The following is a 56,024-nucleotide window of genomic DNA, read 5'->3' as shown; positions in this document are numbered from 1 at the left end:
GCCGCGTCCTCGAGTCCCGCTGGCACCTGTTCGGGATCGGCGATGGCGTAACCGTCGTCGGTCATGCTGAACACCTCTGGGCACAGCGTCAGGCACATGCCGTGGCCGCGGCACCTGTCCTCGTCGACGGTGACCTTCATGGGGCAACTTCAACGAGGTCGAATTCGAGATGCAGTTCGGTGAGGCCACGCAGGATGTACGTCGGAATGTATTGGTAGCGACGGCTTCCGGCCGGACCGTGGTGCGCCTCGCTGATCCGGATGTCGGTCGTCCGATCCAGCAGCCGTTCCAATCCGACCCGGGTCTCCGCGCGGGCCAGCGGTGCGCCGGGGCAGCTGTGGATGCCACGCCCGAATGCCAGGTGCTGACGCGCGTTCTTGCGCTCGGGGTCGAAGGTGTCAGGATCGTCGAACCGGCGCGGGTCGCGGTTGGCCGCACCGTTGACCACCATCACCGTGCAGCCGGCACCGAGGGCTTCGTCGCCGATGCTGGTCGGCACCCGCGATAGCCGGAAGTCGCCCTTGACCGGGCTCTCGATGCGCAGGCACTCCTCGATGAAGTTCGGCAGCAGGCTGCGATCGTTTCGCAACCTCTGCTGGATCTCCGGTTGGTCGCCCATCACCTTCAACGCGGTGGACAGCAGCCGCACCGTGGTCTCCTGGCCGGCCGAGAAGACGTTGGTCGCGACCCGCACGACGTCGCCGACCTCTGGCATCGTGCCGTCCGGGAAGGACGCCGTCGCCAGCCCGGTCAGCACGTCGTCACGCGGGTCGAGGCGGCGATCTTCGACGTACGTCGCGAACACCTCGTAGAGGTACTCGAGCGGGGTCTTGGCCAGAGCCTTGTCGGCGTTGCCCAACCCACTCCCGTGCGTGCCGCGCGCCAGCCGCTCGAGAAGCTCGGGGCGGTCCTCCTCGGGCACACCAAGCAGGTCGGCGATGACGCGCAATGTGAAGGGGCCCGCGAAGCCCTTGATGAACTCGCCGTCACCCGGAGCGAGGAAGTTGTCGAGGATGTCGTCGGCGAGCTGCCACATTGCGTCCTCGTTTTCCTTGAGGCGCTTGGGCGTGATCAGCCGCATCAACAGTGCACGGTGATTGGTATGGGTCGGCGGGTCCAGCGTCGGCAGCTGGTCGCTGAACGGAATCTCGTCGCGGTGCTTCTCGATCAACTCCGTGACGTCTGAGCCCTCCAGGCCCTCCAGGGATACCGGGAAGCCGGGAAACGGGCCCGTCACCGAAACGCATGACGAGAACGTCTCCGCATCGTTGTAGACGTCGACGGCCTCTTGCCAGCCCGTCACCATGGTCACGCCGTAGTGGTCCTCGCGGCTGACCGGGCACTTGTTGCGAAGTGCCTCGTAGAACGTGTACGGATCGTCCGTCAGACGGCCGTCCCGGAAGAAGTCGACCGAGGTGAGGTCCTCCGACATTGCTACTCCATGATCTCAATTGAAGAGAACGTGATTCTCATCTGTGGGTATTAGATTTCCACAGTGGCTCGCCGCCGTCAACGAGGGGCCCGCTATCGAATCGGCTCGTCACCCAGCACGGTGGTGCGCAGCATCTCCCGCGGAGAGTCGGGGTCGTATGGCGCCGCGCGATGCAGGACGCCGCGGTTGTCCCAGATGACGGTGTCCCCGACCGACCACGTATGGCTGTAGACCCTGCCGGGCAGGGTGGCACGGTCGAGCAGTTCTGCGAGCAGTGCCGTGCCCTCCTCGCGATCCAAGCCGACGACGTAGTCGGCCGACGCGCCGAGCACAAGGGACTTGCGGCCGCTGCGGTGTGTCCACACCAGCGGATGGGTGTGGGTGCGTCTGGATCGCCACTTCGCCAGCACCTCCGGTGCGGGATCGGGCGTGACCCGGCGCTGGGATGCCTCAAGCGAGTGCACGACCCGCAACGACCCGTATCGCTTTTTCTCCGCGTCGCTCAACGCGTCGTAGGCCGCATACGAGTTCGCGAATTCGGTTTCTCCGCCGGACTGGGCGACGTGCTTCGCCGACAGCACGGTGGCCATCTGAGGGACGGTGTCCCCGACCGGCGTGCAGCCGTCGATGTGCCAATCGAAGGTGGCGCGCAGGTAGTCCGCCGAGGCGTTCTTCGACTTGTCCAGCGTGACCGGGTAGATGCCCGCGACCCGATGATGACCGTCGGAGGAGTGATCGATCTCGCCGAGCCGGCCGCAGAACGCCACCTGCGCTTCGGGATTCAGGCCGAGACCTGGAAACACCAGCACGCCGTTGTCCTCCAGCGCGTGAAGCACCGCTGCGCCAAGCGCATCGTCGCTCGCCAGCCGGTCGGAGTCGACGCCAAGAACTTCCGCGCCGACCGACTCGGTGAGCTTGTTGATCGTCAGCACACTCATGGCACCGGCTCTCCTATTCGGTCGATGACGGCGTCGGCGGAGTCGCTGGGCTTCTGCGTCCCGAAGACCTCGACGGCCATCGAAACCATGATCATCGAGTAGACGAGGTGCAACAGGTTCAGCGCGTCGTCGGGGACGTCGTCGAGGGGGAATTTGTCGCAGTAGTCGATGGCTTCCTCGAACCGCGGTGAGAACGCGTCGTAGAACGCGTGGATCTCCGGCATCGGCGTGTTCAGCCGGGCCTTCCACCTCTCCGGTTCTGTTGCCAGGCACCATTTCTCGGCGTACGGCTCGAACTCGACGAAGGCGCTGGGCAGTCGGGTGTCAGCCATGTTCACACCCCCACCGGGCGGCGTTGCGCCTTGTACTCCTCGACCCAGTCCACGGCCGTCTTGTGCAGATGCCGGACCAGGATCTCTTGGTCGCTGAGCGGGAAGTCGTCGACGACGTCGTACTCCAGCGCGGCTTGCGTGCCGCCGAGCATGCCCGCGTCCTGCAACGCGAATTCTTTGAGCACGACGGAGGCGACCTCGTGCTCGATACGTTCGCGGACGGTGCGGGCGGGGTGAAATGCGTTGTACGCCTCGAACTTGTGGGTGTTGTGCGACGTCGGCCAGTACCGGTAGAGCAGGTACCAGCCGTGGTAGATCAGGATCTCCAAGTTCGGGAAGATCTGGAAATTGGTGATGCCCCACGGCTCGATGCCGCCGGGGTTCAACCCCGCCGACTGGTGAGTCTCCGGTGTCCGCCACGGACCCACCAGGCCGCTGCGCGTCGCGCGTTCGACGGGGTACATGTACTCCGGATCGAGCAGCCATCTGCGGGTGCCTGCCGTCGAAACCAACCGATGCGGGCCGTCGATCTGAAAGTGCCCGCATTCGAAACTTGCGTTGGGCTGCCGAACAGCCGTCGGCACCTGTTGGGAGTGCAGCGACGGCACGTGGTAGTACTCCTGGAAGGCATCGGCGAAGATCTTCCAGTTACTGTTGTTGTGGGCGACGAAATCGTAACGCTCGGTCATCATTTCGAATGGATAGTCGTCAAGGGCGGTGATCATCGGCCCCAGGAAATCGCGCAGGCTCTGCCTTGGTTCGGGGTCGAGGTTGATGAAGATGAAGCCGTTCCAGATGTCGCAATGCACCGGGCTCAACCCGTACTGCTCGGCGTCGAGGTCGAAGAACTCGCCGGGCTGCTGGACGAAGGTGAGCGCGCCTTCGAGGTCGTACCGCCAGCCGTGATACTTACAGGTGAACTGGCGGCAGGCGCCCCTGACCTCGTCGTTGGGAAAGTCGTTCCACACCAACTTGTTTCCGCGGTGCCGGCAGACGTTGTAGAAGGCTCGGATCTTTTGGTCGCGGCCCTTCACGACAATCACCGACGTCTTGGCGGCGTCGATTTCCTTGGTGAGATAGCTGCCGACGCGTGGCAACTCCTCGACGCGACCGACGTTCAGCCAGGCGCGCTTGAAGACGGCTTCGCGTTCGAGTTCGTAGAACTCCGGCGAGGTCGAGTCCCGAAACGAGATCGGCCCCGTGCCCAGTTCCGGGTAGTGCTCGGTCCAGCTGCCTTCCGCCGGTTTAGGCCACTTCGGCATCCGCCCCTCCTTGTCGTGTCACAGCACCTGCCCGCCGTTGACGCCGAGCACCTGCCCGGTGATGAAGCCCGCCTGCTCGGAGCACAGGAACCCGACGGCCGCGGCGATGTCGTCGCCGGTGCCGAGGTGGCCGACCGGAATGCTCGCCGCCATCTGCTCATTCGACGGCAGGTGGCCGGCCGCCTGCCCCTTGTGTTGCATCGGCGTCTCGATCCCCGATGGTGGAACGTTGTTGACCGTGATGCCAAGCGGACCGTATTCGCGGGCAAGCGATTTGGTCAGCGACAGCAGCGCGCCCTTGCTGGCCGCGTAGTGGGCCATCTTCGGCGAACCCCGTTGGGCGCTGGACGACGAAATCATCACGATGCGGCCCCAGCCCGCGTCGAGCATGTCGGGCACGGCGACCTGACAGCAATGGAACGTTCCGGTCAGGTTCACCGCGATCAGGCGGTCCCACGCCTCGATGGTGATCTCGGTGAACGGCGCGAAGTCCACCGCACCGGCGCTGGTGACGAGGATGGTCACCGGACCGAGCTCGGTGCGCACCTTGGCGAACGCCTCCTCGACGGCCCCGCGGTCGCTGACGTCGACGGCGACGGCCAGCGCAGTCACCCCGTCGGCGCGCAGGTCGTCGGTAACCCGTTGGGCGGCTTGGGCGTCGATGTCGAGCACCGCGACCAGCTGCCCCCGTCGACCGAGTTCGTGACAGATCGCTTCACCCATGCCGGACGCACCGCCGGTCACCACCGCCACCCTGGTCACGTCGTCAGTAGTCATAGGTCAGCTTCACCGTCTTGCTCGTCGGTAGGGCCTGGCAGGTGAGCACGTATCCCTCGTCCACCTCGTCATCCTCGAGTGCGTCGTTATTGACCATCCGAGCGCTGCCCTCGGTGATACGAGCCATACACGTTCCGCAGGACCCTGTTTCGCACGAATACGGCGCCTGCAGTCCGGCCGAGCGCGCGGTCTGTAGAAGCGTGTCACCCGTGCGGTAGCACGCGGTCGTGGTCCGGCTGTCCAGTTCGATGACGATCTCGTCGGTGACGGCGACGCCGGTTCCGCTGTCCTTGCTCATTGCGGTCAACATTATCAAGTACTTGTCATTAGGATCAACTACTTGCTACTCGGGGCCGATGTGATCGGTGTGCAGCTTGTGGCCCGTGCCCTGCTCGATCACGCGTCCTAGCAGCTCACGCAGCGTTTCCTGCTCGTCACTGCTGAGCACCCCGAACACCTTCGCGTGCGCCGCGATCGCGTCGCTGACGACGGCCTCAGCCACCTTGCGACCCTGATCGGTCAGAAAGGCCTGCAGTATCCGGCCGTGCTGCGGATCCTGCTTGCGCTCCACCAGCCCGCGTCGCTCGAGTTCCTTGAGGGCCAGTTGCACGCCCTGCGGGCTGATCAGCAGCCGGCGCGCGAGATCGGCGCCGGACAGCCCGGGCTCGGTGGCGAGCTGGCGCAGCATGCCGATCTGCGCGGTGCTTACGCCGTGTTCACTCACCGCGTCGTTCACGGTCGTCAACGAGAAGTACCACGCCTGCTTCAGCAGCCAGAGAATGTTGTCGGTCTGTTCCATGATCGCTGCACTCCTCTCGGCCAGCCTGGACGTCACTGCTTGTAGACCACGCCGTTCTTCATCACGAACCGCACGTCCAGTGTGGTGGCGATGTCGCGCGACGGGTCCCCTGGGACGGCGATGATGTCGGCGAGGTATCCGGGCGCCAGCCGGCCGAGCTCGTCGTCGGCCTCGATCAGCTCCGCGCTGGTGATCGTCGCCGCCCGCAGCGCCTGCATGGGTGCCATACCCCTGTCAACAAGGGCGCAAAGCTCTTTCGCGTTCTGCCCGTGCGGAATTGCGGGTGCGTCGGTTCCGCATGCGATCCGGACACCTGCGGCGATCGCCTTCGGCAGCATCGCCTGCGCCCGCGGGAAGACCTCCTCGGCCTTCTTGCGAAGCTCCGGCGCGATCCGGTCGACGGCCATCGCCTCGGTGAGATAGGTGGTCGACACGAGGAACGTGTCGTGGTCCACCATCATCTGGATGGTCTCGTCGGTCGCGAGGAACCCGTGTTCGATGCAGTCGATGCCAGCCCGGATGCACGCCCGGATAGCGGTGTCCCCCACCGCATGCGCGGCGACCCGCACACCGGCCCTGTGCGCCTCGTCGGCGATCGCGGCGAACTCCTCGTCGGAGTACTGCTGCGCGCCGGGGGCGGTGCTGTGCGACATCACGCCACCCGATGCCGACACCTTGATCAGCTTGGCGCCGTGGCGAATCTGATACCGCACGCACGCACGCACCTCGTCGACACCGTTGGCGATGCCCTCGGCGACGGACAGCGGCATGATGCCAGGCGCGAGTCGCTGAAACACCGTCGGGTCGAGATGGCCGCCGTAGGGAGTGACGGCGTGCCCGGCCGGATAGATGCGAGGGCCGACGTGCCAACCCGCCTCGATTGCGCGCTGCAGCGCGACGTCGAGCAGATAGCCGCCCGTCTTCACCATCAGGCCGAGGTTGCGCACGGTGGTGAAGCCCGCCTCCAGCGTCGTCTTGGCGTTCACCGCGCCGCGCAGCGTTCGATAAGCCGGATCGTCCTGCACACCGTGCATGGGACTGGGCAGCCCGTCGGGCCCGCCGGGTCCGCCGATGAGCAGGTTGAGCTCCATGTCCATCAACCCAGGGACCAGGGTGACGTCGCCGAGATCGAGCTCGGTCGAATCGCTTGGCAGCTCGGGAGGATTCACCGCCTGGATTCGGTCGCCTTCGATGACGACCGACGCGGGCGAGCGCACCTCGCCTGCCTCGACGTCGGCCCAGCGCTCGGCACGCAAAACCGTCGATGTCATGGCACGGGTTCGGAAAGGCAATCCAGCGCTGCGGCACCGGAGTCGGGAACCCGCGGCTGCTTCCAGCACTCGACGGGGAACGACACCATGATCATCGAGTACAGCAGGTGCATCAGGTTGAGGACGTCCTCGGGCAGGTCGTCGAGCGGAAACTTGTCGCAGTAGGAGATCGCCTCCTCCGCGCGCGGGGTGATCGCGTCGTAAAAGGCCTGCATCTCCGACATCGGAGTGGCCAACCGCTTGGCGTACCGCTGCGCCTCCGATGGCAGACACCACTCGGAAAACGACTCCAGGTCGGCGAATTCAGCAGGCAGCATCGCGGTCATCGCGTCACACCCCCGCCGTCTTGTTCCGGTAGTCATCGACCCATGCCGCGGTCTCCTGGTGCAGGTGGCGGATGAGCACCTCCTGGTCGCACAGCAGAAACCGCTCCACGACTTGGGATTCCACCATCGTCTGGGTGGCCTCGAGGGTGTTGGCGTCCTGCAGGCCGTACTCCTTGAACGACACCGCGGCCAGTTCCTGGGCGATGCGCTCCCTCGGCGTGCGGGGCTGCGGGAAGTACAGCGTGCCTTCGAAGGTGTGCGTGTTGTACGAGGTCGGCCAGTAGTGGTAGGTCAGATACCAACCCTGGCCCCAGATCAAGATAACGAAGTTCGGGAACAGCTGGAACGAATCAAGGCCCCAGGGATCGCATTTCGCCGGATTGAGCCCTTCGGGCATCTCGCCCAGATCGGGACTGTCCCACGGTCCGAACAGCCCGCTCTGACAGATCTCCTCCATCGGCTTACGCATCTCGGAGTCCATCTCCCAGGCACGGATACCCGACGTGCTGACCAACCGGTGCGGGCCGTCGATGCGGTAGTGCGGCGCTTCGAAGCCGGCCTCCGCGGCGGCCTTCGAGTACTTCGCCGGCGACTGGTTCGCATGCAACACCGGTGCGTGATAGAACTCCTGGAACGCGTCCATGTAGAGCTTCCAGTTCGCCTTGACCTCAGATCGGTAGTGCCACCGCGAAGTCATCCGGCCGAACGGATAGCCCTCCAACCCGGTGACCATCGGGCCGAGGAAGGCACGAAGGCCCTGCTGCGGTTCGGGCGCGAAGTTGACGAAGATGAAGCCTTCCCACACGTCGCAGTGCACCGGCACCAGCCCGTAGCGGTTCTTGTCCAGGTCGAAGAACTCGCCCTCCTGCTGGACGAAGGTGAGGTTGCCGTCCAGGTCGTACCGCCAGGCGTGGTACTTGCAGGTGAACTGCTTGCAGAAGCCGCTGGTCTCCTCCAGCGGCATGTCGTTCCACACCAGCTTGTTGCCGCGGTGCCTGCAGATGTTGTGGAACGCCTTGACCTCGCCTGCGTTGTTGCGCACCACGATGATCGACGTGTTGGCGACCTTCAGTTCCTTGGTGAAGTAGCTGCCCTTACGCGGGAGTTGTTCGACCCGACCGACATTCAGCCATGCCCGTTTGAACACCGCCTTGCGCTCGGCGTCGTAGAACTCGGGGCTGATCGAGTCCTCATAGGACACCGGCTCGGTTCCCAGTTGCGGATAGTGCTCCGTCCAACTGCCTTCTGCCGGTTTCGGGAATCGCGCCATTGCCTACTCCTATCCACGCGGTCAGATCCAGGCGTACCGCACGCGGTTCGAGCCTGTCGCAATCAGCCACTCGTCATTGCCCTTTGACGCAATCCGCGGGGGCCTACCGTGCCGACGGTATCCGCTCTTGCCGACAATCGCAAGTAGTTGATACTGCCGCTTGCGGGAGATCTTCGGCCCGGTGACGCGCGGGGTCAGGGCATCTTGATCGCCGATATGTACATCTCGACGGTGGGCCGATAGAGATCCAGGTCGTCCAAGTGGCTGCCCAACTCGACGGCGTCGGTCGTCGCGATGATTATGTGGGCGAAGGTAATCGGAGGAATCAGCAGGGTCGCGCCTAGGCGATCGATACCCTCGACGATGAACTTCGCCAGCGCCTCGACAACCTCTGACCGCTTGGCCGCCACCCGTTCCCGCGCCTCCGGATTGCGGAGCAGATAGAGGCTGAATTCCAGTCCCAATGCCGCGTGCTCGGCGCCGCGATCACGACTCAGCTGGCGCCAACGGTCGCCGATCTCCTCGAGTTCACGCGCCCCGATATGGTCCGCCGACGACATCACCTCGGCGAAATTGTCGAAGTAGCGCCGCCAGTATCGGTCGCTCGCGGCCAGGAACAGATCTTCCTTGGTGGTGAAGTACTTGTAGATCGCGCCCTTGGAGTATCCAGCAGCCTTGGCGATATCGTCCAGAGTCGCTGGGATGAAACCTCTTTCGGCGAACACCTCCTCGGCGGCATCCAGGAGAAGCGAGCGGGTGCGCTCGAGGCGCCGCTCCCTGGTCCATGGCTCAACCATGCCGCCATATTGCCACAGATTCTTATCGGACTATTGGTCATCGAGATACTCACTGGTATGTTTTCGTCGCAGCGGCCACTTCAAGGGGAGTCATGACGGTCATGCGTTCGACTAGTGCAGAGGAGACGGGGTCGTGAGCGATCTGTCGCATAAGAAGACGCCCGCCCTCACAGAATCGCTGAGCGAGGCATCGCTTGGCACGCGGCCCCAGTCCAAGATCACCGCGGTGCGCATCTGGGCCGCGGTCGGCGCTGCGATTCTCGCCTTCCAGCTGTACGTCTGGATCCGCTGGATCACCGGGCCCAACTTCGAACGGGTTCCGCAGGGACCCACGGAACCACCGACCTTCATGAAGGCGATCCTGTTCACCTGGACAGCGGTGATCATCGTCGGCCTGCCAATTGCGATCTGGTGGTTCATCATTCGGCCGTGGCGTCGCGAGCGGCGAATAACCCTCGACGGCATGCTCCTGATCGCCTGCGGCCTGTTGTTCTTTCAAGACCCACTGCTGAACTACTTCAACACGTGGAGCACCTACAACACTTGGATGTGGAACCGGGGCTCGTGGGTCCAGGACATTCCGGGTTGGGTGTCGTTCGGGAAGCCGGGCGCCATGATGGCCGAACCGTTCCTGATGAACGCCCCCGGCTACTGCTTCGTCCTGCTGTGCACGATGCTGGGCTGCTGGGTCATGCGTAAAACCAAGCAGCGGTGGCCGAACATCAACACCATCGGCCTGATCGGCGTGGTCGTCGCGTGGACCTTCTTCTTCGATCTCGTCATCGAGGGCCTGTTCCTGATGCCGATGGGGCTGTTCACCTACCCCGGCGCCATTCAGGCCCTGTCGATCAATGCGGGCACCTACTACCAGTGGCCGCTCTACGAAGGACTCATGTGGGGCGGTGTACAGGCCGGCCTCTGCTGCATGCGCTACTTCACCGACGACCGTGGCCGGACCTTCGTCGAGCGCGGACTCGACCAGGTTCGAGGCGGTTTCGTCAAACAGCAGTCCACCCGATTCTTGGCGATCTTCGCCGCGTGCAGCGCCTTCTTCTTCGTGTTCTACAACATTCCGGCACAGTTCTTCGCCATGCACCAAGATCCTTGGCCCGAGGACGTCCTGAAGCGCTCGTACTTCCTGATGGGGATCTGCGGCGAAGACACCGATCGGCCGTGCCCCGACCCTGCGCTACCGATGCCCCTGACCAATTCCGGCTACATCAATCACGACGGCCAGCTTGTCCTCCCCGAGGGGGTAGAGCTTCCCAAAAACGTTCCGCTCGAGCGAGGCAAGTAAACCGTGAACAGTAATTCTGCGGTGGTCACCCCCGTTTCCGACGCACCCTTCTACCGTGCGGTCGGCGACGAGGTAGAGGTCTTTCACGCCGCAGCCCGCCGGGGTCTGCCGGTGCTGCTGAAAGGCCCTACCGGATGCGGGAAGACCCGGTTCGTGGAGGCCATGGCTCACCGGCTGGGCCGGGAGCTGATTACCGTTGCGGGACACGAGGATATGACTTCGGCGGATCTGGTCGGTCGTTTCCTGCTGAAGGGCGGTGAGACAGTCTGGGTGGACGGGCCCTTGACCCGGGCCGTCCGCGAGGGCGCCATCTTCTATCTGGACGAGATCGTTGAGGCACGCCAGGACACCACCGTGGTCATTCATCCGCTCGCCGATCACCGCCGTGAGCTGCCCGTCGACCGTCTCGGCACGACACTGCATGCGGCGCCTGGATTTCAGCTGGTGATCTCCTACAACCCCGGGTACCAGAGCGTATTGAAAAACCTCAAGGAGTCGACCCGTCAGCGCTTCATCGCCATCGAGCTCGGCTACCCGTCTCCCGAGGTCGAGACAGAGGTGGTGGCCTACGAAGCCGGGATCAACGCCGAGACCGCGCGTGCGTTGGTCAAGCTCGCGAACGCCATCCGAACCCTGGATGGCTCACCGTTGCGCGAAGTGTCCTCCACCCGGATGTTGATTCTTGCCGGCGGCCTCGCGGCTGAAGGGCTGAACCTGCGTAGCGCCGTCCACGCGGCCGTCGTCCAGGTGCTCTCCGACGACGCGGACGTGGTGCGCGCACTCGGTGAACTCGTGGACGCCGTCCTGCCCCGGACATGATCGACGGTTCCGATCCCAACAACCCGGACCGGTTCCGGTTCCTCGCCACCTACGTCGCGGGCAGATCCGTCGAAATCGCCGAGGCGTCCGCAGGCCAGCCTGCGCACACCGACGGCCACTTCATCTTCGTCTCGGCCGGTGGTTCGGCCGACGAGCAGCGCCGCGAGATGATGGTTCAGGCCGCTCTTCTCGGCGCCGGCAGCCTTGATCCGCGATTGACGAGGGGACTGCGGGCACGTCCGGTGTTGTCGCGCCGCTACCTGGCAATCGAGGGTCGGCGGGTTCTCGCCGAACTCGCCCGACAGATTCCGGTCGATGCCGCGCTCCTGAATGACCGACCACCCAGCACCGCCACCGCCGATGAATCCCTGCTGGTAGCCAAGAGCCGAGCAACGGTCGCCGACCCGCCGGACTGGTTCGGTGTCATCAAACCTGCCCGGTTGACGACGGCGCCCGCAGGACCGGGCGGGAAGGCCACCAACAAAGACCTCCAATTGCAGTTCGACCCCATCGACCTGCCCGAGTCGGAGGAAGACGACGCGGACGACGACGGCGGGAAGTCCAGGCAGAGCAAGATCCTCAAACTGTTTGAGAGTCCGCTGTTCAACAACCAGTCGATGTCGGATTACTTCCGCAAGATGTTCGGTGGTTCACGTTCCCCCGGAGAGGGCGCGGCGGGCTCCGAGATGACCGTTCGCTCCACCCGCCGGGTGCAAGAGAGCGGACCGAATGCCCGACCCCTGCCCACCCGGATTCATTTCACCGACGGCGGCAAGCCCGGTGCTGCGGTAGGCGTTGGCGGGACCCTCTTTCCGGAGTGGGACGTCTTCAACGACAGGTACAAGCGCGACTGGTGCCGGGTCATCGATTTTCCGCTGACCGTCGCAGCCGACGTCTCCGATGCCGGCGTCGCACATGACGACGTGCTGCGCCGCCGCCTCGCTCGCGTCGGCCTCGGTCCGAAGGTGTTGCGGGGTCGCGCCGACGGAGACGACCTCGACATCGAGGCGCTCATCGACCTGTTCGTCGATCTGCAATCTGGCTATTCCGCACCAGAACACGTCTACTTGGAACGCCGCAAACTTGCCCGCAATCTCGGCGTGCTCATTCTGATCGACGCCTCCGGGTCCGCCGTCGACGCCGATTCGGACGGCCTCATGGTGCACGACCACCAGCGCCGGGCGGCCGCCACCCTGGCCGTGACACTCGAAGAGCTTGGTGACCGCGTCGCCGTCTATGCATTCCGATCGCAGGGTCGACACGCTGTGCATCTGCCTGCCATCAAAACGTTCGACCAGAGTTTCGGCGCCGTCGGGCGAGCGCGGCTCAACCGGCTCGAACCGGCGAGCTATACCCGCCTCGGCGCCGGAATCCGTGGTGCCGGCGAAGTTCTCAAGAGGGAGGCCGGCACCCCGAACCGGCTGCTGCTCGTCCTTTCGGACGGATTTCCTTACGACGACGGATATGAAGGCAAGTATGCCGAGGCCGACGCTCGCAAGGCTTTGGAGGAGCTGCGCATGGAAGGCGTTGCCTGCCTCTGCCTTTCCATCGGCGCCGTGACACCGGCCGATTCCCTCGAACGCGTCTTCGGCGCCGCCAGCCATGCCAGCGCGGCGACCCTGGCGGAGTTGAGCCCGCGGATGGATGAGCTGTTCATGTCTTCTCTGCGGGAACTCGCCGCGCCGATACGACTGCGAGGATGAGCTGTGAAGGTGTTGTTGACAGGTGCGATGGGCAATATCGGCTTTTCCACGTTGACGGCGTTGCTCGCAGAAGGCCACGACGTCATCGCATTCGACCTCGAGTCTCGCAGGGCGCGCCGACTCGCATCCGGCTTCGACGGGCGTGTTCGGTTCGTGTGGGGCGACATAACGAGTCCGGAATCGCTGCGACACGCACTCGATGGCGTGCAAGCAGTGATCCATCTGGCGGCCATCATCCCCCCTTACTCGGAACGCGCGCCCGAGCTCGCTCGCAAGGTGAACCTCGACGCGACGCGCAGCTTGATCGAGCTGACTGAGGCCTCGCCCACGGCCAACCGGCTCGTCTTTGCGTCGTCTGTGGGCATTTTCGGCGACGTCCAGGATCGCGAGCCGCCGCTGCGTGTTGATACCCCCGTGTCTCCGGCCGACGAGTACGGGCGCCAAAAGGTGGCGTGCGAGCAAGCGATCCGGCAGTCACGGCTGCAATGGAGCATCCTGCGCCTTGCGGCTGTGACACCAATCCACTTGCAGGCGCAGGACCCCAGCATAATGTTCGAATTCAGTCCCGACGCACGGTTCGAGTTCCTCCATCCAGCCGACGCCGGAACGGCATTCGCTCGCGCTGTGGCCTGTGAGGGGTCGATCGGAAAGACGCTCTACGTCGCGGGCGGCACCAACTGCCGCATGACCTATTACGACTTCACGAACGCACTCATGACTGCGATCGGAATCGGCCCCATTTCAGTCGATGCCTTTCTGCGTACCTCGCCTGCCCGCTTCTTCGGTGACTGGGTCGACACCGACGAGAGCCAGCGCCTCCTTCAGTACCAGAAACGAGGACTGGACGAGCAATTGGAAGATATGAAGAAGGACTTTGGCATGCTCGTGCCACTCATCCGCCTCGCGCGCCCGCTGGCAACTTGGTTCGTGACCCGCAGTTCGGCTCATCTCAAAGAGAACCGGCGTACCGGCGTTGGCTGATTGACAAAACGCGCGAGATGCCACCGGCGACGCTCGATAATTGGATACATGTCGGTCGAGGCGGCGTGTTGGCAGGCTGTGGCCAGCATCCAACGGGCCAGGTCGCTGTTCGGCGCGGCTCCGCAATCGTCAATGGCCCCCGAAGCGGTCGGCCGGTGTGTTGCAGAACGCCGCACAAGACACCAGCGGCGCAGGCGTGCAGATGGGCGAGTCGTCGGGTCGGTTCGTCGACCAGTACCGCAATTTCGCCAACCGAAACGCTGCGGCCATCTCCGCCACCGGCCGAACCGACACCCTGTTGGGAACAACGCCTCAACCAGGCGGTCGCGACAGCTCGGACGGGCTCAAGCCATCTCGACGCGCTGGTCGCGCAGGCACAGGCGATCGCGCGCGTTGCCGCAGCTGCCAAGACGCCTGGCGAGGTGCGCAACCTGGGTCCGGTCGCGGCGACCAGGGACCTGAAGCCGACAGGCGGGTCGTGGATGGTCGAGGTCGGCAACCACGCCGAACTGGGCTGGGCGCCCATCGACGGAACGTACCGGGCGCCTCAGACGAGCATCCCGTCGCAGATCAGCGGGTATGAGGCCGCCGACGGCAACGTCTACATCGCCGCGGACTCCTTCGACCGCAGCCAGGGCGTCACGATGTATCGCGTGGACGCCGACAACGTCACCGATCGTTCGGCATGGCAACCCTGGACCGGAAACGACTGGGGCACACCGGGACAGGCACCGGTCGCCGTGTCAGACCCCGGCCAGACTTTCGGCGAGCTCAGCATGCGAGAGGTCGGCGGCCAGGCGGTGCTTTCGGGTTCAACGGCAGCAACGGGCCCGGCGCCGTCGAAGTTCGCGTCGCCGGCGACCCCAACTCTTCGGGACGACGCCGCCCGCGTTGCTGATGCAGCAGAGCGATCCGACCGCGCCGAACTTCGTGCCGCAGAACTACGGCGGATACATCCTTCCCGGATCGACGCTCGACAACCTCCGTGTCTTCGCCAGCCAGTGGAACACCACGACCAACGTTCCCTACAACACGCAGGAGATCATCGCCAACGTGACTCCGCAGGAGTAAAGCAACCAGCACAGCCAGCGACCTTCCCAACAGACGCGAACAAGGACAGGTGACCATGACACCACTGCACCGCACGACGATGGTGCTCGCGATGATGAGCGTGCTCGTCGCCGTCGGCTGCCGAGCAGAATCGCAGGCCGACACACCGACGTTCCCCGACGTGAGCGGATGGACCGCGGTCGACGTCAGGGACTACGAAGTCGACACCACCACGCCGGGCAGGCCGAGCACGGGAACGTACTTCATCACCCCCGACGGCATCATCTGCGGATTCGCCACCTTTCCGCCCGCCGTGGGGTGCGCGGCCGAGAACCTCCCTGGCGTACCGCCCCTGACGGACCCGAAGCCCGGCATCGTCCAGAGCATCGGCACCGACCGGCCGCCGAAAGCCACGAACGCGTCCATCGGCCAGGACGGCAAGGTGCACGGCAACCCGGTCAAGACACTTCCCCCCTTCCACACCATCACCGTGGACGGCATGACATGCGGAGTGGACGACGGAGGAACGACCGCCTGCAAGGATCAACAGGATCGCGGCTTTGTGCTGTCTCCCAGAGGATCCGGCTGGCTGCCGAAGGTCTGAGTCAGCGCGTCGGCAGCTTCAGCACGTGCTGGGCGATGATGTTGCGCTGGATCTCCGACGTACCGCCCGCGATGGTGCCCGCAAAGCTGCCGATGTAGCGCGTGAACCAATCCGCGGTGAACTGGCCGGGGCTGTACGGGTTGTACGGGGCGGTCATCGCGGGATCGGCCAGACCGTCGGCGCCCGTCGCCTCCAAGATATGTCGGTAGGCACTCTGCTCCGCTTCGGACCCGAACACCTTGAGCACCGAAAGCCCGGCGGCGTCGCCCTGCCCGCGGGCGGCTTTCGCCAACGCCGCAGATCCCAGCAGCCGCAGTGCCTGGTAGTCCATCGCGATGCTCGCGTACTCATCGCGCTGCAAAGCGCCGACGGGGCGATAGCTTTCCAACGTCTGCCCCAACCGGTTGGCGAACTGCAGCCACATCATCGTGCGTTCGTGGCCGAGCGACCCGTTGGCCACCCGCCAGCCGCCGCCGAGCGGGCCGACGAGATTCTCGGCGGGTACCACGACATCGGTCAGGAAGACCTCGTTGAAGTCGAGGTCATCGCGGTTGTACACGCAGGCGAACGGCCTACAGGTCACCCCAGCCGTTTCGGTGGGAATCAGCAATGCACTGATGCCCTTGTGCTTCGGCGCGTCGGGATCGGTGCGCACAAAAGCGAGCAGAACGTCGGCGTCGTGTGCGCCGGACGTCCACACCTTCTGGCCGTTGACGACGAAGTTTTCGCCGTCCAGCACCGCACGGGTGGTCAGGCCCGCAAGGTCGGAGCCCGCGCCGGGTTCACTCATGCCCAACGACGCCGTCATCTCCGCGCGCAGGATGGGCACCGCCCACCGCCGCTTCTGTTCATCGGTGCCGAACGACAGCAGCGACGCCGCGATGATGCCGACGCCCTGCGGATTGAACGCGTGGTAGATGCGTCGCCGGGACAGCTCCTCGCGGTGCACGAACTGCTCGAGGATGCTTGCGTTGCGGCCACCGAACTCCGGCGGGTTTCCCGGCAGCAGCCAGCCGCGATCGAACTGCAGCCGCTGCCATCGCCGCGACCACGCCGGCACATGCGACGTCGAGCGCGATCGCTCCGCCGCCGCCTCGGCTTCGGCGGGCAGATGCTCGTCCAGGAAGGCGACGAACTCCGCGCGAAAAGCCTCGACCTCGTCATCGAACCGCAGTTGCACAGGCCCCAACATATCAAGTACTTAACATTTAAGGGACGATGCGCTATGACTAGTGGGTGCTCGACGGCGAGAAGGTCCTGATCACCGGCGCGACCGGCAAGATCGCCTTTCCGATCGCCCGGGCACTCGCAGAACGCAACGAGGTATGGGGCGCCGCGCGCCTGAGAAACCCGACCGACAGGGACAAACTGGCGGCGGCCGGGGTCACGCCGCTCGTGCTGGACATGGCCGATCCGGACTTCGCCGATCTGCCCGACGATTTCGGCTACGTCTTCCATGCGGCCGTGGACGCGGGCACCGACGACTGGACGCGATGCGTTCAGACGAACGCGCACAATTCGGGTGCACTGCTTGCGCATTGCCGGACCGCAAAGGGCTTCGTCTTCTGCTCCACCGGATCGATCTACGGCTATCAGGGCCATCGCCCGTTGCGCGAAACCGATCCGCCCGGCGTGCCGCTTCGGCCCAACTACAGCTTCAGCAAGATCGCCGCGGAGTCGGTGTGCACGTGGGTCGCCGACCGCTTCGACATTCCGCTGACCATCATCCGGATCTGCTCCACCTACGGGCCAGAGGGCGGTGCACCGGCCGACCGCCTCGATGCGATGTTGGCGGGCAAGCCCATTCGGCTTCACCCCGACAAACCGAACAACTACAACCCGATCTACGAGGACGACTACGTCGATCTCGGTATCCGGGCGATGGAGGTCGCCGCCACTCCCCCGGTCGTCGTCAATTGGGCAGGCAGCGAGACCGTAAGCGTCGAGGAATACTGCGCGTTCATGGGCGAGCTCGTCGGCGTCGAGCCGGTTTTCGAGTACACCGCCGATGCACACACGCCGCTGTGGCCCGACGTGACCCACATGCACGAGGTGCTCGGTCGCACGAAAGTGCCGTGGCGCGAAGGCTTTCGGCGCATGATTGCGGCCCGTCACCCTGAAATCGAGCTGACGCGAGGACCGCAGTGACTCTTCCAGGAACCCCATCCGACGAAGTCGACGGTGTGCTCGTCGCCGGTCGCGGCGACATCGGCACGCTGTTCGTCTCCATGGCGCGGCGCCACCCGCAAGGCCGCGACGCCGAGTACCTGCGCTGGCACACCCTCGACCACCGGCCCGAGCAGCATCGACTGGCAGGCGTTCGCGCCTCCATGAGGTTGGTGTCGACGCCCGCCTGCCGGGCCGCAAGGGTGCACAGCGACGAGCATTTCGACGCGATCGACCACGTCATGTCGTATTTCTTCACCGACCAGAGCGGGCTGACGCCGTTCCTCGAGCTTTCGTCGGCGTTGGGTGGCGCCGGCCGGAAGCTGCCGCTGCTGCCGCCGGTGCAGCGCGGTGTGTACGCCGTGGCGCAGAAGGTGGCGGCGCCGAGGATCAAGATCGGCGCCGACGTGCTGCCGTGGTGGCCGGCCCACGGTGTGTACCTCCTGCTGGAAAACGGCACGACGTCGGCCGCTGATCTCGTCGACGTCGACGGGGTCGGCGGTGTCTGGTCGGTGGCCTCGCAGGACGTCGACGAGCGCCTCGCCAGTGCGCCCGCCGGTCAGCTGCTCACCTATTGTTTCCTCGACGACGACCCGGTTGCGACCGCCGAGAGGTTGCGGCCGGTACTCGCCGCCCGGTGGGAGCACACAGGCGTCGAGCCGCTTCTCGCCGCCCCATTCCACCCCGTCGTGCCTTATCAGTGGGATCGCTATGTGCCGTAGGAGTTTTCAATGCGCGTCGGACTGATGGTCGGCTCCGACAAGGAGCGCTCACGCGCGGACCGGCTCAGCGGTCTGCTGGCCGACGGGCACGCCGCCGAAGACGAAGGCTTCGCGTCGTTCTGGATCCCCCAGGTGCCCGGTTACCTCGACGCGATGACGGCTGTCGCGCTGCTCGGCCACGAGACCGATCGCATCGAGATCGGGACGGCCGTCGTCCCCCTTCAAACCCGCCACCCGCTGATCCTCGCGCAGCAGGCATTGACCACCCAGGTCGCGTGCGCGGGCCGGTTCGCCCTCGGCGTCGGGCCGTCGCACCACTGGATCATCTCCGATCAGCTCGGGCTGCCCTACGACAGACCGGCACGGCTGGTCCGCGACTACCTCGACGTGCTGGACGCGGCGTTCGCCGGCCCCGGCGCGGTGGCCGTGGACAACGACAGCTTTCGCGTGCGCAGCCCGGTGGATGTCACCGACGCGTTCGAGATGCCGGTGCTGATCGCGGCGCTCGGACCGACGATGCTGCGGATCGCAGGCGAGCGGACAGCGGGCACCATCCTGTGGATGGCCGACGAGCGGGCGATCGGCGACTACGTGGTCCCACGCATCACCGAAGCGGCCGAGTCCGCTGGGAGGTCCGGAATCCGCGTCGTCGCAGGCGTTCCCGTCGCACTGTGTGCGGAGGGCGAAGTCGACGAGGCCCGCGCGTACGCCAGCGAGGTGCTTGGGCACGCCGACTTCTCGCCGAACTACGTCCGGCTGCTCGAACACGGCGACGCCGAGGACGTCGGAGACACCATGGCCGTTGGCGATGAGCAGGCCGTGCTCGCGCGTCTGCGCCGCTATCGCGACGCCGGTGTCACCGATCTCGCCGTTCGAGTGGTTCCACTCGGCGACGATGCCGACAAACGGAGCGCGTCGCGTCGGCGCACTCAGTGCTTCGCTGCCTCGCTTGTCGCCGAATTCGCCTCGGGCGCGTAGCTTCCCATGAACTCGACGGGCACCCCTCCCTGTGTGCAGAAGAACAGGTCGACGCCCGGCGTGCCGGTGTCGAATACCGTCACGTCGCTCGCGAAGGCCTTCGCTGCGTCGCGTGTCCGGTCGAACTCGTCGGTCTGAAACGACAGCGCCGCCAACCCCTCCGGCACGATGTCGCGCAGGTGCTCCGGTACGTCGAGCACCTCGATGAGCCCCGCCTCGCCGGTACCGACCATCGTCACATCCGCGCCGTCGGACTGCGGCCATCCCAGCGTCGTCTCAAGGACTTCACCCGGCACCCTCAGTTGAAAAGCCACCTCCATCCCGACCACGTCGGTCAGGAACGCGACGAACGCCTTCGCTGAGTGGCTTCGCATGACGACGTGGTGCAGCTGCTTCGGCATCCCTACATAGTGGCCTCTCCTCTAAAAGTGTCCGATGGCGGTAGCCGAGGCGCTCCTACATGTACGGGCGGCCGATCCGGTCGACCAACACACGTAAGGAGCACACCATGACCACCAACTCCGACGCCAACACCCGCACCCGCACGATCTCGGCGCTTGCTGTCGGCGCGACCCTGTTGAGCTTGAGTGCACCGATTGTCCATGCCACGCCGGACAATGGCCCGGGCACCGAGCCATCGCCCCCGTACGGCTCCAGCGACAAGTACCCCTCGCTGACACCGCCGCCCCTTATGGCCTCACAGAACCCAGTGGTCTTCTATGGTTCCGAGACCGAGAAGGACATCGATCTGACGTGGACGCCTTACCCGTGGGGGCCAGTGCAATTTCGATATGAAGCGATCGGCGGTACGCAGTTGTCCGGCACCCACCCGCCGATCGAACCAAGTGTGACTGACCCTCACGCGCCTATGGAGGTCACCTACGGCAGGACCTACCACGTTTGGCTCAAGGTGCCGTGGCCCTCGAAGCTGGTCGGTCCGACGCTCACCATCACCACGGTGAAGATCGGACTCGCCCCGGCCGACCCGCAGCCGCCCCGCGTAGATTCCGCGCCGATCCCGGGTGACAATCGGCGCCCGGATCCGCCCGGCACCCGGCGGTTGGACCCTGGCGCCGCTGCGGGGAACACGGGGCACACATCGGAAAGCAGTCAAGGCGAGAACAGTGCGGAGCGGTGATTTGGCCCGAGCCCTTAGTTAGACAGACGTCAACTATTTGCAAGTGCCAATTCAGCTGCTAGAGTCCGGTTGTGCCGAAGAGCAACACCGTCGCCACCGCTGACGGTGGTCAGCGCCGGGCGTCGTTTCAGCGGGCGCGGTCAACCGAGACCAAGCGGTCGTTGGTACAGGCCGCGATGGCACTGTGGCGGACGAACGGCTATGCCAAGACGACGGTCGCCGACATCTGCCGGGCCGCGGGTGTCTCCCGCGCATTGTTCTACTTCTACTTCCCCGCCAAGGAGGACGTGCTCTTCGAGGTCGGCCTGTTGTCCACCCGCGCCGCCCAGAACACAGTGCACCAGAACCTCGCGGGTGACTACACCGTGAATGCCGTCATCGCCAAGGCGCTGCGCAGTCTCGAGCGCTCGATGGCCCGCAACCCGCGCGACCTGATCATCGAGACCATCCTGGAGGGCTACCGCCAGGAACAACGCATCCTCACCGGTGACCGCCCCGACGACGTCGATGCCGACATGTTCGGCGAGCTGTTCGCCAAGGCTCAGGTCGATGGCAAGCTCGCCAAGCACATCGATGTGCCCCACCTGTCGAGGCTGGCTCAGATGCATGTCAGCGAGGGCGTGCGGCACTGGGCGCTGGGCACTTTCGGCGAGCGGTCATTCACCGATGTGGTGGGCCGCGACATCGCCGCACTGATCACAGGATTCAACCAACAGCCCTGACCGAGGTGAAGGAGACACACAATGGCGTGGGATTTCGAAACCGACCCCGAATACCAGAAGGCGCTCGACTGGGCCGACGAATTCGTCCGCAGCGAGATCGAGCCGCTCGATCTCGCCTTTCCTCACCAGCAGTTCACACCGCTCGACGACAACCGTCGCAAGGTCATCGACCCGCTGAAGGAGGAGGTCAGGCGGCGGGGCTTGTGGGCCACTCACTTGGGGCCGGAGCTGGGCGGTCAAGGCCACGGACAGTTGAAGCTCGCCCTGCTCAACGAAGTGCTGGGCCGATCACAGTGGGCGCCAATCATATTCGGCTGTCAGGCACCCGACACCGGCAACGCCGAGATCCTCGCCCACTACGGTACCGACCAGCAGAAGCAACGCTACCTGCGGCCCCTGCTCGACGGCGAGCTCTTCTCCTGCTATTCGATGACCGAACCGCATGCGGGAGCCGACCCGACCCTGTTCACGACGCAGGCGGTCCGGGGCGGTGACGACTGGGTGATCAACGGCTGGAAGTTCTTCTCGTCCAATGCCAGAACCGCCTCGTTCCTGATCGTGATGGTGGTGACGAATCCCGAAGTCAGCGCCTACCAGGGCATGTCGATGTTCCTGGTGCCGACCGACACACCGGGTGTGAAGATCGTCCGCAATTTCGGCCTTCACGGCGAGCGCGAGGGCGAAGGCTCACACGCGCTGATCCACTACGACAACGTGCGCGTGCCGTCCGAGGCTCTGCTGGGCGGCGAAGGTCAGGCGTTCGTCATCGCCCAGACCCGTCTCGGTGGCGGGCGCATCCACCACGCCATGCGCACCATCGGGCTTTCGCGCACTGCGCTCGACATGATGTGCGAGCGAGCGCTGAGCCGAGAGACGCAGGGCGCCAAGCTGTCCGACAAGCAGTTCGTGCAGGGCTACATCGCCGATTCGTATGCCCAGTTGCTCCAGTTCCGGTTGATGGTGCTCTACACCGCGTGGGAGATCGACAAATACAACGACTACAAGAAGGTGCGTAAGGACATCGCCGCGGTGAAGGTGGTGATGCCGACAGTGCTGCACGACATCGCATGGCGGGCGATGCAGGTACACGGCGCTCTCGGTGTCACCGACGACGTGCCGTTCATGGGGATGGTGACGGGTGCCGCGGTGATGGGGCTTGCCGACGGTCCGACAGAAGTGCACAAGGCCACGGTGGCCAAGCAGGTACTGCGCGACTACCAGCCGAGCAACGACATCTGGCCGACGGAGTGGATACCGCGCAAACGTGAAGCGGCCCAGGAGAAATTCGCCGAATACCTGGAGCACGAAGTGGGCAACCTGTGACCGAGCCGACGATCGACACCGCGCGCCTCGCCGAGTGGATGGACGGTGCCGGCCTGCCCGGTAAGGGCGAGCCGCTGGAAGCCGACTTTCTTTCCGGCGGAACGCAGAACGTGATCTACCGCATCCGCCGCGGCGACGACGACTGCGTGCTTCGCATGCCTCCGCCGGATGCCCCGCCCGACCGCGACAAGGGCATCCTGCGAGAGTGGCGGATCATCGAGGCGCTGGATGGCACAGAAGTCCCGCACACCGCCGCGGTCGGCGTCTGCCCCGACGCCGCGGTCCTCGGCCGCCCTTTCTATCTGATGGGTTTCGTCGACGGCTGGTCGCCGATGGACCTCCACCAACGGAAGTGGCCTGCGCCGTTCGACACCGACCTCGACGCGCGTGCGGGTCTGGCATACCAACTCGCCGAAGGCATCGCCCTGCTGTCGAAGGTGGACTGGAAGGCCAAGGGCCTGCAGGATCTCGGCAGGCCGGACGGCTTCCACGAACGCCAGGTCGACCGGTGGACCGGCTTTTTCGAGCGGATCAAGGGCCGTGACATCGACGGCCTCGACGTCGCGACGCAGTGGCTGCGCACTCACAAGCCGATCGACTTCATCCCCGGCCTGATGCACGGCGACTACCAGTTCGCCAACGTGATGTACTGCGACGGCGCGCCAGCGCGGTTGGCGGCGATCGTCGACTGGGAGATGGGCACCGTAGGCGATCCGAAGCTCGACCTCGGGTGGATGGTGCAGAGCTGGCCGGAGAACACCGAAGCGCCGTCGGCGATGAGCTATGTCGACATGCGCGGAATGCCATCGCGCACCGACGTTGTCGACCACTACGCCAAGGTCTCCGGCAGGCAGGTCGACGACCTCGACTACTACCTGGTGCTGGCGAAGTGGAAGCTCGCGATCGTGCTCGAGCAGGGCTTCCAGCGCGCGGGCGACAACGAGAAGCTGCTTGCCTACGGACCCGTGATCGTCGACCTGATGCGGTCGGCCGCCGACCTCGCCGAATCCAGCGACTACAGGTGATCCGCGCCGCGGTGTGCCCGGAGTACGGGCCGCCCGAAGTCGTCCGGATCGAGGAGCAGGCGTCACCGCCGCTCGAGGACGGCCAGGTGAGGGTGCGGGTCAGCGCGGCCGCGGTCAACTATCCCGACGTCCTGCTGGTCGCAGGCCAGTACCAGATCAGCGTGCCGCCGCCGTTCGTGGTCGGCAGCGAGTTCGCAGGTGTCGTCGTCGAAGTCACAGGCGGGGCAGGCGATCTGGCTTCCGGTGACCGGGTGACCGGAACCCAGATGTTCGGCGCGTTCGCCGAGGAGATCGTGGTGGCGGCTCAGGCGGTGGCCCGGATTCCGGGAGGTGTCGACGCCCGTACCGCTGCGGCGTTCGGGGTGGCCCATCGGACGGCCTATCACGCGTTGCGGTCGGTCGCGCGGCTGCATGCGGGGGATTCCGTCATCGTGCTCGGCGCGGGTGGTGGCGTCGGCCTGGCCGCCGTGCAGCTGGGTACCGCGCTCGGCGCCGATGTCACCGCCGTCGCGTCGTCGGCCGAAAAGCTCGATGCGGCAGCATCATACGGCGCCAAGCAGCTGATCAATCACCGCTCGGGCGACCTGCGTTCTGCCCTGCGCGACGCCCTGCCCGACGGCGCGAACGCCGTCATCGACCCTGTCGGCGGCGAACTGTCTGAACCCGCGCTTCGGTCGCTGCGTCGCGGCGGCCGGTTCGTCACCATCGGCTATGCCTCGGGCGTCATCCCCCGCATCCCGCTCAACCTGGTTCTGGTCAAGGGCGTGCAGGTGCTGGGATTCCAGTTCCAGGACCTCGTCCCCGACGAATTCGCCCGCAACGAGGCAGAACTCGGCGAGATGCTCGCTAAAGGCAGGGTGGCGCCGCACATCGGTGCGGTCTACCCGCTCACCGAATGTTCGCGCGCGCTACGGGAGGTGGCCGACGGGAAAGCCATCGGCAAGGTGCTGATCGACCTTAGCGCGCGGCCGTAACCCGCGAAGTTCAACTCGCCGGAATGAGATCCGCGGCGACCGATGGCCTCGCCATCACACCGCAGCGGAAGATCTCGGTCCCGGTGACAGGGCACGTGTCGGCGGCGGCGGTGAGCGCTTGGCTCTTGAACGCGCGCGCCGCCGCGCTGAGCCGATGCGCAACAGGTCCCACGCTGTCGTCGAGTTCGGCGGGCAGGCGCTCACCCCACAGCGTGACCTCGGTGAGGCCCTGCTCGAGTGCGCCGAGCACGCCGCGGCGCACCCGCTCGTCGCTCGCGAAAAGATCGGCGGCGACCGCCACCGTCTGCGGGTGTGGACGCTGATCCCAAAGCGCCAGTGCCGATTCGAGATCCGATACTGCGACACCAAGGACGTGCAACGGCCGGTCGTCCGTGCGATTGGCCAGCAGCACGGTGACGTCCCAGCCGGCCATCACGCGGTCATACATCCAGCCGCCCGCGAACCTGACGGCGTCGGCCGCATTGGCCGCCACCACGTCGAGGCGGTACCTCATGTCGAGCTCCGTGACGCCAAGTCGACGGACAGCGACTCCGCGTATCCCTTGAACGCCTCGGTGAGCGGTATCGATGGGTCGAGCAACCATAGTGTCTCCATTCCGTTGATGAAGGCGAGTATCTCGACGGCCTTGGTGGCCGCATCACAATCCGGGCGGTACTTTCCGAGCCGCTGACCGCGCTCGATGATCTCGGTGAGAATGTCGATGGCGGCGCGATACCGCTTGTGCAGGCGGTCGTGCAACGGCGCGTCGGGGGCGATGTTCTCGACGAGGAGCACGGTGAACGTACCGACGAGTTCGGGGGCCCGGTCGAACCTCGCGGGCACCCGCCTGAGCTCGGCGATGAGGTCCCCCGACTGATAGTCGGCGTGGATGGCGTCGTCTTCGTCGCGCGCGTCGAGCACCGCGTTCAGCAGCTGCTCCTTGGACTCGAAGTGGTGCAACAGCCCGGCGGGCGTCACCCCGGCTTCCTTGGCGATCTGGGCCAGGGAGGTGTTGCGCCAGCCGTTGCGCGCGAGAAGGCGTTCGGCCACGCCGAGAATGCGCTGCCGACGGTCCTCGCCTTTGGCGAGCAGCGTCTCGTAGGGACGTGGGGCTGCCACGGAACTCCTTCGGTCAACCAACCTAGTGAACACACAGTAGGTAGGTTTGCCCGCTGTGACAAGGGTCTCAGCGCAAAAATATTCTGACTGCCGTCACACCGCAGGTCAGGGCATTTGTCAGGCCAACAACACCTAAAGGCCGAGCGACTTGGCGATGATCACTTTCATGACTTCGCTGGTCCCGGCATAAATCCGGGCGACGCGGGCGTCCGTGTACAGCCGGGCGATCGGGTACTCCATCATGTAGCCGTAGCCGCCGAAGAGCTGCAGACACCGGTCGACGACGCGTTGCTGCATCTCGGTGCAGAACAGCTTGACCCGGGCCGCGTCGGCGCCGCTCAGCTCGCCCTCGACGTGCAGCGCGATCGCGCGGTCCAGCATCGCCTGAGCCGCCTCGACCTCGGTCGAGCAGGCGGCCAGTTCGAACTTCGTGTTCTGGAAGGACGCGACGGGCGTCCCGAATGCCTTGCGGTTCTTGGTGTAGTCGATGGCCGCGGCGATCGCGGAGCGCGCCTGTGACACCGAGCCGACCGCGACGGTCAGCCGCTCCTGCGGCAGGTTGTGGCCGAGGTAGCTGAACGCCTCGCCTTCCTCCCCCAGCACGTTGGCTGCGGGCACCCGCACGTCCACGAACGACAGTTCAGCGGTGTCCTGAACCTTGCAGCCCATCTTGTCCAGCTCGCGACCGCGGGTGAAACCGGGCATACCGTCCTCGACGACCAGCAGCGTCAGGCCCTTGCGCCTGTTGTCTGGATCCGTCGCCGTGCGCGCGACGGTGATCACCAGGTCGGCCTGCATACCGCCGGTGATAAAAGTCTTGGCGCCGTTGACGATCCAGTCGTCGCCGTCGCGCACCGCGGTGGTGCGCATGCCTGCGAGGTCCGATCCGGTGCCGGGCTCGGTCATCGCCACCGCCGTCAACAGCTTGCCCGCGGCAAGACCGGGGAACCAGCGGTCACGCTGCTCGGCGTTGGCGTAGTGCAGGAAGTACGGCAGGATCACCTCGAGCTGGGTGCGCACCGTTGACAGCGTGACAAGCGCGTTGGCCGCCTCCTCCTGCATCACTACGTTGTAGCGATAGTCGGGCTCACCGCCGCCGCCGTACTCCTCACCGATCGCCATGCCGAGCATGCCCAGCGAGCCCATCTGCTCGAACACCTCGCGGGGCATCCGGCCGCCCTTCTCCCACTCGGGATAGTGCGGCACCACTTCCTTGGTTACGAAGTCGCGGCACAGCTCCCTGAAAGCCTCGTGGTCTGAGGTGAATAGGTCTCGACGCACGCGGCGTCCTCCTGTCTGTTAAGCGAAAAGTTCCACGAGCGTGGCGTTGGCGGTACCGCCACCCTCGCACATCGTCTGAAGGCCGTAACGAATTCCGTTGTCCCGCATGTGATTGAGCATCCGCGTCATCAGCACCGCGCCCGACGCTCCTAGCGGATGTCCAAGCGCGATCGCACCGCCGAGCGGGTTGAGACACTTCTCGTCTGCTCCGGTCTCCTCCAGCCAGGCCAACGGCACCGGCGCGAATGCCTCATTCACCTCGTACACGCCGACCTCGTCGATGCCGATGCCTGCCTTGTGCAACACCTTCTCGGTGGCCGGAATCGGGCCGGTCAGCATGAGCACCGGATCTGCGCCGGTGACGGCGCCTGCGCGGTACCGCGCGATCGGGTTGAGGCCCATCGTCACCGCGTTCTCAGCGGTTGTCACAAGCAATGCGGCCGCGCCGTCGGAGATCTGAGACGAGTTACCGGCATGGATGACGCCGTCGTCTTTGAATGCCGGCTTGAGACCGGCGAGTTTCTCGGTGGTGGTGCCGCGCCGTACCCCCTCGTCGGCGACGACGGGTTCGCCGCCGGTGAAGACGGAGATCATCTGGTGTTCGAAGGCTCCGCTGTCCTGCGCGGCGGCGGCGCGCTCATGCGACTGCGCCGAGTACTCGTCGAGCCTGGCGCGGGAGAACCCCCACTTCTCTGCGATCATCTCGGCGGATATGCCCTGATTGAACGAGAAATCTCCATAGCGTGCAAGCACTTTCGGCCCGTACGGCATTCCGGTGGCGCGGGCGGCGCCGAGCGGAACCCGGCTCATCACCTCGACGCCACCCGCGACGACGACGTCCTGCTGCCCCGACATCACCGCCTGAACGGCGAAGTCCAGCGCCTGCTGGCTGGACCCGCACGCGCGGTTGATGGTGGTGCCGGGGATGGCTTCCGGCCATCCGGCGGCAAGGACCGAGTAGCGGCCGATGTTGCTTGACTGGTCACCGACCTGCGATACGCAACCCCAGATGACGTCGTCGACGATTTCCGGGTCGATCCCCGCACGTTCCGCCAGAGCGGTGAGGACAAGCGCGGACAGATCGGCGGCGTGCATATCGGACAGCCCGCCGTTGCGCTTGCCGACCGGTGTCCGGACCGCTTCGACAATCACCGTTTCGCGCATTTCTCGTCTCCATTCCTCACGAGCGGTAGGCCGGGCCGACGGCCCCCTGCTCGCGTAACTCCGCGATGTCGTCCTGCCCGAAGCCGAGCTCTGCAAGGACAGTGTCCGTATGCTCGCCAAGGCCAGGAACGGCGCCCATCGGCGGATCGTATCCGCCGATGACCGGCGGCGGCAGCAGCGCCTGGATCGGACCTTTCGACGTACCCACCTCACGCCAGCGGTTGCGCGCGGCCAGCTGCGGGTGAACCACCACCTCGCTCGGCACGTTGTAGCGCGAGTTGCCGATACCGGCCTGGTCGGCTACCTGCTGAATATGCGCGAGATCGTGCTGCGCACACCAGGATCCGATTGCCTCTTCGAGGATCTGGCGGTGCGCACACCTGCCGGGGTTGGTGGCGAAGCGGGGGTCGTCGGCGAGGTCTGGGCGGTCGATGATCTCCCTGGCCACCCGCTGCCACTCCCGGTCGTTGGTGGTGCCGAGCACCACGGTCTGCCCGTCGCGGGTCGGGAATGCCCCGTAGGGCGCGACCGCGGGTGAGCCGACTCCCAGCGGCTGCTGGTCGATGCCGGAGTGCTGGGTGTAGGTGAGCTGGTAGCCCATCACGTCGGTCAGCACATCGAACAGGCTCAGCCCGACCGCGGGTGCAGGTCCATCCCGACGGTCGCGCGAGAACAGCAGCGCCAAGATGGAGAGCGCGGCGTAGAGGCCGGTGGTGAAGTCGGCCACGGCGGGCCCCGGCTTGGCGGGCATACCGGGATATCCGGTGACGGCACACGATCCGCCTTCGGCCTGGATCAGCAGGTCGTAGGCGCGTTTGTGCGAGATCGGGCCGCCGGGGCCGTATCCGTCGATCTCGACCGGGATGACGTTCGGGTGCCGCTCGGCCAGGTCCGCTGGCGAAAGGCCAAGGCGCGCTGTTGATCCCGGTGCCAGATTGGACACCAACGCATCGGCGCGGTCGATCAGCCGATGGAGGACCTCCATGCCTGCGGGCGATTTGAGGTTCAGGGTGACCGATTCCTTGCCGCGGTTGCACCAGACGAAGTGTGCGGCCAGACCACCTGGACCGTTGACCACGTCGTCGTAGCCGCGCGCGAAGTCACCGCCGTTGGGGTTCTCCACCTTGATGATTCGGGCGCCGAAGTCGGCGAGCACGCGGGTGCACATCGGCGCGGCGACGGCTTGTTCCATTGCGACGACGGTGACGCCGGCGAGGGGCGCTGTCACATCACCATTCCGCCATCGACAGGCAGCACCTGGCCGGTGATGTAGGACGCCGCGTCCGAGGCCATGAACACGAACGCACCCGCTACCTCGTCCGGTCCGGCCCAGCGCTTCAGCGGGATTCGCGCCATCATGTTGGCCGCGAACTTCCCGTTGGTGCGGATGGTTTCGGTCATCGGGGTGGCGGCAAGCGGCGCAAGGGCATTCACCATGATGTTCTTGGATGCGAGTTCGCGGGCGAGCGACTTGGTGAAGCCGATCAGGCCTGCCTTGGCCGCCGAGTAGTTGACCTGGCCCAGTGTGCCCGTCAGCCCGGCAGCCGAAGTCACATTGATGACGCGGCCCGTGCCATCGGTCGGAATGTACGGCAGCGCGGCCTGCGTGCAGTGGAACGTACCCATGACGTGCACGTCGAACGTCAACCGAAACGTCTCGTCCGTCAGCTTCGGAAACATCGCGGGCGCCGTGACACCTGCGTTGTTGACGAGGATGTGCAGCGCTCCCCCGCCCAGCCCGGCGGCCTGTTCGGCCGCGGCATCGGCGGCCGCGCGGTCACCGACGTCGAGCGCACACGAGTCTGCTTTTCCGCCGTCGGTTCGAATGCGTTGCGCGACAGCCGCGGCCGCGTCCGCGTCGATGTCGGTGACGAGCACCGCGGCACCCGCCTCGGCCAGCGCGGCCGCGACGGCCGCGCCGATGCCTCCTCCGGCGCCGGCGCCGGTCACCATCGCGGCGCGGCCCGTCAGATCGAAGTACCCCATCAGTAGCTCCTCGGCATCCCCAGCACGTGTTCGCCGAGAAAGTTGAGGATCATCTCCTGGCTGACGGGCGCGATCTTCATCAGGCGAGCTTCCCGGAAGTAGCGCGACACGTGGTACTCCTCGGAGTAGCCCATCCCGCCGTGCAGTTGCAGCGCGCGATCGGCGGCTCCGAATCCGGCGTCGGCGCACAGGTACTTGGCGGTGTTGGCTTCCCGCCCACACGGCTTGCCGTTGTCATACAGCCACGTCGCCTTGCGCAGCACCAGTTCCGCGGCGTCGAGCCGGGCCAGCGAGTCGGCGAGGGGGAACTGCAGCCCCTGGTTCATGCCGATCGGCCGGTTGAACACCACCCGCTCGTTGCCGTACTTGACGGCCTTCTCCAGCGCCACCCGCCCGATGCCCAGCGCCTCGGCGGCGATCAGCATCCGCTCCGGGTTGAGCCCGTCGAGGATGTATTTGAAGCCCTTGCCCTCCTCGCCGACCCGGTCGCCGATGGGCACCATCAGGTCGTCGATGAACACCTCGTTGGAGCTCACCGCGTTTCGGCCCATCTTGTTTATTGGCCGGATATCGACATGATCGCGGTCGAGGTCGGTCAAGAACAGCGTCATGCCGTCGGTCTTCTTGGTCACCTCGTCATAGGGCGTGGTGCGCGTGAGAAGCAGGATCTTCTCCGACTCCAGCGCCTTGGAGATCCACACCTTGCGGCCGTTGACGCGGTAGTGGTCGCCCTCGCGCTTGGCGAATGTCGTGATGCGCGAGGTATCAAGGCCCGCACCGGGTTCGGTAACCCCGAAGCACACGTGTAGGTCACCGTCGACGATCCGAGGCAGCGTGGCGGCCTTCAGTTCGTCGGAGCCGTGCTTGACGACGGGCTGCATCCCGAAGATGGACAGATGAATGGCGCTGGCGCCGTTCATCGCTGCGCCGGACCGAGAGATCTCCTCGAGCAGCAAGGTCGCCTCGGTGATGCCGAGGCCGTGGCCGCCGTACTCCTCCGGGATGGTCATGCCCAGCCAGCCGCCCTTGGCGATCGCGTCGTAGAACTCCTGCGGGAATTCGTGGGCCTGGTCCTTCTCCATCCAGTAGTGGTCGTCGAACTTGCCCGCCAGCTCGGCAACCGACTTTCGGATCAGTTCCTGATCCTCGGTCAGCTCGAAACTCATCCCGTCAGCCACTGCACTCCTCCACTACAACGTCCGCACAGCCGAATGCGCCGGTGCGGTCAGGCATTCTGCGCACCGGCGCACTGTCGCCCCAGCGGACTTGGTCAGTCCTTGTTGCCGGTCAGCTCTTTGGCGCTGGCCGCGAAGTCGGCGAAGTTGACGCCGGTCTTCTCCTTCTTGGAGAGAGCCTGGATGGAGACGTCGTGGTCTCCTGCCGCCTTGCGCAGCGCTCCCACGGTGGCCTGTTCCCTGGAGATGTGGGTGAACGGGTCCCAGTGATACCAGCGCATCGCGTTTTCGTAGGTCATCTTGTTGATGTCATCGTCGGGCACGTTGTGCTCCTTGAGCACCTCGTCGAGCTGCTCGGGCGCACCCGGCCACATGCTGTCGCTGTGCGGATAGTCGGCCTCCCAGCAGATGTTGTCGATACCGACGTCGTTGCGCAGCTGCACACCGACGTGATCGGAGATGAAACAGGTCAGGAAGTGATCCCTGAACACCTCCGAGGGCTTCTGCTTGCCGAAGTCCTGCCCCGTCCAGGTCGAGTGCATCTCATAGGTGCGGTCTGCGCGCTCGAGGAAATAGGGAATCCACCCTGTGCCGCCCTCCGACAGCGCGATCTTGAGGTCCGGGTAGGCCTTGATCGGCTTGGACCACAACAGATCCGCCGCTGCCTGCACGATGTTCATCGGCTGCAGGGTGATCATCACGTCCATCGGGGCGTCCGGGGCGGTGATCGCCAACCGGCCCGACGACCCGATGTGCACGTTGAGCACGGTGTCGGTGTCCACAAGCGCGTCCCACATCGGCTTCCAGTAGTCGAAGTCGTGGAAGCTCGGGTAGCCCATCGCCGACGGGTTCTCACTGAACGTCAGCGAGTGCACGCCACGCTTGGCGTTGCGCCGGATCTCAGCCGCGCACGCCTCGGCGTCCCAGATCACCGGCAGAGTCATCGGGATGAAGCGGGCCGGGTACTCCCCGCACCACTCCTCGACGTGCCAGTCGTTGTAGGCCTGCACCAGCGCCAACGAGAACTCCGGGTCCTCGGTCGCGAACAACCGACCCGCGAAGCCGGGGAACGACGGGAAGCACATCGAGCCGAGGATGCCGCCCGCGTTCATGTCCTTGACGCGCTCGTCGACGTTGTAGCAACCCGGCCGGATCTCATCGAGGCCCTGCGGCTCCAGGCCGTACTCCTCCTTCGGCCGCCCGGCCACCGCGTTGAGCGCGACGTTGGGGATCACCACATCGCGGAACTGCCAGGTGTCGCTGCCGTCGGGGTTGTGCACCAGCCGCGGGGCATCGTCGAGGTACTTCTTTGACAGGTGATTTTTGAACATGTCAGGCGGCTCGACGATGTGGTCGTCGACGCTGATCAGGATCATGTCCTCTTTGATCATGGGGCTCCCTTCCCTCTCAAGCTTCAACCGTAGTCGCCGCACAGTTCTCTATCCAGGGAAACTATCTTCTCCCCGTGCGAGAATCAATCTCCGACGCTCATTGGCGCACCATATCGCGGGACAAATGTTTGGTGCGGCGGTCGGATCGACCTTCTAGCATTGACCATCGAAGCAAAAGATGGAAACCTATTAGCCGGAAATGAGAACATGATTCTCACCCCTGAGAGGAGAAGGCCGTGCGAGTGCCCCCGCTGCCCGCCGATCAGTGGGACGACGCCGTCGACCGTGCCCTTGCCGTGATGCTGCCCCAGGAGCGGCGCAACCCGCAGAACGCGAGCAACATCCTGGGGACCTTCGTCAACCATCCCGACCTGACCAAGGAGTTCCTGCGCTTCAACACCCACCTGCTCTTCAACTCGACGCTGCCGCCCCGGCTGCGCGAACTCGCCATCCTGCGGGTCGCGCACCGAACCGACTCGGCATACGAGTGGATGCAGCACGTCAAGCTGGGCCTTCGCGAAGGCCTCACCGACGAGGACATCGCAGGCGTGCAGCGCGGGGAAGCCGGTGACCCGTTCGACCGCACGGTGCTCACCGCGGTGGACGAACTGCTCGCGTCCTACAACATGTCGGACGCGACGTGGGCTGCGCTGGGTGAGCGTTTCGACAAACGACAGCGGATGGACTTCGTCTTCACGGTCGGCTGCTACGTCACCGTGTCCATGGCTTTGAAAACCTTCGGCGTTGAGCTCGAACAGGAGAGGTAACGAACGTGGCATTTTTCCCCAAGCCGGCAGCCGGCAGCTGGACTGAGAACTGGCCGGAACTCGGCACTGCTCCGGTGAACTACGAGGACTCGATCGACCCGGAGCACTACAAGCTCGAACAGCAGGCGATCTTCAAGAAGACCTGGCTCAACATCGGCCGGGTGGAGCGGCTCCCCAAGAAGGGCAGTTACTTTACCCGTGAGATGCCCTCGGTTGGCGAAGGTACATCGGTGATTGTCGTCAAGGACGTGAAGGACGGCGTCGAGACGATCCGGTGCTTCTACAACATGTGCCGCCACCGCGGAAACAAGCTGCTGTGGAACGACTATCCCGGTGAGGAGGTGTCGGGCACCTGCCGCCAGTTCACCTGCAAGTACCACGCATGGCGCTACGCGCTCGACGGCGACCTGACCTTCGTCCAGCAGGAGGACGAGTTCTTCGACCTGGACAAGTCGCAATACGGGCTGGTGCCGGTGCGCTGCGAAGTCTGGGAAGGCTTCATCTTCATCAACTTCGACGACGATGCCGTCCCGCTGACCGAATACCTTGGCGACTTCGCAAAGGGCCTTGGGGGCTACCCCTTCCACGAGATGACCGAGCACTACAGCTACCGCGCGGAGATCAACGCCAACTGGAAGCTGTTCATCGACGCCTTCACCGAGTTCTACCACGCGCCGATCCTGCATATGAAGCAGGCGGAGAAGGAGGAGGCCGAGAAGCTGGCCAAGTTCGGCTTCGAGGCGCTCGCATACGACATCAAGGGCGACCACTCCATGGTGTCGTCCTGGGGCGGCATGAGCCCGCCGAAGGACCTCAGCATGGTCAAGCCGATCGAGCGGATCCTGCACAGCGGCCTGTTCGGCCCGTGGGACCGGCCTGACATCAAGGGCATATTGCCCGACGAGTTGCCGCCTGCCATCAATCCGGGCCGTCACAAGACTTGGGGCACAGACTCATTCGAGTTCTTTCCGAATTTCACGCTGTTGTTCTGGGCGCCCGGCTGGTACCTGACCTACCACTACTGGCCGACAGGGGTTGACACGCACATCTTCGAGGCCGACCTCTACTTCGTGCCGCCGACGAACCTCCGTCAGCGGCTGTCACAGGAGCTCGCCGCGGTGACGTTCAAGGAGTACGCGTTCCAGGACGCCAACACCCTGGAGGCCACGCAGACGCAGATCGGCACCCGGGTGGTCACCGACTTCCCGCTGTGCGACCAGGAAATCCTGCTGCGCCACCTGCACAAGACGGCGTGGGACTACGTGAACAGGTACAAGGCGTCGCTGGCGAACGGAAACGGTTCCGTCAAGGCGGGTTCCGCCGCCAACGAGAAGGACCATGCGAATGTCTAAGTTGCCGCAGGATTTCGCCGACCTCGAGCGGTTCAGCGACTGGTGCCTGCCCACCGAGGAAGAGCGCTACCAGAAGCGGCTGAACTCTACGATGGCCGAGATGGCTGAGTTCTACGATGCGGGTATGGCACGCCTCGACGACATCATGGTCTACGTCGATGCGCGATTCCCACTCAAGGGGATGCCGGAGGACGCCAAGGCGCTTGTGCATCTCGGACAGTCGATCGTGATGGTGAGCTTCCCCGTCGAGGTGTGGAAACAGCCACGCGTGCTCGACAGCGGCGCGTCCTACATCGAACTGATCAAGGAGCCGGTGGTCTGAGCGTGCTGACCCTCAAAGCAGCGGGTCTGCTCGACGTCGACGCCGGCGTAATCGTCCGGCCGGGCATCGTGCGCATCGAGGACGACCGGATCGTCGGGCTCGGCGAGGGCGCGCAGGGCCCAGAAGATCAAGTGATCGATCTCGGCGACTCGATCCTGGTTCCTGGCCTGATGGATATGGAGGTCAACCTCCTGATGGGCGGCCGCGGCGAAAGCCCCGGGCTGTCCCAGGTCCAGGACGATCCCGCGACTCGAGTGCTGCGCGCGGTCGGCAACGCCAGGCGCACGCTGCGCGCGGGGTTCACCACCGTGCGCAACCTCGGATTGTTCGTCAAGACGGGCGGCTACCTGCTCGACGTGGCGCTGAGCAAGGCCATCGACGCGGGTTGGATCGAGGGGCCGCGGGTGATCCCTGCGGGCCACGCCATCACGCCGACGGGCGGGCATCTCGACCCCACGATGTTCGCTGCGTTCATGCCCGGCGCCCTCGAGCTCACCGTCGAGGAGGGCATCGCCAACGGCGTCGACGAGGTCCGCAAGGCGGTGCGCTACCAGATCAAGCATGGCGCGCAGCTGATCAAGGTGTGCGTGTCGGGTGGCGTCATGTCGTTGACCGGAGAAGCAGGCGCGCAGCACTATTCGGACGAGGAACTGCGGGCCATCGTCGACGAGGCACACCGCCGCGGATTGCGGGTGGCCGCGCACACGCACGGCGCGGAGGCGGTCAAGCACGCCGTCGACTGCGGAATCGACTGCATCGAACACGGCTTCCTGATGGACGACGAGGCGATCAAGATGCTCGTCGACAACGACCGGTTCCTGGTCACCACCAGACGGCTGGCCGAGGCGATGGACGTGTCCAAGGCGCCGAAGGAGTTGCAGGACAAGGCCGCCGAAATGTTTCCCAAGGCGCGCACGTCGCTCAAAGCGGCCTACGAAGCCGGGGTGAAGATCGCCGTCGGCACGGATGCGCCTGCCATCCCGCACGGCCGCAACGCCGATGAGCTCGTCACGCTCGTCGACTGGGGCATGCCTGCCGATGCGGTGCTGCGGGCGGCGACCGTCGTCGCAGCCGACCTGATCAACAAGCCCGATCTCGGGCGGATCGCCGAGGGCTACCTCGCCGATATCATCGCGGTGCCAGGTGATCCGCTGTCCGATATCGGCGTTACAAAAGATGTCAACTTCGTAATGAAGGGCGGTAAGGTCTTCCGAGATGACTCAGTCAAAGAGAATTGAGGACCTCGTCGAGATCCAGCAGCTGCTGGCCAAATACGCCGTCACCATCACCCAGGGCGACATCGACGGGCTGACCTCGGTGTTCACCCCCGATGGCACATACAGCGCGTTCGGCTCCACGTACACGCTGTCCCGGTTCCCCGAGCTCGTCGACGCGGCGCCCAAGGGCTTGTTCATGACGGGTACGGCGCTGGTGCACCTCGACGACGACGCCGCCGACAAGGCCACGGGCACGCAGCCGCTGTGCTTCATCGAGCACTCCAAGCACGACATGCGCATCGGCTACTACAACGACACGTACGTGCGCACCGACGACGGCTGGCGGCTGAAAACCCGTGCCATGACGTTCATCCGGCGCAGTGGTGACCACGACTCCGGCCGGCCGCACGCGATCGGAAGGCCAGAAGCCGGATGACCGAACCGTTCGAGCCCGCCGCGTTCCGCACCGCACTGCGCGCCTGGCTCGATGAGAACGACCTCACGCCACCGCCCGGCGACGATTCCCTCGATGCACATCAGGCACAACATCTTCGCGCGCTGAAGGCGCTGTACGACGCGGGCTGGATGCGTTACGGCTGGCCGGAGTCGGCGGGCGGGCTCGGGGGCCCGGAGATCCTGCGCGCCGTCGTCGGCGAGGAGATCGTCGGCCGCGGAATCGACCATCCCGGACCGTACTCGATGCTCGAGGTGTTGACCCCGACCATGATCGACTACGCGCGACCCGAACTCGCCGCCGAGATGGTGCCGCGGCTGCTGTCGGGCCAGGAGACGTGGTGCCAGGGTTTCTCCGAACCCGGCTCGGGCAGCGATCTGGCGTCGTTGACCACACGCGCGGTGCAGGACGGCGATCGGTGGATCGTCAACGGCGCGAAGGTGTGGACCAGCTTCGCGCAGTACGCCAACCGTTGTGTCCTGCTCACCCGTACCGGCGGGCCGGAGGTCGCGAACCACGAGGCCATCACCGCGTTCTTCGTCGACCTCGACACCCCGGGCATCACGGTGCGGCCGCTGCGCACAATGCATGACGTCGACGAGTTCTGCGAGGTGTACTTCGACGACGTTGCGGTGCCCGCGGACCGGATGCTCGGCGAGCCCGGCGACGGCTGGCGGCTGGCGATGGATCTGCTGCCGTATGAACGCTCGACCTGCTTCTGGCAGCGCATCGCCTACCTGTACTCGCGATTCGACGCACTGATCGGTGAAGTCAGGGGGCTCGGCACGGCCTCCGACTCCGATCTTGGTGAGGCGTATCTGGCCCTGCATACCCTGCGCTGCCGGTCCAGGGCCACCCAGCACCGGCTTGCCGACGGACAGAAGCTGGGGCCCGACACGTCGATCGACAAGGTGTTGCTCGCAGGCGCAGAGCAGACGCTCTATGACACTGTTCGCGATCTGCTGCCCGGCGCCGTCGAACTCGACGACGGCGCGTGGCGCACCGAGTACCTGTATTCACGCGCGGCGACGATCTACGGCGGCACCGCCGAAGTGCAGCGCAACATCATCGCCCGCCGGCTGCTTGACCTCGGGAAGGAGTGACCATGGCTTCCGAACTCGACCTTCTCGAAAACGGACTGCGAAAGACCATGCTGTCGACCTCCGGCGCCGAACTGGACGCGGCGCTGGCCGGCATCGGCTGGGCCGACATGGTGTCCGATATGCCCGAGCAGGCGATACCGTTGGTCTTCCGACTGCTTGGCGAAACGGGTTCGCACGCATCGGTTCTCAACGACATCGTGGTGACCCAGACCCGCGGCCGCGAGCTCGGCGAGATCCCTGAGCTGCCCTACGCAGGCGGCGGGTGGGTGGTGTGGGACTACACCGGAGCGAGCGACAGCACGCTGGGCGGCCTGCCGCTGCGCCGGGTGGACGAAGGCGACCCGGTACGGCTGGTGGATGCCCGCAGGGCGGTCGGCTGGTGGCTGGTCGGTGCGGCAAGGGCGATGCTCAGCCTGGCCCGTCAGCACGCGTTGGACCGCGTCCAATTCGGCAAGCCGATCGCGAGCTTTCAGGCGGTCCGGCACCGGCTGGCGGAGACGCTGGTGGCCATCGAAGGAGCCGAGGCGACGCTCGACCTGCCAGGGGACGACAACCCCGACCTCACCGCGCTGCTGGCCAAGGCCGCTGCGGGCAAGGCAGCCCTGACCGCAGCCAAGCATTGCCAGCAGGTGCTCGGCGGCATCGGCTTCACCGCCGAGCACGACTTTAACCACCACGTGAAGCGGGTGCTGGTGCTCGACGGATTGCTCGGCAGCTCAAGGGAACTCACCAAGAGGGCCGGAGCCGGTCTGCGGGCCCGCGGCTCAGCGCCCCGCCTCGCCATCCTCTAACGCCCCCGCGAGCAGACGCAAAAGTCCGCAAAACCGCAGGACGCGCGGGACATTTACGTCTGCTCGCGCTGGAGTGGCGAGTTACTTGATGTTGGCCTTCATCTCGTCGAGGTTCACCAACACCGGCCAGCCGCCGACGCTCAGCGCATTGCCGTGCCCGGTCTGGTGGATGTCGAACACCGATTGGATCGCCGCGTAGAAGCCCTGCACGTCGAGCGTCTGGTTCACGGCACGCTTGGCCTGCCGCAGCGCGAACGGCGGCATCTTGGCGATCTGTTCGGCCAGCGCCCTGGTCTCGGCATCCAGCTGGTCGCGGGGCACGACCTTGTTCACCATCCCGGTGGCGGCCACCTCGTCGGCGGTCATCGACCGTCCCGTGAACAGGATCTCCTTGGCCTTGCGCGGACCCAGTTCCCATGTGTGCCCGTGATATTCAACCCCTCCGATACCCATCAGCACGACCGGATCGGAGAACTGCGCGTCGTCGGAGGCGATGATGAGGTCGCACGGCCAGCACAACAGCAGCCCCCCGGAGATGCACCGACCCTGCACCGCAGCGATCGACGGCTTCGGCACGTTGCGCCACCGCAGCGTGTACTCCAAATACCGCCTGGCCTCGTGCTGGATGACGAACTCGAGGGTGATCTTGTCGGGCACCGGGCCGCCGCCCCGCAGATCGTGGCCCGCCGAGAAGTGTTTTCCGTTGGCCCGCAACACGATCACCCCGACCTCGTTGTCCTCGGCTGCGCGGGTCCACGCCGCGTCGCGTTCGTCGAGAAGTTCCGTGTTCTGAGCGTTGGCCGCCTCCGGCCGATTGAGCGTGATCGTGGCGATGCGATCGCTGACCTCGTAGTCGATGTACACGGTGATTCCTTCTAGGTGCGGGGCAGCCCGAGCAGGCGCTGGGCGATGATGTTGCGTTGGATTTCGGAGGTGCCACCGGCGATGGTGCCGCCGAAAGATCTGATGTATCGCTCGAACCAACCGGCCCGGTACAGGTCGAGATGAAAAGGCGAGTACGGGCCCGAGGCGGCGGGGTGCACCAGCGCCTCGGGCCCGGCGGTCGCCAACGCATACTCGGACGCCACTTGCGACGCTTCGGAGCCGAACAGTTTCAGCACCGAGAGCGCACCCGCGTCCTCGTCGCCACGCGCGGCGCGCGCAAGCGCGATCGAGCCGAGCAACCGCAGCGCCTGGTTGTCCATCACCAGCGTGGCGTAGCTGTCCATGTCAAGCCGGGTGCGGACGGGATAATCCTCGACCAGCTCCTGCAGCCGATCGGCATAGCTGAGCCACAACATGTTTCGCTCGTGTCCGAGCGATCCGTTCGCGACCCGCCAGCCCTCGTTGAGCGGCCCGACGAGATTCTCGGCGGGCACAAGCGCATCGTTGAAGAACACCTCGTTGAAATCGAGGTCGTCGACGTCACACGCCGACGCGAACGGTCTGCGCGCTACGCCAGGCAGGTCGGTGGGAATCATCAACACGCTGATGCCCTTGTGCTTAGGGGCATCCGGGTCGGTTCGGACGAAAGTCAGCAACACGTCTGCGTCGTGCGCGCCGGAGGTCCACACCTTCTGGCCGTTGACGACGAAATGGTCGCCGTCTCGAACAGCCCTCGTTCGCAAAGACGCCAGATCGGAGCCGGCCCCCGGTTCACTCATCCCCAGCGACGCGGTCATCTCCGCCCGCAGGATCGGCACGGCCCACTTCTGCTGCTGCTCGACGGTGCCGTAGGAGATCAGCGAGGCGGCAATAATGCCGACGCCCTGGGGGTTGTAGGTCTGATAAAGCCGCCGTCGGGAAAGTTCCAGCTGATATGCGTACTGCTGCAGGATCGTCGCGTTGCGGCCCCCGAACTCGGGTGGGTTGCCGGGGACCAGCCAGCCGTTGTCGAACATCAGCCGCTGCCAGCGACGGGCCCACTCCGGGATGTGACTGCTCGACCACGACCGATCGAGCGCCTCGGCTTCAGGTGGCAAATTCAGGTCGAGGAAGGCGACGAACTCGGCGCGGAAGGCCTCGACGTCGGCGTCAAATGTCAGCTGCACGGCACTCCCAGCCGGTCTGCAAAATATGGAAAGACTTCCATCGTCACCAAGATGAGAATAGTATTCTCATGGCGAGAAAGTTACAATCTCCAACACGTTGGCCGCGAGGGGGTCGAGGACCGCAATGGCAAGGCGTTCTCCGGTACAGTCAGTTCATGTTCTCACCAATCGGCAAGCACCCGAGCCGCCGGTGACCAGCCCCAGCGAAGAACCGGCCTGGAAGCAGCGCGCGGTCGAACGGTCGATCAAGACAGCCAAGCTCCGGGCCGCCCAACGGGTACAGCGATTCCTCGACGCCGCTCAGGCGATCATCATCGAGAAGGGCAGCACGGACTTCACCGTGCAGGAGGTCGTCGACCGCTCCCGTCAGTCGCTACGAAGCTTCTACCTGCAGTTCGACGGAAAACACGAACTTCTGCTCGCGCTCTTCGAGGACGCGCTGAGCCGGTCCGCCGACCAGATCCGGGCCGCCACCGCCAACCACGACGACCCGATGGAGCGCCTCAAGGTCGCTGTCCAGCTGCTGTTCGAGACGTCGCGGCCGGATCCGACGGCCAAGCGCCCGTTGTTCACCGATTTCGCGCCTCGCCTTCTCGTGTCTCATCCGTCTGAGGTGAAGATTGCTCATGCACCGCTGCTCGCCCTGCTCACGGAGCTGATGGAGGACGCGGCTGGCACCGGCAAGCTGCGTGCCAACATCAATGCCAAGCGGATGGCGGCGATGACGATGCAGACCGTGATGTTCAATGCCGCGCAGTCCACCGGCGACCCCGACGACGAGGCGGGACATCCCATCACGGCCGACGAGGTGTGGGATTTCTGCGCGCACGGCTTCGCGGCCTAGCTGAGAACTGCATTCTCTTTGCCGAAGAATTCGGCTTACACTGGCGGCCGTGCCCGATCTGTGGAGCGATCTGCTCGAGTGCCTCGAGCTGACCTCGGGACGGTCTGACGGCACCGACGGGGCAACCGGCAGCGCGACGTTCGAAGGCCGCAATCAGCGGCTCGACTACCACCGGGTGTTCGGCGGTCAGCTGCTCGGTCAGCTCATCCAGGCCTCGCGCCTGCTGTGTCCCGACAAGGCGGTCAAATCCCTGCACACGGTGTTTCCCCGGGAGGGACGCGCCGACGAGCCGGTGATCTTTGAGGCGGTACGGCACCACGAGGGCCGGTCATTCGCCGCGCTGACGATCACGGGCCGCCAGGGCAGGCGCGTGGTGGCCACCACCACGATCTCCATGCACGCGGCCGAGGACGGACCCGAGCATCAGGCCGTCGCCGACGTACCGCCGCTACTCGGCCCCGAACACCGGCTCTCACTCGACCTCATACCATGGGAGACCCGCGCCGTCGACGACCTCAACCTCACGAGCACCAGTCCACCGGAGTTCGAATTCTGGATGCGCACACCGGATGTCGACCCGGCACTCGCCCCGGCACTGGCCGCCTATGCCACCGACCTCACGTTGATCGGCACAGCGTTGCGCCCGATGGACGGTTTGGGCCAGCGCGGCAACGGGACACAGTTCACGTCTGCCGTCACCTCACACACGCTGTGGTTTCACCGACCGTTCCGGACCGACGAATGGCTGCTGTTGCGCCAGCACAGCCCGCTGCTCGCGTACGGCCGCTGCTTCGGCCGCGGCGATGTCCTGACCGAGGGCGGGGTCCTCGTCGCCTCCTACGGCCAGGAGGCGCTCCTGAGGGTCGCACAGTGACCTGCGGGCAACGTGAGAAGGCCGTTCTACTAAGCGGAGAGTATAAATCCCAAAAAATGACCGTCCCATTGACACAATTGCAGCGCTGGTGACAGAGTTTGTGAGACAACGGCCATGAATTTGTCTTACCCAGCCCTGGTCATTGCGAAAGGGACACCGTGACCGTCGATACCGCCGAAGCTGCCACCAGCGACGTCTATTTCGATCCGTACGACATCACCATCAACGCCGACCCGTACCCGACGTTCAGGCGCCTCCGTGAGGAAGCGCCGCTGTACTACAACGCCCAGCACGACTTCTTTGCGTTGAGCCGCTTCGCCGACGTCAACAAGGCGCTGGTGGACCACGAGACGTTCAGCTCGGCCCGCGGTGCGATCATCGAACTCATCAAGGCGAATATCGAGATCCCGCCCGGCACAGTAATTTTCGAGGATCCGCCGATCCACGACATCCATCGCAAGCTGCTGGCACGGATGTTCACGCCACGTAAGGTCAACGCGCTCGAGCCCAAGATCCGCGAGTATTGCGCGCAGGCCCTTGACCCGCTGGTCGGCGGCGGCAGGTTCGATTTCGTCGCCGACCTCGGCGCCATCATGCCGATGCAGGTGATCAGCGCGCTGCTGGGCATCCCCGAAGGGGACCAGGAGATGATCCGCGACCACGCCAACGCGCAGCTGCGCACCGAGGCGGGCAAGCCCATGAACCACGAAGAGGGCGGCGCCATGGTTACCGGCGAAATCTTCGAGGCCTACATCGACTGGCGTGCCGACCACCCGTCGGATGACATCATGACGGAGCTGCTCAACGCCGAGTTCGTCGACGAGACGGGCACCACCCGCACCCTGTCGCGCCAGGAACTGCTCACCTACCTCAACGTGGTGTCGGGCGCGGGCAACGAAACCACGACGCGGCTGATCGGCTGGGCGGGCAAGGTGCTCGCCGAGCATCCCGACCAGCGTCGTGAACTCGTCGACGATCCGACCTTGATCCCCCAGGCGATCGAGGAGCTGCTGCGCTTCGAGCCGCCCGCACCCCATGTGGCCCGCTACGTGACACGAGATGTCGAGATCCACGGCCAGACCGTGCCCAAGGGCAGCGTGATGATGATGCTGATCGGCGCCGCCGTGCGCGACCATCGCCAGTTCCCGCCCGACGGCGACGTTTTCGACATCCACCGCGAACTGCGTCAGCACCTGTCCTTCAGCGTCGGCACGCACTACTGCCTCGGGTCGGCGTTGGCCCGGCTCGAGGGCCGCGTCGCCATCGAAGAGATCCTCAAGAGGTTCCCGGAGTGGGATGTCGACATGACCAACGCGACGCTGTCCCCCACGTCGACTGTCCGCGGCTGGGAATCCATGCCCGCTGTTCTGAAGTGAAATCCTTTCCGCTAACGACGAATTGAGGTTGGAATGACTGGACGTGTTGAAGGCAAGGTCGCTTTCATCTCCGGTGCCGCGCGTGGCCAGGGCCGTGCGCATGCGGTTCGACTGGCGCAGGAGGGCGCCGACATCATCGCCGTCGACATCTGTAAGCAGATCGACAGCGTGCAGATTCCGCTGTCCACGCCGGAGGACTTGGCCGAGACCGCCGATCTGGTCAAGGGCCACAACCGCCGCATCTACACCGCCGAGGTCGACGTGCGCGACTACGACGCGCTGAAGGCCGCGGTGGACGCGGGCGTGGAGCAGATGGGCAGGCTCGACATCATCGTCGCCAACGCCGGCATCGGCAACGGCGGTGCGACTCTTGACAAGACCGGCGAAGTCGACTGGACGGACATGATCGACGTCAACCTCGGAGGCGTGTGGAAAACCGTGAAAGCCGGTGTCCCACACATCCTCGCGGGCGGCCGCGGCGGGTCCATCATTCTGACCAGCTCGGTCGGCGGCCTGAAGGCATACCCGCACACCGGCCACTACGTCGCCGCCAAGCACGGTGTGGTGGGCCTGATGCGGACGTTTGCCGTCGAGCTCGGTGCGCAGAACATCCGCGTGAACTCGGTGCATCCGACCAATGTCAACACCCCGCTGTTCATGAACGAGGGCACGATGAAGCTGTTCCGGCCCGATCTGGAGAACCCGGGCCCCGACGACATGAAGGTCGTCGGGCAGCTGATGCACACGCTGCCGATCGGCTGGGTGGAACCCGAGGACATCGCCAACGCCGTGCTGTTCCTTGCGTCGGACGAAGCGCGTTACGTCACCGGTGTGACGCTGCCGATCGACGGTGGCAGCTGCCTGAAGTAGCCACCGGCAGTGACACTTGCGCAGCTGACGATCCCACAGGGTTGGGATGGCATCACGCCGGGTTGGATGACGACGGCGCTCGCTACACATCATCCCGGCGCGGTGGTCGACGCCGTGCGGGTGGCGCTGCGCGACGACGGCACGAACAAGCGGGCCCGACTGGAGTTGACCTATTCGGCCGGCTCGGGGCCCGCCACGGTGTTCGCCAAGGCAGTCGACCCGGCGCACGCCGAACTCGTGGCGCTGACCAGCGGCCTGTACCACGAGCCTCGACTCTTCTCATCGGGAGTGCCTCTGCCGCTTGATCATCCGACGGTCTACGCGGCGCTCATCGACGAAGAGCATTCCGACTTCCTGATGATCATGGAGGACGTCGTCGCGCGCGGTGCGGATCCTCGCGACTCCACCCGGCCGATGACCGTCGACCAGGTCGCCGCCGGGGTGCGCGGCCTCGCCCGACTGCACAGTGCGTACTGGGGAGACCGGCTGACCGGCAACCCGGCGCTGGGCTGGGTCGAGCCGTTCGTCGCGTTCGAGGGAATGCAGTACGCCCCACTGCACATCGCGCGCGAGCGGTTGGGTGATACCGTCGCCGGCGAGATACTGGCGCTGGACGGAGAGCGACTGTTCATCGACATCTGGGCGCGCTACATCGGAACGCTGACGACCTCGTCGCAGACACTGCTGCACGGCGATCCGCACATCGGCAACACCTACGTGCTGCCCGACGACGACGTCGGCTTTCTCGACTGGCAGATGGTGCGCCGGGGCAACTGGTCGCTTGATCTCGGTTATTTCCTCCAGGGTGCGCTGACGATCGACGACAGGCGCCGCGGCGAGCGTGAACTCCTCGACGAGTACCGCGCCGCGCTGGCACTGCCGTCCGAGGAAATGCCAAGCGCCGACGAGGTGCTGCTGCGCTACCGCGCTTCGGTCGCACACGGGCTGGCGATCTGGATGGCCACCCTGTCGGGCGGCGACGCCTGGCAGAGCCCCGAGATCTGCCTCGCGCTCGCGCAGCGGTACGCGGCCGCGTTCGGAGACCTCGACACCCGTGCGGCGATTGACGCCATCGCGTAGACCGGCCCGATAGTCTTCGCCCCGTGGAGACATTCGAGGGACGCGGTGCGGTCATCACCGGCGGCGCGAGCGGGATCGGTTTCGCCTCCGCACAGGAGTTCACCAGGCGCGGCGCCCGCGTCGTGCTGGCCGACATCGACCAGTCCGCGCTCGATGCGGCCGTCGAGCAGCTCCGCTCCGCCGGCGCGGAAGCGCATGGCGTCATCTGCGACGTGACAAAGCTGGACGCCGTCGAGCACCTCGCCGACGAATCCTTCCGCCTGCTCGGCGAGGTGAACCTGGTCTTCAACAACGCGGGCATCGCCTACGCCGGACCCGTCGCCGACGTCACCCACGGCGACTGGCGCTGGGTGATCGACGTCGACCTGTGGGGGCCGATCCATGGCGTCGAGGCATTCCTGCCGCGGCTCGTCGAGCAGGGCGGCGATCGCCACATCATGTTCACCGCATCGTTCGCCGGCATGGTGGGCAACGCCGGACTCGGGCCGTACTCCGTGGCCAAATTCGGTGTCGTCGCGCTCGCAGAAGGCCTCGCCCGCGAGCTCAAAGGTGAGGGTATCGGCGTCTCGGTGCTATGCCCGATGATCGTGGACACACCGCTGATGGCCAACTCGGAACGCACGAGAAGTGACGCCTACGGTGATCGCAGCGAGCAGGCCGCAGCGATTGCGCAAGCGCTGATCGCGCCGACCGACGAGAACGTGCGACCCGACGACATAGCGCGGCTGACGGCCGACGCTGTGCTCGCCAACCGGCTGTACATCCTGCCGCACAGCGCGTCCCGCGAATCGATTCGACGACGCTTCGAGCGCATCGACCGCACCTTCACCGAACAGGCCGCCGGAGGCTGGACTCACTGAGTCAGCCAAACCGGTCAGCGCACGGCCGCCCGGGTGGTTGCATGGAACCGCTACGGGAGCGGGGTGGGGCGTGAAGCGACTCAACGGCATGGACGCCATGTTGCTGTACAGCGAGACCCCCAACCTGCACACGCACACCTTGAAGGTCGCGGTCATCGACGCCACCGACTTCGACGGCGACTTCACGTTCGACGTCTTCCGACGGACGCTCCGGCGCCGCCTGCATCTGCTCGACCCGCTGCGCTACCGCCTCGTCGACATCCCGTGGAAGATGCACCACCCGATGTGGATGGAGAACTGCGAGGTCGACCTCGACTATCACCTGCGCAGGGTGCAGGTGCCTGCTCCTGGCGGCCGCCGCGAGCTCGACCAGGTCATCGGCGAGATCGCCAGTACTCCGTTGGACCGCGAACACCCACTGTGGGAATTTCACTTCGCCGAGGGGTTGGCCGACAACCGCTTCGCTCTCGTCGGCAAGGTGCACCACACCCTGGCCGACGGCGTCGCGTCGGCCAACCTGCTCGCGCGGCTGATGGATCTCACCGGCGCCGACCAGAATGAGCGCGACGACTACACCACCTGCGCCCCGCCGTCACGGCGCGAGCTGCTGCGCAACGCAGGCCGTGACCACGTCTCGAACGTCGCCGCGCTGCCCGGCCTGATCGGCGACGCCGCGCGCGGGTTGGCCCGAGTCAGGCGCCGGTCGCGCGAGCACGGCGACCAGCCGGACATGGCGAAGTTGTTCAAGGCGCCACCGACGTTCCTCAACCACGTGGTGTCCCCCGTCCGGACGTTTGCGACGGCGTCACTGGCGCTGGCCGATGTCAAGGAGACGGCCAAGAACCTCGGCGTCACGTTCAACGACGTCGTGTTGGCGATGGCGGCAGGCGGATTGCGAGAACTGTTGCTGCGCTACGACGGTCGAGCCGACCGGCCGATCCTGGCTTCGGTGCCGGTGGCCACCGACAAGTCGACGGAGCGCATCACCGGCAACGAGATCGGCGGTTTGTCAGTGTCGCTGCCGGTGCACCCCGACGATCCGCTCGAGCGGGTCCGGCTGACGTCGGTTGCGGCGTCGCGCGCAAAGGAGAACTACGAGCTGATGGGCCCGGAACTGCAGGGCAAGTTGATGCAGTACCTGCCGCCTTCGCTCGCGCCCCCGCTGTTCCGGTGGCAGTCCAAACGCGCCGCCCACAACAGCATCATGAACGTGGCGGTGTCCAACGTGCCGGGGCCGCGCGAACGCGGGCATGTCGGCGGTGCCCCGGTGAGCGAGATCTATTCGATCGGGATCCTGTCGTCCGGCAGCGCCTTCAACATGACGGTGTGGAGTTATGTCGACCAGGTCGACATTTCGATCCTGTCCGACGACCTCACGTTCGACGATATTCACGAGGCCACCGACGCAATGGTCCACGGTCTGGCCGAGATCCGCCGCGCCGCAGGGCTTCCCGCAGAGCTCAGCACCGTCGAGACGGCGATGGCACCGACCAAACCGGTCGGTTAGCCGAGTATCGGGAAGCGGCGCTTGTTCGCCAACTCGTCGAGGGCGGCCTGCATGACCTCACGGACACGGGCGTCCACCGCGTCGACATCGGGGTCCTCGCCGAACTCGTCGACGACGTCGATCGGATCGAGTACCTGTGTGACGATCTTGGTCGGCAGCGGAATATTGGGTGGGAAGAACACGCTGAGCCCGAACGGGAAACCGAAGGTGACCGGCAGGATCTCTGCTCGAAGCCGCTCCAGACCCAATCGCTTGGCCAGCCAGTTGCCGCGGGTGAGGAACAACTGTGATTCCTGCGCACCGATGGACACCATCGGCACGATGGGCACCCCGGATTCGATTGCGGTCCTGATGTATCCGGTCCTGCCCGCGAAATCGATCTTGTTCTCGAAGGTCGGCCGGTAGGAGTCATAGTCGCCGCCGGGAAACACCAGCACGAGCGCGCCTGCATGCAACGCCTTCTCGGCATTTTCCCGGTTTGCCTCGATCACCCCTGCGCGATGCAGCCAATCGCCCATCGGCCCGATGAAGAGCGCAGAGTGCGCGAGGGTGAAAACGGGACGGTCGAAGCCGAATTTGTCGTAGAACGCCGGCGCGAAGACCATCACGTCGGGGGTGAGCATGCCGCCGGAGTGGTTTGACACAAGCAACGCGCCGCCTGCGGGCGGGATGGCGGCCAGCCCGCGCACCTCCGCTCGGAAGTACCGCTTGATGACTGGCCCGGCCCACTTCTTGATCTGCTCAGTGAAGCCGGGATCCCACTTGGTGGCGTCTTCCTTGCCGATGGAGTCCTTGCCGATGGAGCCAACGTCCCTGTCGCCCATAGCTGCCCTCGCGTCCTATTGTGTGCGTCGCATACCCACGGCGGGCATGGAGTACCCACCGGTCGGGCTCACCTGCGAATATAGTACTCTCTTTTGTTGAGAATGTCATTTCCATAGAGGGGGACGGATGACAGACGCAGTGCTTGTCACAGGCGGATTCGGCCTGGTCGGATCGCAGACCGTCAAGAGGCTGACCGCCGACGGCCGCCGGGTGGTGGTCGCGGACCTCGACACACCGGCCAACCGCAATAAGGCCAAGGCGCTGCCCGTCGGTGCCGACGTGCGGTGGGCGGACCTGACCGACGCGGCCGCGGTGCAGCGGCTGGTGTCCGAGGTGGCACCGTCGGTGATCGTCCACCTCGCAGCCGTCATCCCGCCCCCGCTCTACCGAAATCCCAGCCTGGCCCGCAAGGTCAACGTCGACGCCACGGTGGCATTGGTGCGCGCCGCCGAGGCGCAGCCCACGCCGCCTCGCTTCGTACAGGCATCGAGCAACGCCGTCTACGGCTCGCGCAACCCGCATCGGGTCACCGACGTGGTTCGCGCCGAAACACCGCCGAGGCCGTTCGAGCTGTACAGCAACACCAAACTCGAAGCCGAGGAGTTCGTCCGCGCATCGAGCCTGGAATGGGTGGTGCTGCGGCTCGGCGGTGTGCTCAGCCCGGACTTCAGCGCCCTGCCGCTGACCGCCGACGGCATATTCATCGAGAGCGCACTGCCCACCGACGGGCGGATTCACACGGTCGACGTCCGTGACGTGGGCATCGCGTTCGCGGCGGCCACCACCGCGGACGTCGCGAACGAGATCCTGCTGATCGCGGGCGACGACTCACACAAGCTGCTGCAGAAGGATGTCGGTGCCGCACTCGCTGCCGCACTCGGGTTGCCCGGCGTGCTACCCGAGGGGCGGCCGGGCGATCCGGACGACGACGACGGCTGGTTCCTCACCGACTGGATGGACACCGCGCGGGCACAGGAGGCGCTGGGCTTCCAGCATCATTCATGGCCGTCCATGCTCGCGGAGATGACTGAGCGAATGGGGTGGAAGCGATATCTGCTGCGGCCCGTCGCGCCCTTGGCGCGCGTCTTCCTCTCGCGCCGGGCCGCCTACCGCAATGCGCCGGGAACCTACGCCGATCTGTGGGGTGCGATCGCGGCCAAGTTGGGCGATCCCTGCCTCAGCAACGAGGGCACGCAGGGCTAACCGGGACCAAGCTGGTAGTCGCCGGTCTGCGGGTTGTGGTGCCACCCACTCGCCGCCTGCGTGCCACCGTCGACGTGGATCGTCTGGCCGGTGATGTAGCTGGACATGTCGGACGCGAGAAACACAGCCGCACCGGCCATTTCGTCGACATGTCCCGGCCGTGCCATCGGGATCATATGCCTGGCGCCCTCGGGCAGGCCCTCGCGCGACACCCGCAACAGGCCTTCGGTGACGGTCAGATCGGGGGCCAGTGCGTTGACGCGGATTCCCTGAGTGGCCAGTTCGAGCGCCGCCGTCTTGGTGTAGTTGATGACGCCCGCCTTTGCGGCGGCGTAGGCCGCATAGCCGGGCGCCGCGCGCACGCCCTCGATCGACGTCACGTTGATGACGCTTCCCGGCAGGCCGGCCGCCACCAGTCGCCGTGACACCCGCTGCGTGCAGAGAAGTACATGGCGCAGGTTCGACCGGTACAGCGCGTCCCAGCCGTTCTCGGTGGTCTCGAGCAACGGCGAGGAGAAGACACCGCCTGCATTGTTGACGAGGATGCTCACGGTGCCGAGCTCGTCCTCCGTCCGCTGCAGCGCCGCGTCGACCTGCTCGCCGTCGCGGACGTCGGTGACGATGCCAAGAGCCCCAATGCCTTCGGCCGTCGACGCGCATGTTTCGGGGTTGCGCTCCCAGATGGCGACCTTCGCCCCGAACGCGGCGAGCCCGCCCGCGATGCCGCGTCCGATGCCCTCTCCCCCGCCGGTGACAACCGCGACTCGGCCGGTGAGGAGGATGTTCGACGGATCGATGGCCATCGGTCGAGTTAACCAGTCTTGGTGGTGCGGATGCCAAGGCCCGCGGGCGCGGTACCGATGATCCCCTGGTCTTCGAGTTCTTGAATCTCGTCGTCGCCGAGCCCGAGGCCGGAGAGCACTTCGTGGTTGTGCTGGCCGAGCAGCGGCGCGGGGGTGCGGTGGTGACGCCGCGGCCCTTTCGAGATGCGCATCGGCAGCGTGCTGTGCCGTGCGGTCGGATTCACCGGATGATCGACCCGCTCGTAGAAGCCACGATGCGCGAGCTGCGGCAGGTCGCCGACGCGATGTGGCTGCATGACCTTGGCAACGGGCACGCCCGCGCCCCAGAGGGTTTGGACGATCTCGTCACCGGTTCGCGTTGCGCACCAGTCGCTCAGGTGCTCGTCGATCGCATCGTGATGTCGTCGTCGTCCAGCGGCTGTCGCCAGCTCGTCGGTCGCCCAGTCCGGGTTTGCCAGGGCAGCGATCAGGTTCGACCACTGGTCGTCGGTGGCCACCGCGATCGCCACCCAGTCGTCGGGTCGGCCGAACTCATCGAGTTCGCTTGTGCGGTAGAGGTTCTGCGGTGCGGCGGTGGGTCCGCGGTTGCCGTCGCGTTGCAGCAGGCTGCCGTAGGCGGAGTGCTCGATGACCTGCTCGGCGGCGACGTTGAGCGCCGCGTCGACCATCGCGGCCTCGATGCAGACGCCCTCACCCGTGCGCCGCCGGTGTGCCAGCGCCAGCATCAACGCGTTGAGCCCGTGCACGCCTGCGTTCGGGTCGCCCACGGCATAGGGCTCCACCGGGTTCTGGTCGGGATGGCCGGTCAGCCAGGTGATCCCGGATGCGTCCTCGATGACGTAGGCGAACGCGGGCTTGTCCCGCCACGGACCGTCGAGCCCGAAGCCGGGCATGCGCATCATGATGGCGTCGGGACGCAGCCTTCGCACCGCGTCGAAGTCGAGCCCGATCTGGTCGAGCACCCGCGGTGTGTAGTTCTCCACGATGACGTCGCACGTCTTCACCAGCTCGTGGAGTAGCTCGACGCCGCGTTGGTTGCGGATGTCCAGCGTCACGCTCTTCTTGTTGGTGTTCAAACCCGAGAAGATCGGCGAACGCTCCCACCACTGGTCCTCCGTGGCCGGCACTCCCGCGATCAACCGTGTGCCGTCGGGACGCGCGGTCGACTCGACGTGGATGACCTCGGCACCGAGTTGCGCCAGCACATGCGTGCACGACGGCCCGGCCCAGAAGCTCGTCATGTCCAGCACCCGCAGCCCCTCGAACGATAACCCCGCCCAAATGTCGGTATGGGCGCTGATTTCACCCTTTTTCGCGCCCAAATGTCGGATTCGGCGGTAGTGGTCGGTGTGCTCGCCGAGCCGGGGGGCGGGTTGCGGCGGGCGCACGAGCGACGGGTTTGCCCGATACGGCGGTCCTGGCTGGGTGAATCCGTCGCGCGGATTGGTGACGAACACTCCTCGTTCGACGAACTGGTCGAACGACGTGACGTTGGCGCCGTTTCCGACCGGCGCGTTGGGAATCCGGAATGCGGTCGACAGGTCGAGGATGTCGTCGACGTTGTTCTCGCGCACCCACTCGTAGATCTGCTCGGCGTGGATGTTGGCCTGCTGGGTGATGGAGAGCTCCGACGCCTCGTCGATCCATTCGTCGTGGCCGATCATGGCGCACAGGTCGAACCACTGCTGCGCGGTGCCGCAGCCCAGCGCCACCAGCCCGTCGGCCGCCGTCGCAACGCCCGGGACGGTGAGCCGACGCAGATCCCGGAACGGACGGCCGAGCGCGTCGTTGAACGACACCGAATAGTAAGTGAGGGAGAGAATCTGCGTTTCGAGCATGGAGACGTCGACGAGGCCGGAGCGTACGGCCATCGTGCCCGCGGCGGCATAGGCTCCCGCAAGCCACTCGCCGATCTGCCCGGCGACGAACAGCGGCGCGCGGTCCTGCGCACCCCGGCCGAGGCCGATAACGCCGCCCGACCACGCCTGCACGGTGAACTCCGTCGCCGGGTTGTCCGCCCACGGTCCCTCGAGGCCGAACGGCGTGATCGCCGTGACGGTCAGGTCGGGATGAGCATCGGCCAGCGCCACCGGCGAGAACTCGTCGAGCGCGGCGATCGTCGAGCCGCGCGACCACACCACCGCGTCCGCTGTCGCCAGCGACCCGCGCAGCATCTCCACGTCGTCGAGGTTTTCGGCATCGCCGACGACGCTGTGCTTGGAACACGCAAGGAAGCTGAACAACGCGCCGTCGTCACCCGGCTTGATGTCGGCTCCGGACGCCGACCACCTGCGCAGTGGATCGCCTTCGGGAGGCTCGACTTTAATCACCGTGGCGCCGCCGTCGGCCAGCAGCTTCGTGCAGTAGGCGCCTGCGATACCGACAGAGAGGTCGATGACGGTGTATCCGTCGAGCGGCAGTGACGTCATTCCTTCTTCTTGCGATTCTGCTTGCTCAACCGGAATTCGGGTGGGAACTTGCTGTCGTTCTCGTTGACCGAATCCGCGAGCCCCGCGTCGATCGCGTCGCCGAGCATGAAGTCTGCCCCGTCGGGCCGCACCGAGCCGCCCATCGATTCGAACGCCGCGGAAAGCAAGCTGCCCATGTACTCACCCTGGAACTGCTTGACGACCTCGAAGAACACCTTCTGCTGAAAGATGCTGTCCACAGGCCGGTTACGGGCGCATGCCAGCGCGTACTTCTCGACTTCTGCTTCGAGGTGATCCCGCTCGACGACCTTGTTGAGGAAGTTGCAGGCCAGCATCTCGTCGGCCGTGAACGGCCGTCCGGTGAACACCATCTCCTGAAACGGGCGAAGACCCATCGTCAGCACCCAGGTCCACATGCGCGGGCCCCAGCCGAAGTAGCGGAACGACGGGTGCCCGAAAAGTGCGTCGTCCGAGGAGACCACGAGGTCCGCGTCGGCGCACTGGTAGAAATGCCAGCCGTAGCAGTAGCCCTTGGCCTCGACGATGCTGATCTTCTTGAGTTCCTGAAGCGCCCTGTTGCCCGCCGCCGCGTTGGCGTACCACTGGCCCATCGTCGCGCCGTGGCGAAAGGAGCCTTCGGGTGGATACGTGACGTTCGGGTCGTCCACCCGAAGCTCAGCGAGCCTGTCCTCGTCCGTGCTTGCCATGAAGTCGGGCAGATCGGCACCGCTGCCGAGGTCGTCGCCGACGCCACGGATCACCACGACCTTCACGTCGTCGTCCACCGTCGCACCGCGCAACAGGTCCGCGTATCGCAGTCGTGCTGCGGACGTCGGCGCGTTCAGGTACTCGGGACGGTTGAACGTGATCGTCGCGATCTTGGTCTCGGGGTCCTTGTCGTAGAGGACGATCTCCTCTGGCGATGGGCGTTCGCCTGGCGCCATGTACTTTTCGCTCCTCGCGTCCGGCTCAGGCCGTCGCCTGGACGGCGCCGTACGTGGGGCTGGTCGTGAGCACCTCCGCGCCGTCGTCGCCGATCAGCACGGCGTCCCTGGAGAACACCGCGCCGACACCCGACTGCCATACGTAGCCCGTCACCGCAAGGACCATGCCCGGTTCGAGCCGCTCCTCGGCGCAGGTGGACGGCAGGTCCGCCGAGATCACCGGCGGGTCAAACCCGAGACCGAGACCGTGCGCGACGGGTGTCGCGGGCAGCGGCTCACCCGCCGCCTCGTACGCCGATAGCAGATCGGTGGCGCGGCCACCCGGCCTGCATGCGTCAACGAGGTGCTCCCACAACTCATTCGAGCGCCGGAACAACGCGTCGGCCCCCGCGACGTCGCCGACCGGCCAGGTCCGGCCGACCTCGCCGACATAGCCGTCGGCCAACGCGCCCGCAGACAGGGCAACGAGGTCTCCGTCGGCAACGCGGCCCTCGCCCGAATCGCGTCGCCACGAGTGGTCCTTGGGGGTGATCCACGCGCCGTCCTGAGTCGCGGGCGTGGTGATCCCGCCTGCCGCCATCGCCTCCATCATCGCGCCCGTCAGTGATCGCTCGCTGACACCTGGCGCCAACTCGGCACGCGCCGCCTCGAGTGCATGTTCCGCGACGCCGAGTGCCCCCCGCAGCACGGCGATCTCGTCTGGCGTCTTGATCCGCCGGGCTGCGCGCAGCGCGGGCTCCGCATCGACGAGCTCGGCGTTGGGGAACGCCATGGGCAGCAGCTGCGCGAATGTCGGTGTCAGCGAGTCGGTTCCGACCCGGCGGACGGTCGCCGCGCCTGGCAACTTCTTGAGCACGTCGATCAGCGTCATCGGGTTCCAGGCCAACCCGTAGAGATGGTCGTGGCCGATCTCGTCGGGGATACCCTCGTCCCACGTGCTGTTGAGGTGGATCTCGCCGGTCGCACGGATCACCTCGCAGATCGGGCCGAACGGCCTTGTGCCCGCCACCCACAGCTGAGGTGCACCTGTCACATAGCGGACGTTGGCCTGGCGGCCGAGGACCAAAATGTCGATGTCGTTGGCCGCCATCTGCGCGAGTACCCGCTCGCGGCGGCCACTGCGCAAAGCTTTTGGGTCGGGCAGGATCTCAGTGCCCATTGGAACCGCCGATCAGCGCATGACCGTATGGGGCGTAGGGATAGTCCGTGATTCGCGTATTGCCGTCCTCGGTGATCACCACGATCTCCTCGCTTCGATAACCCCCGGTGCCGTCCTCCCAGATCACCGGCTCCAGTACCAGCAGCATTCCGGCCGGGAAGACGAAGTTGTCGTCGAATTCCTGACCCAGATCCGTTCCGATCATCGGCATCTCGGCGGGTTGGGTGCCGATGCCGTGGCCGAGATAGAAGTGCGGCAGCCACGGTTTCCTGCCACCGTTGGCGGCGATCGCGGCGCGGGCCAGATCCCCCGACGTCGCGCCGGCCTTGGTGACCGCCAACACGGCGTCGATGATCTCGCGCCACTTCTCG

59 protein-coding genes (2 of these 59 running past the window's edge) are annotated in these 56,024 nt (G+C 65.6%); 29 read left to right on the top strand and 30 right to left on the bottom strand.

Going from position 1 to position 56,024, the window contains the following annotated elements; all coding sequences use genetic code 11:
• From D6M19_RS07760 to D6M19_RS07705, 12 genes are all read right to left on the bottom strand, one after another.
• Nucleotides 1–140, bottom strand: the 5' portion of a protein-coding gene (locus D6M19_RS07760; protein ID WP_123024617.1) for a ferredoxin. Its footprint begins 52 nt before the window's first position; 140 of the gene's 192 nt are visible here — the first part of the coding sequence; it begins with the start codon at nucleotides 138–140; its stop codon lies off the left edge, out of view.
• Nucleotides 137–1,432: a cytochrome P450 gene (locus D6M19_RS07755; protein ID WP_123024616.1), complete on the bottom strand. Its 1,296-nt coding sequence runs from the start codon at nucleotides 1,430–1,432 to the stop codon at nucleotides 137–139. Before D6M19_RS07755 ends, D6M19_RS07760 begins: the two co-directional genes overlap by 4 nt.
• Nucleotides 1,433–1,524: 92 nt before the next feature.
• Nucleotides 1,525–2,370, bottom strand: coding sequence for a TauD/TfdA dioxygenase family protein (locus tag D6M19_RS07750; RefSeq protein ID WP_123024615.1), 846 nt, complete (start codon nucleotides 2,368–2,370; stop codon nucleotides 1,525–1,527).
• Nucleotides 2,367–2,702: a hypothetical protein gene (locus tag D6M19_RS07745; RefSeq protein WP_123024778.1), complete on the bottom strand. Its 336-nt coding sequence runs from the start codon at nucleotides 2,700–2,702 to the stop codon at nucleotides 2,367–2,369. Before D6M19_RS07745 ends, D6M19_RS07750 begins: the two co-directional genes overlap by 4 nt.
• A 2-nt stretch (nucleotides 2,703–2,704) precedes the next feature.
• The gene (locus D6M19_RS07740; protein ID WP_123024614.1) at nucleotides 2,705–3,964 is read right to left on the bottom strand and encodes an aromatic ring-hydroxylating oxygenase subunit alpha; all 1,260 of its coding nucleotides are present in this window, start codon (nucleotides 3,962–3,964) and stop codon (nucleotides 2,705–2,707) included.
• 18 nt (nucleotides 3,965–3,982) lie between these two features.
• The gene (locus D6M19_RS07735) at nucleotides 3,983–4,726 is read right to left on the bottom strand and encodes an SDR family NAD(P)-dependent oxidoreductase (RefSeq protein ID WP_123024613.1); all 744 of its coding nucleotides are present in this window, start codon (nucleotides 4,724–4,726) and stop codon (nucleotides 3,983–3,985) included.
• Between the two features lie 4 nt (nucleotides 4,727–4,730).
• The gene (locus tag D6M19_RS07730; protein WP_123024777.1) at nucleotides 4,731–5,039 is read right to left on the bottom strand and encodes a 2Fe-2S iron-sulfur cluster-binding protein; all 309 of its coding nucleotides are present in this window, start codon (nucleotides 5,037–5,039) and stop codon (nucleotides 4,731–4,733) included.
• A gap of 45 nt (nucleotides 5,040–5,084) precedes the next feature.
• Nucleotides 5,085–5,540, bottom strand: a complete 456-nt coding sequence (locus tag D6M19_RS07725) for a MarR family winged helix-turn-helix transcriptional regulator (protein WP_123024776.1) — start codon at nucleotides 5,538–5,540, stop codon at nucleotides 5,085–5,087.
• A gap of 32 nt (nucleotides 5,541–5,572) precedes the next feature.
• Nucleotides 5,573–6,811, bottom strand: a complete 1,239-nt coding sequence (locus D6M19_RS07720; protein ID WP_123024612.1) for a metal-dependent hydrolase family protein — start codon at nucleotides 6,809–6,811, stop codon at nucleotides 5,573–5,575.
• Nucleotides 6,808–7,137, bottom strand: a complete 330-nt coding sequence (locus D6M19_RS07715; RefSeq protein ID WP_123024611.1) for a hypothetical protein — start codon at nucleotides 7,135–7,137, stop codon at nucleotides 6,808–6,810. Before D6M19_RS07715 ends, D6M19_RS07720 begins: the two co-directional genes overlap by 4 nt.
• A 4-nt stretch (nucleotides 7,138–7,141) precedes the next feature.
• Complete coding sequence (locus tag D6M19_RS07710; protein WP_123024610.1) at nucleotides 7,142–8,407, bottom strand: aromatic ring-hydroxylating oxygenase subunit alpha; 1,266 nt, start codon at nucleotides 8,405–8,407, stop codon at nucleotides 7,142–7,144.
• A 194-nt stretch (nucleotides 8,408–8,601) separates the two neighbouring features.
• Entirely contained in the window at nucleotides 8,602–9,204 is a 603-nt protein-coding gene (locus tag D6M19_RS07705) for a TetR/AcrR family transcriptional regulator (RefSeq protein ID WP_123024609.1), read from the bottom strand.
• A gap of 133 nt (nucleotides 9,205–9,337) precedes the next feature.
• On the opposite strand from D6M19_RS07705, the gene D6M19_RS07700 reads away from it, so the two are divergent.
• The 6 genes from D6M19_RS07700 (at nucleotide 9,338) to D6M19_RS07675 (ending at nucleotide 15,658) form a co-directional block, all read left to right on the top strand.
• Nucleotides 9,338–10,501, top strand: a complete 1,164-nt coding sequence (locus tag D6M19_RS07700; RefSeq protein WP_123024608.1) for a spirocyclase AveC family protein — start codon at nucleotides 9,338–9,340, stop codon at nucleotides 10,499–10,501.
• 3 nt (nucleotides 10,502–10,504) lie between these two features.
• Nucleotides 10,505–11,320 (top strand): CbbQ/NirQ/NorQ/GpvN family protein, encoded by an 816-nt coding sequence (locus tag D6M19_RS07695; RefSeq protein ID WP_123024607.1) that lies wholly within the window; start codon nucleotides 10,505–10,507, stop codon nucleotides 11,318–11,320.
• Nucleotides 11,317–13,023 carry a nitric oxide reductase activation protein NorD gene (locus D6M19_RS07690; protein ID WP_123024606.1) on the top strand — a complete coding sequence of 569 codons (1,707 nt, stop codon included), beginning with the start codon at nucleotides 11,317–11,319 and terminating at the stop codon, nucleotides 13,021–13,023. Before D6M19_RS07695 ends, D6M19_RS07690 begins: the two co-directional genes overlap by 4 nt.
• A 3-nt stretch (nucleotides 13,024–13,026) precedes the next feature.
• Nucleotides 13,027–14,004: an NAD-dependent epimerase/dehydratase family protein gene (locus D6M19_RS07685; RefSeq protein ID WP_123024605.1), complete on the top strand. Its 978-nt coding sequence runs from the start codon at nucleotides 13,027–13,029 to the stop codon at nucleotides 14,002–14,004.
• 422 nt (nucleotides 14,005–14,426) lie between these two features.
• Entirely contained in the window at nucleotides 14,427–15,128 is a 702-nt protein-coding gene (locus D6M19_RS34770) for a DUF4185 domain-containing protein (protein ID WP_234834748.1), read from the top strand.
• Between the two features lie 2 nt (nucleotides 15,129–15,130).
• Nucleotides 15,131–15,658 carry a hypothetical protein gene (locus D6M19_RS07675; protein ID WP_164478378.1) on the top strand — a complete coding sequence of 176 codons (528 nt, stop codon included), beginning with the start codon at nucleotides 15,131–15,133 and terminating at the stop codon, nucleotides 15,656–15,658.
• 1 nt (nucleotide 15,659) lies between these two features.
• On the opposite strand, the gene D6M19_RS07670 is transcribed toward D6M19_RS07675, so the two are convergent.
• On the bottom strand, nucleotides 15,660–16,838 hold the full coding sequence (locus D6M19_RS07670) for an acyl-CoA dehydrogenase family protein (protein ID WP_123024775.1): 1,179 nt from the start codon (nucleotides 16,836–16,838) through the stop codon (nucleotides 15,660–15,662).
• Nucleotides 16,839–16,894: 56 nt separating this feature from the next.
• Here D6M19_RS07670 and D6M19_RS07665 point away from each other — a divergent pair, with 56 nt between their 5' ends.
• The 3 genes from D6M19_RS07665 to D6M19_RS07655 are packed head-to-tail and all read left to right on the top strand — an operon-like array spanning nucleotide 16,895 to nucleotide 19,524.
• Nucleotides 16,895–17,806 (top strand): NAD-dependent epimerase/dehydratase family protein, encoded by a 912-nt coding sequence (locus tag D6M19_RS07665; protein WP_123024603.1) that lies wholly within the window; start codon nucleotides 16,895–16,897, stop codon nucleotides 17,804–17,806.
• Entirely contained in the window at nucleotides 17,803–18,546 is a 744-nt protein-coding gene (locus tag D6M19_RS07660) for a hypothetical protein (RefSeq protein WP_123024602.1), read from the top strand. Before D6M19_RS07665 ends, D6M19_RS07660 begins: the two co-directional genes overlap by 4 nt.
• Nucleotides 18,547–18,555: 9 nt before the next feature.
• Nucleotides 18,556–19,524 carry a TIGR03564 family F420-dependent LLM class oxidoreductase gene (locus D6M19_RS07655; RefSeq protein WP_123024601.1) on the top strand — a complete coding sequence of 323 codons (969 nt, stop codon included), beginning with the start codon at nucleotides 18,556–18,558 and terminating at the stop codon, nucleotides 19,522–19,524.
• Here the strand turns inward: D6M19_RS07655 and D6M19_RS07650 are convergent.
• Nucleotides 19,476–19,925: a VOC family protein gene (locus tag D6M19_RS07650; RefSeq protein ID WP_123024600.1), complete on the bottom strand. Its 450-nt coding sequence runs from the start codon at nucleotides 19,923–19,925 to the stop codon at nucleotides 19,476–19,478. The two genes, D6M19_RS07655 and D6M19_RS07650, sit on opposite strands and share 49 nt — an antisense overlap.
• Nucleotides 19,926–20,032: 107 nt before the next feature.
• On the opposite strand from D6M19_RS07650, the gene D6M19_RS07645 reads away from it, so the two are divergent.
• The 5 genes from D6M19_RS07645 (at nucleotide 20,033) to D6M19_RS07625 (ending at nucleotide 24,706) form a co-directional block, all read left to right on the top strand.
• The gene (locus tag D6M19_RS07645; RefSeq protein ID WP_164478382.1) at nucleotides 20,033–20,662 is read left to right on the top strand and encodes a hypothetical protein; all 630 of its coding nucleotides are present in this window, start codon (nucleotides 20,033–20,035) and stop codon (nucleotides 20,660–20,662) included.
• 71 nt (nucleotides 20,663–20,733) lie between these two features.
• The gene (locus D6M19_RS07640) at nucleotides 20,734–21,384 is read left to right on the top strand and encodes a TetR/AcrR family transcriptional regulator (RefSeq protein ID WP_123024598.1); all 651 of its coding nucleotides are present in this window, start codon (nucleotides 20,734–20,736) and stop codon (nucleotides 21,382–21,384) included.
• Nucleotides 21,385–21,405: 21 nt separating this feature from the next.
• Nucleotides 21,406–22,707, top strand: a complete 1,302-nt coding sequence (locus D6M19_RS07635; protein WP_123024597.1) for an acyl-CoA dehydrogenase family protein — start codon at nucleotides 21,406–21,408, stop codon at nucleotides 22,705–22,707.
• The gene (locus tag D6M19_RS07630) at nucleotides 22,704–23,732 is read left to right on the top strand and encodes a phosphotransferase family protein (RefSeq protein WP_123024596.1); all 1,029 of its coding nucleotides are present in this window, start codon (nucleotides 22,704–22,706) and stop codon (nucleotides 23,730–23,732) included. The genes D6M19_RS07635 and D6M19_RS07630 overlap by 4 nt, the downstream gene beginning before the upstream one ends.
• Complete coding sequence (locus tag D6M19_RS07625; RefSeq protein WP_123024774.1) at nucleotides 23,732–24,706, top strand: NADPH:quinone oxidoreductase family protein; 975 nt, start codon at nucleotides 23,732–23,734, stop codon at nucleotides 24,704–24,706. Before D6M19_RS07630 ends, D6M19_RS07625 begins: the two co-directional genes overlap by 1 nt.
• Nucleotides 24,707–24,716: 10 nt before the next feature.
• Here the strand turns inward: D6M19_RS07625 and D6M19_RS07620 are convergent, their stop codons facing one another.
• The 8 genes from D6M19_RS07620 to D6M19_RS07585 all read right to left on the bottom strand — a co-directional run bounded on the left by D6M19_RS07620 (nucleotide 24,717) and on the right by D6M19_RS07585 (nucleotide 32,822).
• The gene (locus D6M19_RS07620; protein ID WP_123024595.1) at nucleotides 24,717–25,220 is read right to left on the bottom strand and encodes a hypothetical protein; all 504 of its coding nucleotides are present in this window, start codon (nucleotides 25,218–25,220) and stop codon (nucleotides 24,717–24,719) included.
• The gene (locus tag D6M19_RS07615; RefSeq protein WP_164478381.1) at nucleotides 25,217–25,825 is read right to left on the bottom strand and encodes a TetR/AcrR family transcriptional regulator; all 609 of its coding nucleotides are present in this window, start codon (nucleotides 25,823–25,825) and stop codon (nucleotides 25,217–25,219) included. Before D6M19_RS07615 ends, D6M19_RS07620 begins: the two co-directional genes overlap by 4 nt.
• 132 nt (nucleotides 25,826–25,957) lie before the next feature.
• The gene (locus D6M19_RS07610) at nucleotides 25,958–27,106 is read right to left on the bottom strand and encodes an acyl-CoA dehydrogenase family protein (RefSeq protein ID WP_123024593.1); all 1,149 of its coding nucleotides are present in this window, start codon (nucleotides 27,104–27,106) and stop codon (nucleotides 25,958–25,960) included.
• Nucleotides 27,107–27,124: 18 nt separating this feature from the next.
• Entirely contained in the window at nucleotides 27,125–28,270 is a 1,146-nt protein-coding gene (locus tag D6M19_RS07605) for a thiolase family protein (RefSeq protein WP_123024592.1), read from the bottom strand.
• Nucleotides 28,271–28,286: 16 nt separating this feature from the next.
• Complete coding sequence (locus D6M19_RS07600) at nucleotides 28,287–29,498, bottom strand: CaiB/BaiF CoA transferase family protein (protein WP_123024591.1); 1,212 nt, start codon at nucleotides 29,496–29,498, stop codon at nucleotides 28,287–28,289.
• Nucleotides 29,495–30,256 carry an SDR family NAD(P)-dependent oxidoreductase gene (locus tag D6M19_RS07595; RefSeq protein ID WP_164478380.1) on the bottom strand — a complete coding sequence of 254 codons (762 nt, stop codon included), beginning with the start codon at nucleotides 30,254–30,256 and terminating at the stop codon, nucleotides 29,495–29,497. The genes D6M19_RS07600 and D6M19_RS07595 overlap by 4 nt, the downstream gene beginning before the upstream one ends.
• Nucleotides 30,256–31,422 carry an acyl-CoA dehydrogenase family protein gene (locus D6M19_RS07590; RefSeq protein ID WP_123024772.1) on the bottom strand — a complete coding sequence of 389 codons (1,167 nt, stop codon included), beginning with the start codon at nucleotides 31,420–31,422 and terminating at the stop codon, nucleotides 30,256–30,258. Before D6M19_RS07590 ends, D6M19_RS07595 begins: the two co-directional genes overlap by 1 nt.
• A 104-nt stretch (nucleotides 31,423–31,526) precedes the next feature.
• Nucleotides 31,527–32,822: an amidohydrolase family protein gene (locus D6M19_RS07585; RefSeq protein WP_123024590.1), complete on the bottom strand. Its 1,296-nt coding sequence runs from the start codon at nucleotides 32,820–32,822 to the stop codon at nucleotides 31,527–31,529.
• Between the two features lie 236 nt (nucleotides 32,823–33,058).
• Between D6M19_RS07585 and D6M19_RS07580 the strand changes: the two genes are divergently transcribed.
• From D6M19_RS07580 to D6M19_RS07550, 7 genes are read left to right on the top strand one after another with little or no spacing between them, the layout of a single operon-like run.
• Nucleotides 33,059–33,589 (top strand): carboxymuconolactone decarboxylase family protein, encoded by a 531-nt coding sequence (locus D6M19_RS07580; RefSeq protein WP_123024589.1) that lies wholly within the window; start codon nucleotides 33,059–33,061, stop codon nucleotides 33,587–33,589.
• A 5-nt stretch (nucleotides 33,590–33,594) separates the two neighbouring features.
• Nucleotides 33,595–34,941 (top strand): aromatic ring-hydroxylating oxygenase subunit alpha, encoded by a 1,347-nt coding sequence (locus D6M19_RS07575; protein WP_123024588.1) that lies wholly within the window; start codon nucleotides 33,595–33,597, stop codon nucleotides 34,939–34,941.
• Entirely contained in the window at nucleotides 34,934–35,263 is a 330-nt protein-coding gene (locus tag D6M19_RS07570) for a hypothetical protein (RefSeq protein ID WP_123024587.1), read from the top strand. The genes D6M19_RS07575 and D6M19_RS07570 overlap by 8 nt, the downstream gene beginning before the upstream one ends.
• A 2-nt stretch (nucleotides 35,264–35,265) precedes the next feature.
• Nucleotides 35,266–36,501: a metal-dependent hydrolase family protein gene (locus D6M19_RS07565; protein ID WP_123024586.1), complete on the top strand. Its 1,236-nt coding sequence runs from the start codon at nucleotides 35,266–35,268 to the stop codon at nucleotides 36,499–36,501.
• Nucleotides 36,479–36,916 carry a nuclear transport factor 2 family protein gene (locus D6M19_RS07560; RefSeq protein ID WP_123024585.1) on the top strand — a complete coding sequence of 146 codons (438 nt, stop codon included), beginning with the start codon at nucleotides 36,479–36,481 and terminating at the stop codon, nucleotides 36,914–36,916. Before D6M19_RS07565 ends, D6M19_RS07560 begins: the two co-directional genes overlap by 23 nt.
• Complete coding sequence (locus D6M19_RS07555; protein ID WP_123024584.1) at nucleotides 36,913–38,037, top strand: acyl-CoA dehydrogenase family protein; 1,125 nt, start codon at nucleotides 36,913–36,915, stop codon at nucleotides 38,035–38,037. The genes D6M19_RS07560 and D6M19_RS07555 overlap by 4 nt, the downstream gene beginning before the upstream one ends.
• A 2-nt stretch (nucleotides 38,038–38,039) precedes the next feature.
• The gene (locus tag D6M19_RS07550; protein WP_123024583.1) at nucleotides 38,040–38,828 is read left to right on the top strand and encodes an acyl-CoA dehydrogenase family protein; all 789 of its coding nucleotides are present in this window, start codon (nucleotides 38,040–38,042) and stop codon (nucleotides 38,826–38,828) included.
• An 81-nt stretch (nucleotides 38,829–38,909) separates the two neighbouring features.
• Here D6M19_RS07550 and D6M19_RS07545 read toward each other — a convergent pair whose 3' ends face one another.
• The gene (locus D6M19_RS07545) at nucleotides 38,910–39,692 is read right to left on the bottom strand and encodes an enoyl-CoA hydratase (protein WP_123024582.1); all 783 of its coding nucleotides are present in this window, start codon (nucleotides 39,690–39,692) and stop codon (nucleotides 38,910–38,912) included.
• Nucleotides 39,693–39,703: 11 nt separating this feature from the next.
• On the bottom strand, nucleotides 39,704–40,879 hold the full coding sequence (locus D6M19_RS07540; RefSeq protein WP_123024581.1) for an acyl-CoA dehydrogenase family protein: 1,176 nt from the start codon (nucleotides 40,877–40,879) through the stop codon (nucleotides 39,704–39,706).
• Nucleotides 40,880–41,003: 124 nt separating this feature from the next.
• On the opposite strand from D6M19_RS07540, the gene D6M19_RS07535 reads away from it, so the two are divergent.
• From D6M19_RS07535 to D6M19_RS07505, 7 genes are all read left to right on the top strand, one after another.
• The gene (locus tag D6M19_RS07535) at nucleotides 41,004–41,723 is read left to right on the top strand and encodes a TetR/AcrR family transcriptional regulator (protein ID WP_123024580.1); all 720 of its coding nucleotides are present in this window, start codon (nucleotides 41,004–41,006) and stop codon (nucleotides 41,721–41,723) included.
• Between the two features lie 49 nt (nucleotides 41,724–41,772).
• Nucleotides 41,773–42,597 (top strand): acyl-CoA thioesterase, encoded by an 825-nt coding sequence (locus D6M19_RS07530; protein WP_123024579.1) that lies wholly within the window; start codon nucleotides 41,773–41,775, stop codon nucleotides 42,595–42,597.
• Between the two features lie 158 nt (nucleotides 42,598–42,755).
• On the top strand, nucleotides 42,756–43,973 hold the full coding sequence (locus tag D6M19_RS07525) for a cytochrome P450 (protein WP_123024578.1): 1,218 nt from the start codon (nucleotides 42,756–42,758) through the stop codon (nucleotides 43,971–43,973).
• Between the two features lie 33 nt (nucleotides 43,974–44,006).
• The gene (locus tag D6M19_RS07520) at nucleotides 44,007–44,843 is read left to right on the top strand and encodes a mycofactocin-coupled SDR family oxidoreductase (RefSeq protein WP_123024577.1); all 837 of its coding nucleotides are present in this window, start codon (nucleotides 44,007–44,009) and stop codon (nucleotides 44,841–44,843) included.
• A 9-nt stretch (nucleotides 44,844–44,852) separates the two neighbouring features.
• Nucleotides 44,853–45,923: a phosphotransferase gene (locus tag D6M19_RS07515; protein WP_123024576.1), complete on the top strand. Its 1,071-nt coding sequence runs from the start codon at nucleotides 44,853–44,855 to the stop codon at nucleotides 45,921–45,923.
• A gap of 23 nt (nucleotides 45,924–45,946) precedes the next feature.
• Complete coding sequence (locus tag D6M19_RS07510; RefSeq protein WP_123024575.1) at nucleotides 45,947–46,783, top strand: SDR family NAD(P)-dependent oxidoreductase; 837 nt, start codon at nucleotides 45,947–45,949, stop codon at nucleotides 46,781–46,783.
• Nucleotides 46,784–46,853: 70 nt separating this feature from the next.
• A complete protein-coding gene (locus D6M19_RS07505; RefSeq protein WP_123024574.1) occupies nucleotides 46,854–48,290 on the top strand; it encodes a WS/DGAT/MGAT family O-acyltransferase in 1,437 nt (478 codons plus the stop codon).
• Here D6M19_RS07505 and D6M19_RS07500 read toward each other — a convergent pair.
• Nucleotides 48,287–49,114, bottom strand: coding sequence for a lysophospholipid acyltransferase family protein (locus D6M19_RS07500; RefSeq protein WP_123024573.1), 828 nt, complete (start codon nucleotides 49,112–49,114; stop codon nucleotides 48,287–48,289). The two genes, D6M19_RS07505 and D6M19_RS07500, sit on opposite strands and share 4 nt — an antisense overlap.
• A 127-nt stretch (nucleotides 49,115–49,241) precedes the next feature.
• Between D6M19_RS07500 and D6M19_RS07495 the strand changes: the two genes are divergently transcribed.
• The gene (locus D6M19_RS07495) at nucleotides 49,242–50,318 is read left to right on the top strand and encodes an NAD-dependent epimerase/dehydratase family protein (RefSeq protein ID WP_123024572.1); all 1,077 of its coding nucleotides are present in this window, start codon (nucleotides 49,242–49,244) and stop codon (nucleotides 50,316–50,318) included.
• Here D6M19_RS07495 and D6M19_RS07490 read toward each other — a convergent pair.
• The 5 genes in view from D6M19_RS07490 to D6M19_RS07470 are tightly spaced (at most 25 nt apart) and all read right to left on the bottom strand, a layout consistent with a single transcriptional unit that may run on beyond the window.
• A complete protein-coding gene (locus D6M19_RS07490) occupies nucleotides 50,315–51,121 on the bottom strand; it encodes an SDR family NAD(P)-dependent oxidoreductase (protein WP_123024571.1) in 807 nt (268 codons plus the stop codon). The genes D6M19_RS07495 and D6M19_RS07490 overlap by 4 nt on opposite strands.
• An 8-nt stretch (nucleotides 51,122–51,129) precedes the next feature.
• Nucleotides 51,130–53,550 carry a CaiB/BaiF CoA-transferase family protein gene (locus tag D6M19_RS07485; RefSeq protein WP_123024570.1) on the bottom strand — a complete coding sequence of 807 codons (2,421 nt, stop codon included), beginning with the start codon at nucleotides 53,548–53,550 and terminating at the stop codon, nucleotides 51,130–51,132.
• Nucleotides 53,547–54,494, bottom strand: a complete 948-nt coding sequence (locus D6M19_RS07480) for an enoyl-CoA hydratase/isomerase family protein (protein ID WP_123024569.1) — start codon at nucleotides 54,492–54,494, stop codon at nucleotides 53,547–53,549. The genes D6M19_RS07485 and D6M19_RS07480 overlap by 4 nt, the downstream gene beginning before the upstream one ends.
• Before the next feature lie 25 nt (nucleotides 54,495–54,519).
• Entirely contained in the window at nucleotides 54,520–55,653 is a 1,134-nt protein-coding gene (locus D6M19_RS07475; RefSeq protein ID WP_123024568.1) for a M24 family metallopeptidase, read from the bottom strand.
• Nucleotides 55,643–56,024, bottom strand: partial view of a M24 family metallopeptidase gene (locus D6M19_RS07470; RefSeq protein ID WP_123024567.1) — the end only. 884 nt of this gene lie beyond the right edge of the window; the window shows 382 of its 1,266 coding nt (coding positions 885–1,266); the start codon falls outside the window, past its right edge; the stop codon is at nucleotides 55,643–55,645. The genes D6M19_RS07475 and D6M19_RS07470 overlap by 11 nt, the downstream gene beginning before the upstream one ends.

It is taken from the genome of Mycolicibacterium stellerae, assembly GCF_003719305.1.
GTDB lineage: Bacteria > Actinomycetota > Actinomycetes > Mycobacteriales > Mycobacteriaceae > Mycobacterium > Mycobacterium stellerae.
This window is presented reverse-complemented; position numbering and strand designations above follow the sequence as displayed.

Excerpts from the sequence above, each read along its gene's own strand:
- D6M19_RS07755 (WP_123024616.1), bottom strand. The coding sequence starts at position 1,432 with ATGTCGGAGGACCTCACCTCGGTCGACTTCTTCCGGGACGGCCGTCTG.
- D6M19_RS07750 (WP_123024615.1), bottom strand. The coding sequence starts at position 2,370 with ATGAGTGTGCTGACGATCAACAAGCTCACCGAGTCGGTCGGCGCGGAA.
- D6M19_RS07745 (WP_123024778.1), bottom strand. The coding sequence starts at position 2,702 with ATGGCTGACACCCGACTGCCCAGCGCCTTCGTCGAGTTCGAGCCGTAC.
- D6M19_RS07740 (WP_123024614.1), bottom strand. The coding sequence starts at position 3,964 with ATGCCGAAGTGGCCTAAACCGGCGGAAGGCAGCTGGACCGAGCACTAC.
- D6M19_RS07730 (WP_123024777.1), bottom strand. The coding sequence starts at position 5,039 with ATGAGCAAGGACAGCGGAACCGGCGTCGCCGTCACCGACGAGATCGTC.
- D6M19_RS07725 (WP_123024776.1), bottom strand. The coding sequence starts at position 5,540 with ATGGAACAGACCGACAACATTCTCTGGCTGCTGAAGCAGGCGTGGTAC.
- D6M19_RS07720 (WP_123024612.1), bottom strand. The coding sequence starts at position 6,811 with ATGACATCGACGGTTTTGCGTGCCGAGCGCTGGGCCGACGTCGAGGCA.
- D6M19_RS07715 (WP_123024611.1), bottom strand. The coding sequence starts at position 7,137 with ATGACCGCGATGCTGCCTGCTGAATTCGCCGACCTGGAGTCGTTTTCC.
- D6M19_RS07710 (WP_123024610.1), bottom strand. The coding sequence starts at position 8,407 with ATGGCGCGATTCCCGAAACCGGCAGAAGGCAGTTGGACGGAGCACTAT.
- D6M19_RS07705 (WP_123024609.1), bottom strand. The coding sequence starts at position 9,204 with ATGGTTGAGCCATGGACCAGGGAGCGGCGCCTCGAGCGCACCCGCTCG.
- D6M19_RS07690 (WP_123024606.1), top strand. The coding sequence starts at position 11,317 with ATGATCGACGGTTCCGATCCCAACAACCCGGACCGGTTCCGGTTCCTC.
- D6M19_RS07675 (WP_164478378.1), top strand. The coding sequence starts at position 15,131 with ATGACACCACTGCACCGCACGACGATGGTGCTCGCGATGATGAGCGTG.
- D6M19_RS07655 (WP_123024601.1), top strand. The coding sequence starts at position 18,556 with ATGCGCGTCGGACTGATGGTCGGCTCCGACAAGGAGCGCTCACGCGCG.
- D6M19_RS07650 (WP_123024600.1), bottom strand. The coding sequence starts at position 19,925 with ATGCCGAAGCAGCTGCACCACGTCGTCATGCGAAGCCACTCAGCGAAG.
- D6M19_RS07645 (WP_164478382.1), top strand. The coding sequence starts at position 20,033 with ATGACCACCAACTCCGACGCCAACACCCGCACCCGCACGATCTCGGCG.
- D6M19_RS07635 (WP_123024597.1), top strand. The coding sequence starts at position 21,406 with ATGGCGTGGGATTTCGAAACCGACCCCGAATACCAGAAGGCGCTCGAC.
- D6M19_RS07620 (WP_123024595.1), bottom strand. The coding sequence starts at position 25,220 with ATGAGGTACCGCCTCGACGTGGTGGCGGCCAATGCGGCCGACGCCGTC.
- D6M19_RS07605 (WP_123024592.1), bottom strand. The coding sequence starts at position 28,270 with ATGCGCGAAACGGTGATTGTCGAAGCGGTCCGGACACCGGTCGGCAAG.
- D6M19_RS07595 (WP_164478380.1), bottom strand. The coding sequence starts at position 30,256 with ATGGGGTACTTCGATCTGACGGGCCGCGCCGCGATGGTGACCGGCGCC.
- D6M19_RS07590 (WP_123024772.1), bottom strand. The coding sequence starts at position 31,422 with ATGAGTTTCGAGCTGACCGAGGATCAGGAACTGATCCGAAAGTCGGTT.
- D6M19_RS07585 (WP_123024590.1), bottom strand. The coding sequence starts at position 32,822 with ATGATCAAAGAGGACATGATCCTGATCAGCGTCGACGACCACATCGTC.
- D6M19_RS07570 (WP_123024587.1), top strand. The coding sequence starts at position 34,934 with ATGTCTAAGTTGCCGCAGGATTTCGCCGACCTCGAGCGGTTCAGCGAC.
- D6M19_RS07560 (WP_123024585.1), top strand. The coding sequence starts at position 36,479 with ATGACTCAGTCAAAGAGAATTGAGGACCTCGTCGAGATCCAGCAGCTG.
- D6M19_RS07555 (WP_123024584.1), top strand. The coding sequence starts at position 36,913 with ATGACCGAACCGTTCGAGCCCGCCGCGTTCCGCACCGCACTGCGCGCC.
- D6M19_RS07550 (WP_123024583.1), top strand. The coding sequence starts at position 38,040 with ATGGCTTCCGAACTCGACCTTCTCGAAAACGGACTGCGAAAGACCATG.
- D6M19_RS07535 (WP_123024580.1), top strand. The coding sequence starts at position 41,004 with ATGGCAAGGCGTTCTCCGGTACAGTCAGTTCATGTTCTCACCAATCGG.
- D6M19_RS07520 (WP_123024577.1), top strand. The coding sequence starts at position 44,007 with ATGACTGGACGTGTTGAAGGCAAGGTCGCTTTCATCTCCGGTGCCGCG.
- D6M19_RS07500 (WP_123024573.1), bottom strand. The coding sequence starts at position 49,114 with ATGGGCGACAGGGACGTTGGCTCCATCGGCAAGGACTCCATCGGCAAG.
- D6M19_RS07495 (WP_123024572.1), top strand. The coding sequence starts at position 49,242 with ATGACAGACGCAGTGCTTGTCACAGGCGGATTCGGCCTGGTCGGATCG.
- D6M19_RS07490 (WP_123024571.1), bottom strand. The coding sequence starts at position 51,121 with ATGGCCATCGATCCGTCGAACATCCTCCTCACCGGCCGAGTCGCGGTT.
- D6M19_RS07485 (WP_123024570.1), bottom strand. The coding sequence starts at position 53,550 with ATGACGTCACTGCCGCTCGACGGATACACCGTCATCGACCTCTCTGTC.
- D6M19_RS07480 (WP_123024569.1), bottom strand. The coding sequence starts at position 54,494 with ATGGCGCCAGGCGAACGCCCATCGCCAGAGGAGATCGTCCTCTACGAC.
- D6M19_RS07475 (WP_123024568.1), bottom strand. The coding sequence starts at position 55,653 with ATGGGCACTGAGATCCTGCCCGACCCAAAAGCTTTGCGCAGTGGCCGC.